General features: G+C 58.8%; 54 protein-coding genes, 1 tRNA gene, 3 pseudogenes and 1 other annotated feature (1 of these 59 only partly in view). Of the genes and pseudogenes, 31 read left to right on the forward strand and 27 right to left on the reverse strand.

Annotation, left to right across the window (positions count from 1 at the left end):
• Positions 1 to 216: 216 nt before the first annotated feature.
• Positions 217 to 825, forward strand: a complete 609-nt coding sequence (locus KUL77_RS07110; RefSeq protein WP_297145040.1) for an HAD family hydrolase — start codon at positions 217 to 219, stop codon at positions 823 to 825.
• 145 nt (positions 826 to 970) lie between these two features.
• Positions 971 to 1357: a VOC family protein gene (locus KUL77_RS07115; RefSeq protein WP_297145043.1), complete on the forward strand. Its 387-nt coding sequence runs from the start codon at positions 971 to 973 to the stop codon at positions 1355 to 1357.
• Positions 1358 to 1435: 78 nt separating this feature from the next.
• Here the strand turns inward: KUL77_RS07115 and KUL77_RS07120 are convergent.
• A pseudogene (locus KUL77_RS07120) lies at positions 1436 to 1693 on the reverse strand (transposase); the annotation flags it as partial.
• A gap of 87 nt (positions 1694 to 1780) precedes the next feature.
• Positions 1781 to 3015 (reverse strand): IS3 family transposase gene (locus tag KUL77_RS07125; RefSeq protein WP_297145046.1). Its coding sequence is split into 2 segments (ribosomal slippage): positions 1781 to 2730 and positions 2730 to 3015, totalling 1236 coding nucleotides; the frame shifts between segments, so codons are not numbered across the junction.
• Positions 2618 to 2734: a sequence feature (AL1L pseudoknot), on the reverse strand. It overlaps the preceding gene by 117 nt.
• A 50-nt stretch (positions 3016 to 3065) precedes the next feature.
• Between KUL77_RS07125 and KUL77_RS07130 the strand changes: the two are divergent.
• A pseudogene (locus KUL77_RS07130) lies at positions 3066 to 3194 on the forward strand (IS3 family transposase); the annotation flags it as partial.
• A 244-nt stretch (positions 3195 to 3438) separates the two neighbouring features.
• On the opposite strand, the gene KUL77_RS07135 reads toward KUL77_RS07130, so the two are convergent.
• From KUL77_RS07135 to murJ, 6 genes are all read right to left on the reverse strand, one after another.
• Positions 3439 to 3514, reverse strand: a tRNA-Thr gene (locus KUL77_RS07135).
• A 34-nt stretch (positions 3515 to 3548) separates the two neighbouring features.
• Entirely contained in the window at positions 3549 to 4493 is a 945-nt protein-coding gene (gene ispH, locus KUL77_RS07140) for a 4-hydroxy-3-methylbut-2-enyl diphosphate reductase (RefSeq protein ID WP_297145048.1), read from the reverse strand.
• Between the two features lie 9 nt (positions 4494 to 4502).
• Positions 4503 to 5006 carry a signal peptidase II gene (gene lspA, locus KUL77_RS07145; RefSeq protein ID WP_297145050.1) on the reverse strand — a complete coding sequence of 168 codons (504 nt, stop codon included), beginning with the start codon at positions 5004 to 5006 and terminating at the stop codon, positions 4503 to 4505.
• Complete coding sequence (gene ileS / locus KUL77_RS07150) at positions 5006 to 7792, reverse strand: isoleucine--tRNA ligase (RefSeq protein WP_297145220.1); 2787 nt, start codon at positions 7790 to 7792, stop codon at positions 5006 to 5008. The genes lspA and ileS overlap by 1 nt, the downstream gene beginning before the upstream one ends.
• Before the next feature lie 59 nt (positions 7793 to 7851).
• Positions 7852 to 8805, reverse strand: a complete 954-nt coding sequence (locus KUL77_RS07155; protein ID WP_297145053.1) for a bifunctional riboflavin kinase/FAD synthetase — start codon at positions 8803 to 8805, stop codon at positions 7852 to 7854.
• A gap of 57 nt (positions 8806 to 8862) precedes the next feature.
• The gene (murJ, locus tag KUL77_RS07160) at positions 8863 to 10464 is read right to left on the reverse strand and encodes a murein biosynthesis integral membrane protein MurJ (RefSeq protein WP_297145221.1); all 1602 of its coding nucleotides are present in this window, start codon (positions 10462 to 10464) and stop codon (positions 8863 to 8865) included.
• 197 nt (positions 10465 to 10661) lie between these two features.
• Here murJ and rpsT point away from each other — a divergent pair, with 197 nt between their 5' ends.
• Positions 10662 to 10931 (forward strand): 30S ribosomal protein S20, encoded by a 270-nt coding sequence (gene rpsT, locus KUL77_RS07165; protein ID WP_297145055.1) that lies wholly within the window; start codon positions 10662 to 10664, stop codon positions 10929 to 10931.
• 76 nt (positions 10932 to 11007) lie between these two features.
• Here the strand turns inward: rpsT and obgE are convergent, their stop codons facing one another.
• The 3 genes from obgE to rplU all read right to left on the reverse strand — a co-directional run bounded on the left by obgE (position 11008) and on the right by rplU (position 12741).
• On the reverse strand, positions 11008 to 12057 hold the full coding sequence (gene obgE / locus KUL77_RS07170; protein ID WP_297145057.1) for a GTPase ObgE: 1050 nt from the start codon (positions 12055 to 12057) through the stop codon (positions 11008 to 11010).
• A gap of 90 nt (positions 12058 to 12147) precedes the next feature.
• A complete protein-coding gene (gene rpmA / locus KUL77_RS07175; RefSeq protein ID WP_297145060.1) occupies positions 12148 to 12408 on the reverse strand; it encodes a 50S ribosomal protein L27 in 261 nt (86 codons plus the stop codon).
• A gap of 24 nt (positions 12409 to 12432) precedes the next feature.
• Complete coding sequence (gene rplU, locus KUL77_RS07180) at positions 12433 to 12741, reverse strand: 50S ribosomal protein L21 (RefSeq protein WP_297145063.1); 309 nt, start codon at positions 12739 to 12741, stop codon at positions 12433 to 12435.
• 264 nt (positions 12742 to 13005) lie between these two features.
• Between rplU and uvrA the strand changes: the two are divergent.
• The 3 genes and pseudogenes from uvrA to KUL77_RS07195 form a co-directional block, all read left to right on the forward strand.
• Positions 13006 to 15843 (forward strand): annotated as a pseudogene (uvrA, locus tag KUL77_RS07185) (excinuclease ABC subunit UvrA); the annotation flags it as partial.
• A 53-nt stretch (positions 15844 to 15896) separates the two neighbouring features.
• Entirely contained in the window at positions 15897 to 16307 is a 411-nt protein-coding gene (locus KUL77_RS07190; RefSeq protein ID WP_297145065.1) for a thioesterase family protein, read from the forward strand.
• Between the two features lie 13 nt (positions 16308 to 16320).
• Positions 16321 to 17079, forward strand: a complete 759-nt coding sequence (locus KUL77_RS07195; protein WP_297145067.1) for an enoyl-CoA hydratase/isomerase family protein — start codon at positions 16321 to 16323, stop codon at positions 17077 to 17079.
• 5 nt (positions 17080 to 17084) lie between these two features.
• On the opposite strand, the gene arsC is transcribed toward KUL77_RS07195, so the two are convergent.
• The 4 genes from arsC to KUL77_RS07215 all read right to left on the reverse strand — a co-directional run bounded on the left by arsC (position 17085) and on the right by KUL77_RS07215 (position 19771).
• Positions 17085 to 17432 carry an arsenate reductase (glutaredoxin) gene (arsC, locus tag KUL77_RS07200; RefSeq protein ID WP_297145070.1) on the reverse strand — a complete coding sequence of 116 codons (348 nt, stop codon included), beginning with the start codon at positions 17430 to 17432 and terminating at the stop codon, positions 17085 to 17087.
• A 17-nt stretch (positions 17433 to 17449) separates the two neighbouring features.
• Positions 17450 to 18295, reverse strand: coding sequence for a sulfurtransferase (locus KUL77_RS07205; RefSeq protein ID WP_297145076.1), 846 nt, complete (start codon positions 18293 to 18295; stop codon positions 17450 to 17452).
• Positions 18295 to 18951, reverse strand: coding sequence for a CoA pyrophosphatase (locus tag KUL77_RS07210; protein ID WP_297145079.1), 657 nt, complete (start codon positions 18949 to 18951; stop codon positions 18295 to 18297). The genes KUL77_RS07205 and KUL77_RS07210 overlap by 1 nt, the downstream gene beginning before the upstream one ends.
• A gap of 76 nt (positions 18952 to 19027) precedes the next feature.
• The gene (locus KUL77_RS07215) at positions 19028 to 19771 is read right to left on the reverse strand and encodes an FKBP-type peptidyl-prolyl cis-trans isomerase N-terminal domain-containing protein (RefSeq protein ID WP_297145082.1); all 744 of its coding nucleotides are present in this window, start codon (positions 19769 to 19771) and stop codon (positions 19028 to 19030) included.
• A 196-nt stretch (positions 19772 to 19967) separates the two neighbouring features.
• Here KUL77_RS07215 and KUL77_RS07220 point away from each other — a divergent pair, with 196 nt between their 5' ends.
• From KUL77_RS07220 to nth, 3 genes are read left to right on the forward strand one after another with little or no spacing between them, the layout of a single operon-like run.
• Positions 19968 to 20750: an enoyl-CoA hydratase-related protein gene (locus KUL77_RS07220; protein ID WP_297145085.1), complete on the forward strand. Its 783-nt coding sequence runs from the start codon at positions 19968 to 19970 to the stop codon at positions 20748 to 20750.
• 56 nt (positions 20751 to 20806) lie between these two features.
• On the forward strand, positions 20807 to 21118 hold the full coding sequence (locus tag KUL77_RS07225) for a hypothetical protein (protein ID WP_297145089.1): 312 nt from the start codon (positions 20807 to 20809) through the stop codon (positions 21116 to 21118).
• Positions 21115 to 21810: an endonuclease III gene (gene nth / locus KUL77_RS07230; protein WP_297145092.1), complete on the forward strand. Its 696-nt coding sequence runs from the start codon at positions 21115 to 21117 to the stop codon at positions 21808 to 21810. Before KUL77_RS07225 ends, nth begins: the two co-directional genes overlap by 4 nt.
• A gap of 9 nt (positions 21811 to 21819) precedes the next feature.
• Here nth and KUL77_RS07235 read toward each other — a convergent pair whose 3' ends face one another.
• Positions 21820 to 23136, reverse strand: coding sequence for a porin (locus KUL77_RS07235; protein ID WP_297145095.1), 1317 nt, complete (start codon positions 23134 to 23136; stop codon positions 21820 to 21822).
• Positions 23137 to 23402: 266 nt separating this feature from the next.
• Between KUL77_RS07235 and pstS the strand changes: the two genes are divergently transcribed.
• From pstS to rnt, 7 genes are read left to right on the forward strand one after another with little or no spacing between them, the layout of a single operon-like run.
• Complete coding sequence (pstS, locus tag KUL77_RS07240) at positions 23403 to 24380, forward strand: phosphate ABC transporter substrate-binding protein PstS (RefSeq protein ID WP_297145224.1); 978 nt, start codon at positions 23403 to 23405, stop codon at positions 24378 to 24380.
• A 4-nt stretch (positions 24381 to 24384) separates the two neighbouring features.
• A complete protein-coding gene (gene pstC, locus KUL77_RS07245; RefSeq protein WP_297145098.1) occupies positions 24385 to 25356 on the forward strand; it encodes a phosphate ABC transporter permease subunit PstC in 972 nt (323 codons plus the stop codon).
• Positions 25353 to 26216: a phosphate ABC transporter permease PstA gene (gene pstA, locus KUL77_RS07250; protein WP_297145101.1), complete on the forward strand. Its 864-nt coding sequence runs from the start codon at positions 25353 to 25355 to the stop codon at positions 26214 to 26216. Before pstC ends, pstA begins: the two co-directional genes overlap by 4 nt.
• Before the next feature lie 16 nt (positions 26217 to 26232).
• On the forward strand, positions 26233 to 27027 hold the full coding sequence (gene pstB / locus KUL77_RS07255) for a phosphate ABC transporter ATP-binding protein PstB (RefSeq protein ID WP_297145228.1): 795 nt from the start codon (positions 26233 to 26235) through the stop codon (positions 27025 to 27027).
• Positions 27027 to 27728: a phosphate signaling complex protein PhoU gene (gene phoU / locus KUL77_RS07260; RefSeq protein WP_297145104.1), complete on the forward strand. Its 702-nt coding sequence runs from the start codon at positions 27027 to 27029 to the stop codon at positions 27726 to 27728. Before pstB ends, phoU begins: the two co-directional genes overlap by 1 nt.
• A 52-nt stretch (positions 27729 to 27780) precedes the next feature.
• Complete coding sequence (locus tag KUL77_RS07265) at positions 27781 to 28077, forward strand: EF-hand domain-containing protein (protein WP_297145107.1); 297 nt, start codon at positions 27781 to 27783, stop codon at positions 28075 to 28077.
• Positions 28078 to 28103: 26 nt separating this feature from the next.
• Positions 28104 to 28742: a ribonuclease T gene (gene rnt / locus KUL77_RS07270; protein ID WP_297145108.1), complete on the forward strand. Its 639-nt coding sequence runs from the start codon at positions 28104 to 28106 to the stop codon at positions 28740 to 28742.
• On the opposite strand, the gene miaA is transcribed toward rnt, so the two are convergent.
• Genes miaA through KUL77_RS07290 form a run of 4 tightly spaced genes read right to left on the reverse strand, consistent with a single transcriptional unit; the run spans position 28739 to position 32574 of the window.
• Positions 28739 to 29704: a tRNA (adenosine(37)-N6)-dimethylallyltransferase MiaA gene (miaA, locus tag KUL77_RS07275; RefSeq protein WP_297145231.1), complete on the reverse strand. Its 966-nt coding sequence runs from the start codon at positions 29702 to 29704 to the stop codon at positions 28739 to 28741. The two genes, rnt and miaA, sit on opposite strands and share 4 nt — an antisense overlap.
• Positions 29705 to 29709: 5 nt before the next feature.
• A complete protein-coding gene (gene putP, locus KUL77_RS07280; RefSeq protein WP_297145110.1) occupies positions 29710 to 31197 on the reverse strand; it encodes a sodium/proline symporter PutP in 1488 nt (495 codons plus the stop codon).
• Between the two features lie 48 nt (positions 31198 to 31245).
• Positions 31246 to 32139: a dihydropteroate synthase gene (gene folP / locus KUL77_RS07285; RefSeq protein WP_297145113.1), complete on the reverse strand. Its 894-nt coding sequence runs from the start codon at positions 32137 to 32139 to the stop codon at positions 31246 to 31248.
• Positions 32140 to 32142: 3 nt separating this feature from the next.
• Positions 32143 to 32574 carry a hypothetical protein gene (locus tag KUL77_RS07290; protein WP_297145115.1) on the reverse strand — a complete coding sequence of 144 codons (432 nt, stop codon included), beginning with the start codon at positions 32572 to 32574 and terminating at the stop codon, positions 32143 to 32145.
• A 106-nt stretch (positions 32575 to 32680) separates the two neighbouring features.
• Between KUL77_RS07290 and cysS the strand changes: the two genes are divergently transcribed.
• Genes cysS through fdxA form a run of 4 tightly spaced genes read left to right on the forward strand, consistent with a single transcriptional unit; the run spans position 32681 to position 36113 of the window.
• Positions 32681 to 34057, forward strand: coding sequence for a cysteine--tRNA ligase (gene cysS / locus KUL77_RS07295; protein WP_297145118.1), 1377 nt, complete (start codon positions 32681 to 32683; stop codon positions 34055 to 34057).
• On the forward strand, positions 34057 to 34494 hold the full coding sequence (locus KUL77_RS07300; RefSeq protein WP_297145121.1) for a SufE family protein: 438 nt from the start codon (positions 34057 to 34059) through the stop codon (positions 34492 to 34494). Before cysS ends, KUL77_RS07300 begins: the two co-directional genes overlap by 1 nt.
• The gene (locus KUL77_RS07305) at positions 34491 to 35729 is read left to right on the forward strand and encodes an MFS transporter (RefSeq protein WP_297145124.1); all 1239 of its coding nucleotides are present in this window, start codon (positions 34491 to 34493) and stop codon (positions 35727 to 35729) included. The genes KUL77_RS07300 and KUL77_RS07305 overlap by 4 nt, the downstream gene beginning before the upstream one ends.
• Before the next feature lie 60 nt (positions 35730 to 35789).
• A complete protein-coding gene (gene fdxA, locus KUL77_RS07310; protein ID WP_297145127.1) occupies positions 35790 to 36113 on the forward strand; it encodes a ferredoxin FdxA in 324 nt (107 codons plus the stop codon).
• A 61-nt stretch (positions 36114 to 36174) separates the two neighbouring features.
• Here fdxA and KUL77_RS07315 read toward each other — a convergent pair whose 3' ends face one another.
• Positions 36175 to 36675 carry a hypothetical protein gene (locus KUL77_RS07315; RefSeq protein WP_297145129.1) on the reverse strand — a complete coding sequence of 167 codons (501 nt, stop codon included), beginning with the start codon at positions 36673 to 36675 and terminating at the stop codon, positions 36175 to 36177.
• Positions 36676 to 36687: 12 nt separating this feature from the next.
• Positions 36688 to 37590 (reverse strand): 4-hydroxy-tetrahydrodipicolinate synthase, encoded by a 903-nt coding sequence (gene dapA / locus KUL77_RS07320; protein WP_297145132.1) that lies wholly within the window; start codon positions 37588 to 37590, stop codon positions 36688 to 36690.
• Between the two features lie 157 nt (positions 37591 to 37747).
• On the opposite strand from dapA, the gene KUL77_RS07325 reads away from it, so the two are divergent.
• Genes KUL77_RS07325 through KUL77_RS07340 form a run of 4 tightly spaced genes read left to right on the forward strand, consistent with a single transcriptional unit; the run spans position 37748 to position 40870 of the window.
• The gene (locus KUL77_RS07325; protein WP_297145134.1) at positions 37748 to 38308 is read left to right on the forward strand and encodes a glycine cleavage system protein R; all 561 of its coding nucleotides are present in this window, start codon (positions 37748 to 37750) and stop codon (positions 38306 to 38308) included.
• A gap of 3 nt (positions 38309 to 38311) precedes the next feature.
• Complete coding sequence (locus KUL77_RS07330; RefSeq protein ID WP_297145136.1) at positions 38312 to 38785, forward strand: peroxiredoxin; 474 nt, start codon at positions 38312 to 38314, stop codon at positions 38783 to 38785.
• Between the two features lie 12 nt (positions 38786 to 38797).
• The gene (locus KUL77_RS07335) at positions 38798 to 40195 is read left to right on the forward strand and encodes a PhoH family protein (RefSeq protein WP_297145138.1); all 1398 of its coding nucleotides are present in this window, start codon (positions 38798 to 38800) and stop codon (positions 40193 to 40195) included.
• Between the two features lie 3 nt (positions 40196 to 40198).
• Entirely contained in the window at positions 40199 to 40870 is a 672-nt protein-coding gene (locus tag KUL77_RS07340) for a YoaK family protein (protein WP_297145140.1), read from the forward strand.
• A gap of 9 nt (positions 40871 to 40879) precedes the next feature.
• Here KUL77_RS07340 and fabB read toward each other — a convergent pair whose 3' ends face one another.
• Positions 40880 to 42088: a beta-ketoacyl-ACP synthase I gene (fabB, locus tag KUL77_RS07345; protein WP_297145142.1), complete on the reverse strand. Its 1209-nt coding sequence runs from the start codon at positions 42086 to 42088 to the stop codon at positions 40880 to 40882.
• A gap of 4 nt (positions 42089 to 42092) precedes the next feature.
• Positions 42093 to 42608, reverse strand: a complete 516-nt coding sequence (fabA, locus tag KUL77_RS07350; protein WP_297145144.1) for a 3-hydroxyacyl-[acyl-carrier-protein] dehydratase FabA — start codon at positions 42606 to 42608, stop codon at positions 42093 to 42095.
• A 187-nt stretch (positions 42609 to 42795) separates the two neighbouring features.
• Here fabA and zwf point away from each other — a divergent pair, with 187 nt between their 5' ends.
• Genes zwf through KUL77_RS07375 form a run of 5 tightly spaced genes read left to right on the forward strand, consistent with a single transcriptional unit; the run spans position 42796 to position 48483 of the window.
• Positions 42796 to 44265, forward strand: a complete 1470-nt coding sequence (gene zwf, locus KUL77_RS07355) for a glucose-6-phosphate dehydrogenase (RefSeq protein WP_297145145.1) — start codon at positions 42796 to 42798, stop codon at positions 44263 to 44265.
• Between the two features lie 8 nt (positions 44266 to 44273).
• Complete coding sequence (gene pgl / locus KUL77_RS07360) at positions 44274 to 44972, forward strand: 6-phosphogluconolactonase (RefSeq protein WP_297145148.1); 699 nt, start codon at positions 44274 to 44276, stop codon at positions 44970 to 44972.
• Positions 44972 to 46819, forward strand: a complete 1848-nt coding sequence (gene edd, locus KUL77_RS07365) for a phosphogluconate dehydratase (RefSeq protein ID WP_297145150.1) — start codon at positions 44972 to 44974, stop codon at positions 46817 to 46819. Before pgl ends, edd begins: the two co-directional genes overlap by 1 nt.
• Positions 46820 to 47842: a glucokinase gene (glk, locus tag KUL77_RS07370; protein WP_297145152.1), complete on the forward strand. Its 1023-nt coding sequence runs from the start codon at positions 46820 to 46822 to the stop codon at positions 47840 to 47842.
• Entirely contained in the window at positions 47836 to 48483 is a 648-nt protein-coding gene (locus KUL77_RS07375) for a bifunctional 4-hydroxy-2-oxoglutarate aldolase/2-dehydro-3-deoxy-phosphogluconate aldolase (RefSeq protein WP_297145154.1), read from the forward strand. Before glk ends, KUL77_RS07375 begins: the two co-directional genes overlap by 7 nt.
• Positions 48484 to 48570: 87 nt before the next feature.
• Here KUL77_RS07375 and KUL77_RS07380 read toward each other — a convergent pair whose 3' ends face one another.
• The 3 genes from KUL77_RS07380 to KUL77_RS07390 all read right to left on the reverse strand — a co-directional run bounded on the left by KUL77_RS07380 (position 48571) and on the right by KUL77_RS07390 (position 55165).
• Entirely contained in the window at positions 48571 to 51351 is a 2781-nt protein-coding gene (locus tag KUL77_RS07380) for a TonB-dependent receptor (RefSeq protein WP_297145155.1), read from the reverse strand.
• A gap of 198 nt (positions 51352 to 51549) precedes the next feature.
• Positions 51550 to 53577, reverse strand: a complete 2028-nt coding sequence (locus KUL77_RS07385; protein ID WP_297145233.1) for a glycoside hydrolase family 97 protein — start codon at positions 53575 to 53577, stop codon at positions 51550 to 51552.
• A gap of 19 nt (positions 53578 to 53596) precedes the next feature.
• Positions 53597 to 55165, reverse strand: a complete 1569-nt coding sequence (locus KUL77_RS07390; protein WP_297145157.1) for an alpha-glucosidase — start codon at positions 55163 to 55165, stop codon at positions 53597 to 53599.
• Between the two features lie 149 nt (positions 55166 to 55314).
• Between KUL77_RS07390 and KUL77_RS07395 the strand changes: the two genes are divergently transcribed.
• Positions 55315 to 56580 carry the 5' portion of an MFS transporter gene (locus KUL77_RS07395; RefSeq protein WP_297145159.1) on the forward strand. It continues 225 nt past the right edge of the window, so 1266 of the gene's 1491 nt are visible here — the first part of the coding sequence; the start codon lies at positions 55315 to 55317; its stop codon lies beyond the right edge, outside the window.

Raw genomic sequence — 56580 nt, forward strand, 5'->3', positions numbered from 1 at the left:
CTCGCTAAGAGCTTGCCAAATACCTTACTTGTTGGCTGGGTGATCCTTGGCCCATCTGTATGCGCGCTACACGCACTTTGGCGTAGTCGCTGCACACCTAACAATTCGTTCAAGCCGAACCCGCTTCGTGGCGTCAAATGCCTGCTTACGCTACGCTAGCAGGCATTCGCCGCCACTGCGCGCGTCGGCTTAACTCAAGCGTTAGCGCCCAAAACAATGTCTCTCGCACTCTTTGATTTCGACGGCACAATCACTACCCACGAAACCATGCCGGACTTCGTTCGTCAGTCGGTTAGCCGTCGCCGGTTGCTTCTCGGGAACCTCGTGCTTGCGCCCCTCGTTCTCGGTTACAAGCTTGGGCTCGTGTCTGGCGTCCTGATACGTCGAGTTATTGTCCGCTTCGCTTATAGCGGCGTACCTCTCGCAACAATTGAGTCGGCTGGCCAAGCCTTTGCCCGGAACTATTTGCCAAATGCTTTGCGCCCCGAGGCAATGGAACGCATTGCTTGGCACAAGGCTCAAGGCCACAAGGTCGTTGTCGTCTCGGGCGGCCTTGACGCTTATCTATCTCCTTGGTGCAACGAGCATGGACTGGAGCTCATTTGCTCTTCCCTGCAGCACAGCCAGGGCGTTTTGACAGGTCGTTACCTTGGGCAACAATGTGTACTTGCGGAGAAAGCACGCCGGGTTCGTGAGGGCCACGATCTGAGTGCATACTCCACAGTATATGCGTACGGCGATACCCCGGAAGACCGAGACCTGCTTGGCATCGCCACCAAGCCGCACTATCAGTGGCAAGAGGTGGGCGTCCCGGTTGGGCGCTAACAATTCGTTCAAGCCGAACCTACTTCGTGGCGTCAAATGCCTGCTTACGCTACGCTAGCAGGCATTCGCCGCCACTGCGCGTGTCGGCTTAACTCAAGCGTTAGGGCGCACTGCAAGTGCGTCGCAACTTACACAAGGAGCTTTGATGTCCGGTCCTGCCCGTGCTGGCCTCTTCATTTACGCAAAAGACCTTGAGCACCTCGCCAGCTTCTATCAAACGCTACTCGGCATGTCTCGTGCACACGCTGCACCCGGTTTAGTGGTGCTGCGCTCGCCGGACTTGCAGATCACGGTCAATGCCATGCCTTCCCATGTTGCCGAACAAGTGGACATTTCTAGCCCACCGGCCAGGCGGGACAATGCGGCCTACAAATTCTTCTTTACGGTCCCAAGCCTTCAGCAAGCCAGTCAGGCAGCCTCAGCTCTCGGGGGAGAGGTTCTGCCAGAGCAGTGGTCCGGCCCGGGTTTCATCGTGTGCAATGCAGTGGACCCAGAGGGCAATATCTTCCAGGTGCGCGAGAGTGCGCCCTAACAATTCATTCAAGCCGACGCCACTGCGCTGCGCGGCTTAACTCAGCAACTGTCTTCCGATAGTCGGTCAAATCGCCAATCACTGCGCGCTCGCAAGCTCATCTCTTCGCCGTGCATTGACGATACCCAGCAGCTTGCGCATGCACGCCACTAAGGCCACTTTCCCGACCTTCCCGCGGGCGCGTAATTGCTGGTAATGCGCCCTCATTTCTGGATCCCAACGCACCGATGATAGCGTTGCCATATAGAGCGCCACTCTGACGTGTGTGCGCCCTCCTCGTATCCGGCGCTTCCCTTGGGATTGCCCACTGTCTTTGGCCATCGGCGCGACTCCTATGGGATTGCCCACTGTCTTTGGCCATCGGCGCGACTCCTACCAGCTTGCTGATCTGAACAGCCCCGGGTATCGAGGAGGCAAATTAGTTTAAGTGATTGCGGCTGACTCGGGCTGTTGTTCGAGTTGCCGCCAATAGTTTGCCTCAGCTTCCGCCGGTGGGATACCTCCAATAGGTTTGAGTAGTCTGCTGTGGTTGAACCAATGCACCCATTGCAGGGTGGCAAGTTCCACGGATTCTCTGTTTTTCCAAGGCCCTCGGCGGTGAATCAGCTCCGCTTTGTATAGCCCGTTGATGGTTTCGGCCAACGCATTGTCATACGAATCTCCCTTGCTACCCACCGAGGGTTTAATGCCTGCTTGCTCTAGTCGCTCGGTGTAGCGAATGCTGACGTATTGCGCCCCCCGATCTGAATGATGGATCAAGTCGTCAATCGCAGGCTGACGATCAAACAGCGCTTGCTCCAGTGCATCCAGCACGAAATCTGTCTGCATCGTGCGGCTGACCCGCCACCCCACAATACGACGCGCGAATACATCAATGACAAAGGCGACGTAGAGCCAGCCTTGCCATGTGCTGACATAGGTGAAGTCCGATACCCATAACTGGTTTGGCCTGTCAGCACTAAAGACGCGATTGACCCGATCCAGTGGGCAAGGCACAGCGGTATTCGGTGTTGTGGTGCGCACCGCCTTCCCTCTGCGTACGCCCTGCAAACCTAGGCGACGCATCAGTCGTTCAACCGTGCAGCGCGCTACCCGGATGCCTTCACGATTCATCTGCAACCAGACTTTGTCAGCGCCATAGACCTGCCAGTTGGCATGCCAAACACGCTGTACATCCAATACCAGCACAGCATCGCGTTGTGCGCGTGGGCTTCGCAGCTCAGGGCAGCGTCGCCGTGCCGCATGACGCCAGTAACACGAAGGGGCCATTTGCAGGACGTTGCAAATGGGCTCGACCCCATAGCGGTCACGATAATGATCGATATACGCTTTTAGCGTTTGAGTTGGCGGTCGAGCTCCGCTTGCGCAAAAAAAGCACTGGCCGTCTTCAATATTTCATTGGCCCGGCGAAGCTCCTTGACCTCACGTTCCAACGCTTTAATGCGCTGCGCATCCGCCGTTGTCGTGCCAGCGCGCACACCAGCATCGACTTCCGTGCGTTTAACCCATTCGAGCAACGTGTCTGCTGTGCAGCCTATTTTCGGGGCAATGGACTGCACGACTGCCCAAAGTGATGGGTATTCATTGCGGTGCTCTTGCACTATGCGAACCGCACGTTCACGGACTTCAGGTGTAAATCGATTCGATTTCTTGTTCATAGCTCCATTCTCTCGATCTTTGGAGCCTCCTCAATACCCGGGGCTGTTCATACCGCACGAAGTACCTGACACTCGCTGCCGCAAGAACGGATGTGTTCGATTACATCGAACGTCGTCACAACGCTAGAATGCGACGGCGGGTTGCCAAGCAGGATTTGAAGTTTTCAGCCCTTTTATAACCGTCCGTGGAAATGGGGGTGAACCCCAACGCACCGACGATAGCGCCGCCATATAGAGCGCCACTCTGAGCGTCGAATCGACGGTATCGAGTTGGTGGAGTTCGCCGAAGCCTTGGGCGTGCCGCCCTTGAATACTAGGCGAGTACCTGAGCCGACGCGGCGCTGGGCACTTCCCGAAGACCAAGCGCAACTACTGACGCCCAAAACAAGAAGGGCAGTCGATTGGTTGCCCTTCTTGTCTCATTGGTGCCGGAGATAGGAATCGAACCTACGACCCCATCATTACGAATGACGTGCTCTACCAACTGAGCTACTCCGGCAAGGTCGGCAATTCTAGCTGGTTCTTCTATGAACTTACAACTGCCTGAGTTCTTTCGGCAAGGCGAACACCATGCTCTCGGGTTCCCCGCGCAGTTCGCGCACGTCAGCCGCACCTAATTCGTGTAAGCGTTTAAGCACCCCCTGCACCAGCACCTCCGGTGCCGAGGCCCCTGCGGTGACACCCACGCGTTTGTGTGCCGCCACCCATGCTGGGTCAATTTCAGCGGCACTATCAATTAGTAGCGCATCGGCACCCTCGCGCTGCGCCAGCTCACGCAAGCGGTTGGAGTTGGACGAATTCGGCGACCCCACCACCAGCACCGCGTCGCAACCATCGCGTACGAGGTCACGCACGGCGTCTTGGCGGTTTTGCGTGGCATAGCAAATATCGTCGTGCTTCGGTCCTTGAATCTGCGGGTACTTGGTTTTGAGCGCGGCAATGATGTCGCGGGTATCGTCCACACTCAGCGTGGTCTGGGTGGTGTAGGCGCAATTACTGGGTTGCTTGATCTCCAGCGTGGCGACGTCGTCAATGTCTTCCACCAAATGAATCTCACCGGTTTGCCCGCGCGCACTCCACTGCCCCATGGTGCCTTCCACTTCCGGGTGACCGGCGTGACCAATCAGCACCATATCGCGCCCGCGGCGGCTCTGCCTGCTGACCTCTTGGTGCACCTTGGTGACCAGCGGGCAGGTCGCGTCGAATACCCGCAGCCCACGCCGTTCGGCCTCGGCGCGCACTGCTTGAGAAACACCGTGGGCGGAAAAGATAACGGTGGCACCATCCGGCACTTCGTCGAGCTCTTCGACAAAGATCGCACCGCGCGCTTTGAGGTCATCCACCACAAATTTATTGTGTACGACTTCGTGGCGCACATAGATCGGCGCACCAAACAGTTCTAGCGTGCGCTTGACGATTTCAATCGCGCGATCGACACCGGCGCAAAAGCCGCGCGGGTTGGCAAGCAAAATATCCATGCGTGTAGTTTACCCCCCTACGCTCGGCTTGGCCTTGCCCGACATCAAGCCAAACACGCCCAGCCCAATGGCACCCCCCACTACCGCGCAATCGGCGATATTGAACGCGGGCCAGTAATAGCTGCCCACATACCACTGAATAAAATCCACTACATGACCATGCATTAGCCGGTCGATGACGTTACCCACTGCGCCGCCGATCACCAGGGCCAGCGGAAGCGCTTGTTTCCAGTCAGAGCGCGGTGTTTTGGCCAGCATCCAAGCCATCAAGCCGCTGATGCCAAACGCCAGTAGCACGAAGAAATACTTTTGCCAGCCACCCGCATCGGCAAGAAAGCTAAACGCTGCGCCGGTGTTATAAGTGCGGTACCAGTTCCAAAACCCGTCGACCACCGGCACAGCGGTGTATTCCGGCAGACTGCCAAGCACCCAAGCCTTCGACCACTGATCGAGCAGCAGCACCAGCACCGAGACCAGCAGCCACGGCAACGCATTGGACTTTACCTTTGCCATTAGAACCAGCGGCGCGTTTCGCCTGCGCCCTCCACGTTCTCCACACAGCGCCCGCACAGTGCGGGATGCTCGGCGTGGTGACCTACGTCTTCGCGGTAGTGCCAGCAGCGCACACACTTATGTTTCTCAGTGGGTGCTACAGTCACGCCAATGGCGCTGGCCTGGTTATCCGGCACAAGATGCACATCGCCGCTAATCAACAGGAAGCGCAGCTCGCTCGCCACCGGCGACAACCAATTCTGGTCGGCCACGCCCACATGCAAGGTGACCTCGGCCTCCAGTGCCGCGCCAATTTTGCCTTCGGCACGCAGCGGCTCTAGCGCCTTTGTGACCTGCTCACGCAGTTCCAGCAGACCTTCAAAATCCTTCACCGCCAGCGGTGCATCACTAGGTAGCGACGCCAACCCTTCATACCACGTGGCCAAAAGCACATTCCCCGCGCGCTTGCCGGGCAAATAGCCCCATAGCTCATCGGCGGTAAAGCTGAGCACTGGTGCGATCCAGCGCGCGAAGGCTTCGGCGATGTGGTACATCGCACTTTGCGCACTACGGCGGCCGCGCGCGTCTTCTTGCATGGTGTAGAGGCGGTCTTTGGTGACGTCCAGATACAGCGAGCCAAGATCCACGCTGCAGAAGTTCATCAATGTTTGCACGACCGAAGCAAAATCGTAGTCGGCATATGCGCCCTTGATCGCTTCTTGCACTTCAAACGCACGGTGCACGATGAAACGATCCAGCGCCACCATGTCTTCTAGCGGTAGCAGATGCTGCGTCGGATCGAATCCATGCAAATTACCCAGCAGAAAGCGCGCGGTATTGCGAATGCGGCGGTAGGCATCGGCATTGCGCTTCAAAATTTCCTGCGACAACGACATCTCATTGCTGTAGTCGGTGGAGGCGATCCACAGGCGCAGGATGTCCGCGCCCAGCTTGTTCATGATGTCCTGCGGCTCGATGCCATTGCCCAGGGATTTACTCATCTTGCGGCCGTGTTCATCCACGGTGAACCCGTGGGTGAGGCACTGTCGGTACGGTGCAGCTTTGTCCAGCGCTACGCCGGTGAGTAGCGAACTTTGGAACCAGCCTCGGTGCTGATCAGAGCCTTCCAAATAAAGATCAGCCGGTTTATTCAAGCCACGTTCGGGCAGCACGCACTCGTGGGTGACGCCGGAGTCGAACCAGACATCGAGGATGTCAGTGATCTTGTCGTAATCCTTCGCCTCATCGCCAAGCAACTCGGTAGCGTCCAGCGTGTACCAAATATCAATACCGCCCTGCTCCACTTTATCGGCCACGGCGTGCATCAGTTCTACGCTGCGCGGGTGCACATCGCCGGTTTCGCGGTGCACGAACAGCGCAATCGGCACACCCCAAGTGCGCTGGCGCGAGATCGTCCAATCCGGGCGGCCTTCCACCATGCCCGCGATGCGCGCCTGCCCCCATTCGGGGTACCACTTCACCGTCTCGATGGCGGCCAGCGCGTCGCGGCGCAGATTCGCTTGTTCCATCGAAATGAACCACTGCGGCGTGGCGCGGAACGCAATAGGTGTTTTATGCCGCCAGCAGTGCGGGTAGCTGTGCTTGAGCGGCGCGAACGCCAGCAGGTGACCATTTGCGCGCAGCACTTCCACGATGGCGTCGTTGGCCTTCCAAACGTGCAGCTGGGTGAGGTCCACATCGCCCGCTTTCGGTGTGGACGGCAGATACACGCCGCGCCCATCCACCGGATTAAGCTGGGCAGCGCTGTATTTTTCGATCAAACCGTACTTCTGGCCGATCACGAAGTCTTCCTGGCCGTGGCCTGGGGCGGTATGCACCGCGCCGGTACCATCCTCGGCACTGACGTGATCGCCCACCAGCACCGGGATATCGCGCTCGGCGTAGAACGGGTGCGCAAACAGCAGACCTTCCAGCTTTTCACCCTGTGCGCGGCCAAGGACCACTACTTCGTCCACGCCATAGCGTCGCAGCGCCTTTTCCGCCAGTGCTTCGGCCAAAATCAGCCAACGACGCCCACCATCGGCGCGCGCCGGGCCTTCCACCAGCACATAGTCGAAATCTGGCCCTAGCGAAATCGCCAGCGACGCGGGCAGCGTCCACGGCGTGGTGGTCCAGATCGGAATTGCCACGTCCACATCTTCCGGCAGTTCGCTGCCGAAGACGCGGCTTACTTGCTGCGGGTTGCGTGCGCTATAAGCCACATCCACCGCTGGCGAGGTCTTGTCTTGGTATTCGATCTCGGCTTCGGCCAAGGCGCTGCCGCAGTCGAAACACCAGTACACCGGCTTCACCCCGCGCAGCAGGTGGCCGTTGTCCACCACTTTGGCCAGTGCTCGGATTTCATTGGCTTCGAAATGGAAGTCTAGGGTCTGATACGGATTGTCCCAATCGCCCAACACGCCGAGGCGCTTGAAATCACGGCGCTGCACATCGATCTGCTCGCGCGCGTATTCACGGCACTTCTGGCGGAACTCGGTGGCATCAAGCTTCACGCCCACTTTGCCGAATTTCTTTTCGATCGCGATTTCAATCGGCAGGCCGTGGCAGTCCCAGCCAGGGATATACGGCGCGTCAAACCCCGCCAAGGTTTTCGACTTGACGATGATGTCTTTCAAAATTTTATTGACTGCATGGCCCAAATGGATCGCGCCGTTGGCATAGGGCGGGCCATCGTGCAACACGAACTGTGGGCGGCCTTTCGCAGCAGCGCGAATCTGCCCGTACAGGTCTTCCGAATACCAGCGCGCCAGCGTGCCCGGCTCGCGCTTGGGCAGGTCGCCGCGCATCGGAAACTCGGTTTCCGGCAGCAGAATGGTGGACTTGTAGGGGTTCTCGGTCTGTTCAGTCACGCGAGTGCTCGCTGCGGTTCGTACTGTTGAAGGAGAGATCTCGCCTGCGCGTCGTCTTGGTGCATTTGTGCCACCAGCGCAGAGAGGTCGGGGAATTTTTCTTCGTCACGCAAATGCGCAACAAACTCGACTTCGATCCGGCGCCCGTATAGGTCGCCTGAATAATCGAACAAATGAGCTTCGAGCAGAGGTTCAACGCCATCCACCGTGGGGCGAGTGCCGAAGCTGGACACCGAAGGCCAAGGCGCATCGGTAATACCGTGCACCCAAGTGGCATAAATGCCGCGCAGTGCGGGCACTTTGCCACCGTAACGCAAATTGGCAGTGGGAAACCCCAGCGTGCGCCCTAGCTGCTGCCCACGCACCACACGCCCGCCAATGGCATAGGGCCGCCCCAACAGGCGCGATGCCTGCGCAAAATCACCGGCGGTGAGCGCAGCGCGCACGCGGGTTGAGGACACGCGCTCGCCTTCGTACTGCACCGACGCAATGGTCTGTGCGGTAAAGCCAAGTTCGGCCCCCATCGTTTGCAGCAGCGCCATATCACCGCGCCGCGCATGGCCAAAGTGGAAATCCGGCCCCACCCACACTTCGCGCGCGGCGAGGCGCTGTACCAGCACATGCCGCACAAAATCTTCCGCCGACATCGCCGTCAACGCGCGATTAAAGCGCAGCAGCCCCACACCCTCACACCCCAGCGCAAACAGTCCTTCGGCTTTGGCGCGCGGCAACATCAAGCGCGGCGGCTGTGCATCACGTGCAAACAGCTCGCGCGGAAGCGGTTCAAAACTCAGCGCAACCGCTGGCACACCCAACGCGCGCGCGCGCTCAACAGCGCGGCCCACCAGCGCCCGGTGGCCTAAATGCAAGCCATCGAAAGCACCAATGCAGACCACGCTGCCCTGCGGGAACAAGCCCGCCCCTTCGGCATCGCGGAATAGAACGTTCATATCAGCGTTTCAGTATAGCCGCAGTGCAGCAAATTCGCGGAATTTACGGGCGTGTCATTAGTGCTCGCGGAAATCACGTGGACGAAAGCCCAGCGCCACCATCGCCAGCGCGTAGGTCAATGCCCCACCAATCACCAGCGTGCTCAGCCAGCCAATGCGCTGCCATTTATCCGCCGTGGTGAACTCCGGCGCCAACGACAGGCCATACAGCACCGCCGCCACCATCGCCACATTCGCCAGCACCGTGCGCAGCAGGAAGCGCCCCCAGCCCGGCTGCAGATCAAACACATCGGCCTTACGCAGCCAGCGCCACAGCAGCACGAGGTTCAAATAGCTCGACAGCGCGCTGGCCACACCCAGCGCGAAATGCAGCCCCGGCACATTGGCCAGGGTGTCCATCACCCCGCCGCCCTTCGCCCCATCCGGCACCCATAGCGCATACATCAGCGCCAACAGACCCACGTTGAAGACCATATTGGCCACCATCGCGATTAGCCCGGCGCGTACTGGGGTTTTAGTGTCTTGCCGCGCATAAAACGCGGGCAGTACGGTTTTCACCAAAGCAAATGCAGGCAGGCCGAAGCTCAGGCCAAACACCGACAACGCCGTCATCCGCGCGGCTTCGGCGGTGAATTTGCCGTATTGGAACACGGTGGACACCAGCGGCAAGGCCAGCAGCATCAGCCCCAGCATGGCCGGCAGAATGATGATGAGTGTGGTGCGTAGCCCCCAATCCAACGATTTTGAAAACGCCAAACGGTCGGTATTGACGTGGTGTCGCGACAACGTGGGCAAGATCACGGTGCCCAACGCAATACCAAACACCCCCAGCGGGAACTCCAAAAAGCGGTCGGCGGTGGACAGCCAACTCTGCGAGCCGTGCACCAGCATGGCCGCAATGAAGGTATCAAACAGCAGATTCACTTGCGCCACCGACGAGCCCAGCAAAGTGGGCACCATCAACCGCATCACCTTGCGAATATCCGGGTGGTTCCAGCCCCAGCGTGGCAGTACCAATAGGTCTAACTGGGCCAGCTGCGGCAGCTGAAACAGCAATTGCAACAGGCCGCCCACCAAAATCGCCCAACCCATCGCCATGATTGGCAACTGCCCGTAAGACGCCACCACGTCGGCGCCCCACAGCGCACCGATGATCATGCAGATATTGAGAATAATCGGCGTAAACGCAGGCCAGCCGAAGCGGTGGTAGCTATTCAGCGCCCCCGCCGCAAGTGCGGTCAGCGAGACAAACCACAGAAACGGGAACGTCAGCCGCAGCAGGCTGGTAATCAGCGCATGCTGCCCCGGCGCAGGCTCGGACTGGGTAAACCCAGACGCCAATTCGGGCGCAAACAGCATGCCCAGCGCCGTGACTAAAAGCAGCACACCGCCTAAAGTACCCGCCGTGCGCGCCATCAGCTCACGCAGGGCTTCGTGGTTACGTTTTTCTTTGGTTTCAGTAAACACCGGCACAAAAGCGGTGGAAAATGAACCTTCTGCAAATAGGCGGCGCATAAAATTGGGGATGCGGAACGCCACCCAAAACGCGTCGGTCATCCAATTGGTGCCGAAAGTGGTGTTAAACACTTGGTCGCGCACCAGCCCAAATACCCGGCTGAGCATGGTCATTCCGCCAAAGGAGAGCACCCCTTTCAACATGCTGCGCGGCTTGCCAGCGCCTGTTTTTGCCTCTGAACTCATGCGAATGCGCCCATTTTGGCACTCGCACAGCCCGCTTTATTGACCCAAGCCATTGAATCGGCCATAATTCTTGGTCTTCCCGAATCCATCATCTGTTTGCACATTGTGCCAGCGGATGCATCCCACCAACACCCCAGACACCTCAGGATTTTTCCGTGGCCAATATCAAGTCCGCCAAGAAGCGCGCCAAGCAAACCGTTGTGCGCAACGCCCGCAACGTTGCCCAGCGTTCGCAGCTGCGTACCGCCGTCAAGAAAGTCATCAAGGCGCTGGACGCCAGCGATGCCACCGCCGCCGCCGAAGCCTTCGCCGTGGCTCAGCCGCTGCTGGATCGCTTCGCCGCCCGTGGCCTAATCCACAAGAACAAGGCCGCCCGTCATAAGGCTCGCCTGACCGCCCGCATCAAGGCCATTCAGGCCGCCTGATTCGGGGCGCAATGGATTCGGAAAAAACCCGGCTGAAAAGCCGGGTTTTTTGTTGGGCCAGTGTCTAATCGACGCCTTACTCCTCTAACGCCTCGCGCTTGAGCTGATCAAAGAAGCTCTGCACCGCCAACATAATCGACCAAGTACCTTCGCGACCAATGGCCGAGACGAGGAACCAGGGGCCATCCCAGCCAAGTTCAGCCACGATGGCCTTGGCGGCGGTTTTGGCCTCGTCTTCAAACATCAGGTCGGCTTTGTTGAGCACCAGCCAGCGTGGTTTTTCCAGCATGTCCGGGTCGTATTTGCGCAGCTCGTGCTCGATCGCGCGCACCTGCTCGGCCGGAGACGGCATGTCTTCTGCGCCCGAAAACTCATCCATCGGGGAAATATCCACGAGGTGCAGCAGCAGACGGGTGCGCTGCACATGGCGCAGGAACAGGCTACCAAGGCCCGCACCGTCGGCCGCGCCTTCGATCAGGCCGGGGATATCGGCGATCACAAAGCTGCGTCCCGGCTCCACACTGACCACACCAAGGTTTGGATAGAGCGTGGTGAAGGGGTAGTCGGCCACTTTTGGCGTCGCCGCAGATACGGCGCGCACAAAAGTAGATTTACCCGCATTGGGAAAGCCCAACAGGCCTACGTCGGCCAGCAGTTTCAGCTCTAGCTTGAGTACGCGGGCTTCGCCCTCGCCGCCCGGCGTAGTTTGGCGCGGCGCGCGGTTGATGGAGCTTTTGAAGTGCATATTGCCAAGGCCGCCCTGGCCACCTTTGGCCACCAGCAGACGCTGGCCGTGCTCGGTGAGGTCACCAATCACTTCATCGGTGTCTACGTTATGCACCACCGTGCCCACCGGCACGGTCACCACCACGTCGTCGCCACCCTTGCCGTACATCTGGCGTCCGCGCCCGTCTTCACCGCGCTGCGCTTTGAATTTGGTCTGGTGGCGGAAGTCCACCAAGGTATTGAGGTTTTCGTCGGCCTGCAGCCAAACGTCACCGCCATTACCGCCGTCACCGCCATCCGGGCCGCCCAGCGGAATGTACTTCTCGCGCCGAAAGCCTACGCAGCCGTTGCCGCCATTGCCTGCGGTCACTGTAATTTCAGCTTCGTCAACGAGTTTCATAAAGTGGTTTGCCGTAAAAGGAAAAATAATTGCTTGGTATAAACGAAAAACCCCGCACGCGGCGGGGCTTCTCGCAAAGCATCGCGGCGCTTACTGCGCGGCGACGATGTTCACCGTGCGGCGCTTGTTCGGGCCCTTGGTGGTGAATTCCACCTTGCCATCGACCAGCGCGAACAGGGTGTGGTCGCGGCCAAGACCCACGCCGGTGCCCGGGTGGAACTGGGTGCCACGCTGGCGCACGATGATGTGACCGGCTTCGATAGCCTGCCCACCATAGATCTTTACGCCCAAGTATTTCGGGTTGGAATCGCGGCCGTTACGGGTACTGCCGCCTGCCTTTTTATGTGCCATTGCTCAAATCCTCCAGGCTGACGATCAGGCGTTAATGCCAGTGATCTCGATTTCGGTGTAATGCTGACGGTGACCCATCTGCTTGCGGTGGTGCTTACGACGACGGAACTTGACGATGCGCACCTTGTCAGCGCGGCCATGGCCCAGCACCTTCGCGGTAACGGCAGCGCCCTTCAGCGCGTCGCCCAGCTTGATGCCATCGGCATCGCCCAGCATCAGGACGTTGTCCAGCTTGATCTCGCTGCCGGCTTCGGCTTCGAGCAGTTCGACGCGGAGCGTTTCGCCCTGCATCACACGGTATTGCTTACCGCCGGTGACTACAACTGCGTACATGATTCAATCTCTCGGTTCTGTAGTTTTTCTGGATCTGCCAGCGATTGCGCACGGACAGGAGCGGAATTGTAATTGATTCAGACGCTTAGAGCAACACCCAGATTCTCTCACCGCAAAAACCGCAAACCAATCACGCCTCCTTGTCGCCAGCCATGTCACTGTGGCCGCGGGCGTTCTTGAGGTTTGCCCACCACGGCGTATCTCGCTACGCTTACCGATTGGCTGCGCGTCTGTGCGGCCGGCCCCCATTTGCAGGACTGATTCATGGCGCTGGACACCATTCGCATTCGCGGTGCGCGCACGCACAACCTTAAAAACATCGACCTCGACCTACCCCGCGACAAGCTGATTGTCATTACCGGGCTGTCGGGTTCGGGCAAATCGTCGTTGGCGTTTGACACCATCTATGCCGAAGGCCAGCGGCGCTATGTGGAGTCGCTATCGGCCTATGCGCGGCAGTTTTTGAGCGTGATGGACAAGCCCGATATCGACCATATCGAAGGTCTTTCTCCAGCTATTTCGATCGAACAAAAATCCACCAGCCACAACCCGCGCTCGACGGTTGGGACGATCACCGAAATTCACGACTACATGCGCCTGCTATACGCGCGCGTCGGCACCCCACGCTGCCCAGACCACCACTTCCCCTTGGAAGCGCAGACCGTCAGCCAGATGGTGGACCAGATTTTGGCGATGGAAGATGACCCAAGCCTTGCCAGCCAGCGCTTCATGCTGCTGGCGCCGGTCGTGCGCGACCGTAAAGGCGAGCATGTGCAGGTAATCGACCAGCTGCGCGCGCAGGGCTATGTGCGCGTGCGTGTAGACGGCGTATTGCATGAAATTGACGCAGTGCCGCCACTCACACTGCGCCAGAAACACACCATTGAAGCGGTGATCGACCGGTTCAAGCCGCGTGCCGATATTCGCCAGCGTTTGGCCGAATCGTTTGAAACCGCGCTCAAACTGGGCGACGGCATGGCTATCGTGCAGTCGATGGATCAAGAGAGCAGCGCGCCATTGCTGTTTTCATCGCGCTATTCCTGCCCGGTGTGCGACTTCGCCTTGCCGCCGCTGGAGCCGCGCCTGTTCTCGTTCAACTCGCCCACCGGCGCTTGCCCCACGTGCGATGGCCTCGGCGTGGCGCAATTCTTTGACCCAGCCAAGGTGGTGGGCCACCCGGAGCTATCGCTGGCCGCTGGCGCAATGCGCGGCTGGGACCGGCGCAATGCGTATTATTTTTCGATGATCACCTCGCTGGCCAAACACTATGGCTTTAGCGTAGATACGCCGTGGCAGGAGCTCTCCGAACCGATTCGCGAAATTTTATTGAATGGCAGCGGCGAGGAGGAAATTAACCTCACCTATGTCAGCGAAACCGGGCGCAAGGTGCAGCGCAAGCACGCCTTTGAAGGCATTTTGCCGAACCTTGAGCGCCGCTACCGCGAGACCGAAAGCGCGGCGGTGCGCGAGGAACTTTCCAAATACATCAGCGAACGCAGCTGCCCGGAATGCAAGGGCGCCCGCTTGAATAAGCAGGCCCGCAATGTCTTCGTAGCCGACAAGCCGCTGCCAGACATCGCAGTACTGCCGATTGACGCGTGTCTGAATTTCTTCGATACCTTGTCGCTGCTAGGCTGGCGCGGCGAGATCGCCACCAAAATTGTGAAGGAAATTCGCGAGCGCCTCGGCTTCCTCGTGGATGTGGGCTTGGACTACCTCACGCTGGAGCGCAAAGCCGACTCGCTCTCTGGTGGTGAGGCGCAGCGCATTCGCCTAGCCTCGCAGATTGGTGCAGGGCTGGTGGGCGTGATGTATGTGCTGGACGAGCCCAGTATTGGTCTGCACCAGCGCGATAACGAACGCCTACTGGGCACGCTGACGCGGCTGCGTGACCTGGGCAATACCGTGATTGTGGTGGAACACGACGAAGACGCCATTCGCCTTGCCGATTACATCGTAGACATCGGCCCCGGCGCAGGCGTGCACGGTGGCGAAGTAGTAGCACAGGGGCAGTTGCAAGATGTGCTCGATGCGCCACGCTCACTCACAGGGCAATACCTCTCCGGCCAGCGCGAAATTGAAGTTCCGTCCAAACGCCACCCGGTCAATAAAAAAATGCTACTCAAACTCAAGGGCGCGAGCGGCAATAATTTAAAGAACGTGGATGTAGAAATCCCTTCGGGGCTGCTGACCTGCGTGACTGGCGTATCGGGTTCGGGCAAATCGACACTGATCAACGACACACTGTTTGCGCTGGCCGCCAATGAAATTAACGGCGCATCGCACACACCCGCGCCGTACAAAGATATCGTGGGGTTGGACTTGTTCGATAAGGTGGTGGATATCGACCAATCGCCCATTGGCCGTACACCGCGCAGCAACCCTGCCACCTATACCGGCCTGTTTACGCCCCTGCGCGAGCTGTACGCGCAAACACCGGAGGCGCGCGCGCGCGGCTATGCGCCGGGGCGTTTTAGCTTCAACGTGCGCGGTGGCCGCTGCGAGGCCTGCCAAGGCGACGGCCTGATCAAAGTGGAAATGCACTTCCTGCCTGATGTGTATGTGCCTTGCGATGTCTGCCAAGGCAAGCGCTACAACCGCGAGACGCTGGAGATTCTCTATAAGGGCTACAGCATCCACGACGTGCTAGAGATGACGGTGGAAACCGCGCTGGAACTGTTTGCGCCGGTGCCTGCAATTGCACGCAAACTAGAAACACTGATGGATGTGGGGTTGTCGTATGTCAAGCTGGGGCAAAGCGCCACCACGCTGTCAGGTGGTGAGGCGCAGCGCGTCAAACTATCGAAGGAACTGTCGCGCCGCGACACCGGACGCACGCTCTATATTCTTGATGAACCGACCACCGGCCTGCACTTCCACGATATCGACGCACTGCTCACCGTGCTGCACAAGCTACGTGATGACGGCAATACCGTAGTGGTGATTGAGCACAATTTGGACGTGATCAAAACCGCCGATTGGGTGATCGATCTTGGCCCTGAGGGTGGGCATCGCGGCGGGCAGATTTTAGCGGCCGGCACACCAGAAACGATTGCCGCCACGCCCACATCGCACACTGGGCGGTTTCTTGCGCCTTTGCTCGAAAAACACAGGGCACACTGCAAACCTTCCACTAACAAGAAAAAGGGCGAGGCATGACGATTTCCAACGGCACCTTCCGCACGCCAGTGGCGCTGCGCTGGAGCGATCTCGATGCGTTTAACCACGTCAACAATGCGCGCTATATGACCTTCTTGGAACAGGCACGCATTGAGTGGTTTGAAACGATTGATGAGCCGTGGATCACCGAAACAGCCGCCCCCGTCGTTGCTTCAGCCACGCTCAACTTCAAACGCCCAATCGAATATCCAGCGCGCGTTTTTGTGGAACTATTCACCGAAAAGCTGGGTAATAGCAGCGTGGTGATTGGCCACCGCATCGTGGCCGAAGATGGCACACTGCACTGCGACGGTAATGTTACCGCCGTGTGGGTGGAGCGCCGCAGTGGCAAGCCCACCCCTCTACCCGACTGCGTGCGTCGCGCCGCAGAGCGCCTGCAAGACTAACCGAGAGCCTGCCATGTCGCTGATCACCACCACTACTTATGGCGCGATTATTGAGCTACGGCTTAACCGCGCACCGGTCAATGCGCTAAACCCTGAGCTATGCGAGGCTTTGGCACACGCCGTTCGCGAAGCCGCTACACACGGTGCGCGCGGCATCGTGCTAGCAGGTGGCCCCAAGGTATTTTCAGCAGGCTTAGACGTGCCCTATCTCCTCTCCCTAGGCGAGGATGAACCCGCTTTGCTCCATGCGTGGAAAACCTTTTTCCACGCCGCACGTGCGCTGGCAGAAAGCCCCATTCCCGTTGTGGCAGCCATGGCCGGCCACGCCCCCGCCGGGGGTTGCGTTTTAGCGCTGTGCTGCGATTACCGCATCATGGCCGACGGTGCGTATCGTATTGGCTTGAATGAAACCCAAGTGGGTCTTGTGGCCCCCGAGGGCATTCAATACCTAATGAAACGTGTGGTGGGCGCGCATCGCGGCGAACGCTTATTGGTCAGCGGCGCCATGCCCGACGCGCAGGAAGCGCTACGTATTGGCTTGGTGGACGAGTTGACCGATATTGACGAAGTCGCCACACGGGCGCGTGTTTGGATGGAAGAGTTGCTCCGTCTTCCGCACCGCCCCATGTCTGAGACCCGTGCTATCGCACGGCGCGATGTAATCGAAGCACTCGACGATAGCCGTATTGGGCTGGAGCACTTCGTTGCACAGTGGAGCCATCCGGACACCCAAGCTGCGCTGCGTGCCATGCTGGCACGCATCGGCAAATAACCAGCTTAAAGAATTTCCAACACGCGTTCGGACGGGCGGCACAGACGCACGCCCTTGTCGGTAAACACAAACGGGCGGTTGATCAGTTTCGGGGTGGCCAGCATTGCATCGAGCAAGGCGTCATCAGACAGCGACGGATCCGCGAGGCCTTGCTCACGATACTCGGCCTCGCTATCGCGCAGCGCCTCACGCACCTGCAGCCCTGCTGCGCGAATCGCATTTTGCAGTTCGACCTTGCTGGGTGGGTTATTCACATAGTCGATGATCGTCGGCGTAATACCGGCGTCCAATAAAATATCGAGCGCACCGCGGCATTTACTGCAGGTTGGGCGGTGCCAAATCGTAACATCCATTTAAAATTCCTCAAGTATCACGCGCCGGTTGCGACCGGGCGCGAAGTATCGTTGATCCAGCCGCTCCAAGAGTCGGCGTACAACCGCGCGCCGCGTAGCCCTGCGCGCTCCATGGCCAGCAGATTATGGCAAGCAGTAACACCCGACCCGCACATGACCACAACGTCTTTGGCTTCGCGTCCAGCCAGCAATTCGCGGAATTCCGCCGCAAGCTGCATTGGGGTTTTGAATTTCCCTTGCTCTAAATTTTGCGCATACGGACGGTTGATCGCCCCTGGAACATGCCCGGCCACACGATCAAGCGGTTCGGTCTCACCGCGAAAGCGTTCGGGTGCGCGCGCATCCATCAGCACACCACCTGCAGCAAGATGCGCGTCTAATTCCTCTGCGCTCACCAGCCGTGCCTGATCAAATTCTGCCGTGATAAAGGACGGATTAGGCGAAGGAAGGGCGGTGGAAGACGGCAGGCCCAAGGCCGTCCAGCGCAGCAAGCCACCATCAAGCACGGCTACTTTTTCATGCCCCATGGCACGCAGCAGAAACCATAGCCGCGCGGCCATCGCGCCATCGCCGTCGTCGTAGGCCACCACTTGACTGGTAGGAGTAACGCCCCAGCGCCGTAATTTTTCTGAAAATGTACGCGCATCGGGCCAAGGGTGGCGGCCATGCCCGTGCCGCGTCATGTCGGACAAGTCGCGTTCAAGATGAGCGTATGCAGCGCCAGGAATATGCGCGCGCGCCCACGCTTGTTCGCCCACACTGGGGTCCAATAGCGAAAAGCGGCAGTCAATCAATACTAAATCCGGCCGCCCAAGTGCCATCGACAAAACTTCTGCCTGCACCAAATTAGTCCATCCCGCCATTACACCCTCCATTGGTTTGTCTGCGCCAATCGTTGCCGCAAGTTGTAAAGGATCGAGGCGGTGACGCCCCAGATCCGCTGCTGCGAATAGCGGTATTGGAACACATGCCGAACGCGTCCGCTGAAAGTCAGCGGAATGGCTTCCAATTGCGCCGGGTCCATTAGCAAGTCTAGCGGCACTTGAAAGACTTCCGCCACTTCGTCGGGCTGGGGCTTGGCGCGGAAGTCGGGGTCTAGCATGACCACCGTTGGCTGCACACGAAACCCTGTAATGGTGAGCAGTGGGTCTAAATACCCTAATACTTGCGCCTGCTCGGGGGCCAAGCCTATTTCTTCCTGCGCCTCGCGCAGCGCGGCGGCAGCGGGGCTGGTGTCGCTTGGGTCGATGCCGCCCCCCGGGAAGCTCACCTGCCCTGCATGCTGGCGTAGGTGCTCATTGCGCCGCGTTAATAGCACCTGTGCGCCACTGGGCTGCGCCACCACCCCCACCAAGACGGCGGCGGGGCGCATGACCTTGGGCAGGGCGATACCATCGAGCTCACCCAAATTCCATGGGGCCACCTGCGGCGGAGTATCAACCGCATACAGGGCTGCGCGCAGCCGATTCACCAAGGCCGCATCGTGAACCACCCAACCGGGGCAACAGTCACCGTGCATCTCTGAATGGTAGCGCGCAAAATGCGAAACGCCGACAGATGCCGGCGTTTCGTTCAAACATCATTGGCTTGCTGGCTTACTTAACCGCCCCAAGCTCAACCTGCATGGCAATCGCCTGCTTGGCGAACTGTTCGTTCGCACCACCAGCAAGGCCCTTGCCCGGCGGGATCACCACTTCCCACACGGCGCCTTGCTGCATCAGCGGCAACGTTTCTTTCAGCGCAGAAATCGGTGCATCCGAGACCTTGAACGCAGGCGGCGTCTGCACGCCGCTCAGCGGCACGCCCACTGCGGCAAGGAAGCTACGGAACGCGATCTGCACTTCGCTAGCCGGAAGCGCCTTGGCGCCGGTACCGGCCTTGGCCACGCGGTACATGATGCCGCTGGGTAGGGTGATCACACCTTCTTGCGCCTTGAACTTGTTCACGAAGTCGTTCGACTGCGCCTCGTTATCGGCTAATGCCTTACGGAAGGCCTCCTGCGCCTTGTGCTCCATGGTCTGCTGGAAGCCGCTATAGGCCTTGCTCAACTGCTCTTGGGTGTAGGCAGGCTGCTTCTTGCCGTAAGCGTCTTGCACGCCGCGCACCACGGTGGCGATGTCGATCGGCTCGCCGCTATTGGCCAGCTCCTGGCCCAGCTGCCAACCAAACGCGTAGCTCGCGTGGGTCTTATCGACGGCCGGAGGTGCCGCTGGTTTTGCCGCTGCGGCGGCGGGTTTGGCTGCTGCAGGCTTGGCTGCGGCAGGCTTGGTTTGCGCCGACGCAATACCGGCGGTCAGGGTCAGAGCCGCCACGCTGGCAGCAATCACACGAAACTTCATCCACAACCTCATTTGTTGAAAAGACCGGCACCCGGCCCGCATAGGATTCCGACTCACGCCGGACGACTCGCCTACGTCGGCCAAAACTCACCGACGAGACGCGTTAGGATACTGACCCCGGCCCGTCACCGCTACCGAGACCCAGTTTCGACATCGCAGTACGGGCAAAGTTCCCCTCCCCGCAATGGATCCCAGCATGACTGATCAGCTGCTTAAAATCGATACCGCCAATGGCATACGCACCCTGTGCATCAACCGCCCAGACAAGCTGAATGCGCTAAACGCCGCCACATTGGATGCGTTAGACACTGCGTTTGCTGAAGCCGCACAAGACGCTGAGGTGCGCGTCATTATCTTGACCGGCGCTGGGAGTAAGGCCTTTGTTGCAGGCGCCGACATCGCCGAAATGAACACGTTAACGCCCGTGCAAGGGCGCGATTTCTCGCTACGCGGCACGCGCATGATGCGCCGCGTGGAAAAACTCAATAAGCCGGTAATCGCCATGATTAACGGGTTTGCGCTGGGCGGCGGGCTGGAGCTGGCGATGTGCTGCCATCTGCGCGTAGCCGCCGATAGCGCCAAGATGGGCCAGCCGGAGATCAACCTTGGCCTGATCCCAGGCTTTGGCGGCAGCCAACGCTTACTGCGCCTGTGCGGCCGCGCCGCCACGCTAGAGCTATGCCTCACGGGCGCCCCCATCACTGCCGAACGTGCGCTGCACTTGGGCATCGTCAATCGCGTCGTGCCCGCCGCTGAACTGGAAGCAGAAACTCTGAAGCTGGCGACGCAGCTGGCCAATGCCGCGCCGCTGGCCCTGCGCGGGATGCTGGACTGTGTGAACATCGGCGGCGAATGCGGAATTGAAGAAGGTTTAGAGTACGAATCGGCGCAGTTTGGACTAATGTTCTCCAGCAACGATATGCGCGAAGGTACCAGCGCATTTCTTGAAAAGCGCAAGCCTTCCTTCAGTGGCCGCTAAGCACGATGCACTGCCCCATCTGCCCTTGCACACAACCTCACGCGGCCCACGCGCTGTTGACGGCGTTGCTGCAAGGTGACATCGACCAGGCCCTGCAACTGGGCCTGATCGATGCCAATCCCTGCCCCACCTGTACGCCTGCTTGCACCACACGGCTGCAAGAGGCGCAGCACGCACGACGCGGAGCGCTGGCTTCCCGCGAGCGCTACCGCAATCGCAACCGCCGGTTGGCACGTATCAAAGCCGAACGCGAAGCGGCACGACGCGCACCACCTGCGGCGGTCACCCAGCAAGCACCCGCGCTTCCTAATGCCGCGGCGGATGCCTTGGCTCGCGCACTGGCCAAAGCCAAGGCACGCCACGCATGAGCACAACGCAAAAGCCGCGTGCCGCACGCGGCAGCAAGTTGACGCATGCGGAAATCGTGGAACTCTTTAGCCGTCTGCGCGCGGGCAACCCGCACCCCACCACCGAGTTGGAATACAGCTCACCCTTCGAACTCTTGGTGGCCGTGGTGCTCTCGGCACAGGCCACCGACGTGGGTGTGAACAAAGCCACGCGCAAGCTATTTCCTGTCGCTAATACGCCTGCAGCCATCGCGGCACTGGGTGAAGATCAGCTTAAAAGTTATATCAACACCATTGGCCTGTTTAACGCCAAAGCTGCCAATGTCATTGCGCTCTGCAAGCAGTTGCTCGAACGGCACGCAGGCGAAGTACCGCGCACGCGGGCGGCGCTAGAAGCGCTGCCTGGAGTTGGCCGGAAAACCGCCAATGTTGTGCTCAACACCGCCTTCGGTGAGCCTACTATCGCGGTGGACACGCACATCTTTCGCGTCTCCAACCGCACCGGCCTTGCCCCCGGCAAAGATGTGCGCAGCGTCGAAGACAAGCTGGTGAGGCTTGTCCCCGATGCATTCAAACGCGATGCGCACCATTGGCTGATCTTGCATGGCCGCTATGTATGCAAGGCGCGCAAACCTGATTGCGCACGCTGCATCCTGTATGACCTCTGCCGCTGGCCCGAAAAAGGCCCATCTGCGCAGCCGCTTCAGCCTTAAAGAGCGCCATTAAAACGCGAACTGCGTGCGCAGCGCGATCTGTGCGGGCTCATCGCCAGTTTTGTCGTTTTTACCTTGGGTGTAGTTGAGCATCACCCGCATATTGGGGTTGATGTAGTAATTCACCCCCAGCAGCATTGAGCGCGTTTTCATATCCATCACATCGTTATTTTTCATCATGTCAAAGCGCGCCGTGAGTTCCCACAGGCCATTCCCATCGAGCTTGGGCGAACCAAACACACCCGTTGCTGCCTTGTAAGGCTTGAGCCCGCCATTGAGCATAAGGCTACCCTGCACGTAATACGCGTTTACATCCTGCGTGCTTCCGTTGGCTTGGCCGTAGCTCGCGCGTGCGTATTCCGACTGTAAAAACACCGGGCCACTCCGGAAGGCCGCCTCTAAGCCCGCTGTCGCCACATGGGAATTATTCGTCCCAGCGGCGGCGGTTGTACTCAGCATGGTTTGCGAAGGCCCACGGCGGCCACCGTAATGCGACACCGCTGAGACACTGGCTGCGCCTTTATTGAGGTTTTCAAAGCTATACGAACCGCCAAGGTGCAGGGTTGTAGTGCCGCTATCCAGCGGCGCCCAAGTGCCGCGCACGGCGTACCCCAGCCCTTCGCTACGCGCGGTGGGCGCGCTGCGCATATTGAAAGCGCTCACGCCCAGCGTATAGTTTTCACCCGCACGCAAATAGCCTATGCCTTGCTGAAACTGGCGGCCATTGTAGATGCCCGTTGCCGATGTGCTCGGGCGCTCCATCATCAAGATTTCATTCGAACTCGTGAGCTCTTCCATCGAACGATACGGCTTGAAATGACCGATGGTGAGCTTGCCACCCCATAGGTTGCGGGCGAGATACATATCGCGAATGCCATCTAGGTTGCTGCCTGCGGCGAAATCCTGCTCCATTTTGTATTCCCAGCCGTAGGCTTTGCCCGCCAGAGTCAAACGCGCGCGGCGGAACTCGGTGGTATCGGTAGTTGCCGCAACATCGGAGTTGAAACTGTAGGCGTCAAAATGCACGCGCCCGCCTAACGAAAATTCAAATGCTTTATCCGCCGTACTGACCTTCAACCCACCTTTGGTTTCTACTTTAATTCCGCCGTTGGTGAGTGCATCTAACTGGTCTGCGGTGGTCACATTGACGTCAGACTGCGCATCACTGCGTTCTTCCAAATTTTGAATTTGCTCCTGCAGCGCCGCAATTTTGGCTTTGAGCTCAGCCAACGCTTGATCATTGGAAGCACTTTGAGCGGCGACGTTGAAACTGGTACTACCTGCAGCAACCAAGGCGATTGCAACAGCAAGACGAGTGAAACGCATAGGGATAACTCCGGTGAAGTGTTCGTGGGCGATATACGGATGCGTGTTTGCACCGCAACTCGACGCGCATTTCACTCAACCAATATGACGGCTTGATTGCAGGCGTACTGCACATTTCTGACAAGCACCGTGTCATCAAATCGTCATCAAACCGTCCCCTCGCTGTCATGGACTGTCGCTGAAATAGCGGCCAAGACGGAATGCCCCGTTGACCCTCTCCACCGGAGTTCGTTGTGCTCAAACATTTCACCCTTCGTTTCGCCGCACTGGCACTAGCAACCAGTTTCGCCAGCAGCGCTTTCGCCGCCGACCTCACCGGCGCAGGTGCCTCGTTCGTCTATCCGGCAATGTCCAAATGGGCCGCCGACTACAAAGCCGCCACTGGAACGAAGGTGAACTACCAGTCAATCGGCTCTGGCGGCGGCATCGCGCAAATTAAAGCGGGTACCGTTGATTTTGGATCTTCGGATAAACCATTACCACCAGAAGAATTGCGTCGCGCCGGCCTCGCACAGTTTCCCTCTGTCATTGGCGGTGTGGTGCCGGCCTTTAATCTCCCCGGAGTTGCAGCGGGGGCGATGAAATTAGACCCGGATGTGTTGGCCGATATCTTCCTTGGCAAGATCAAAATGTGGAACGACCCACGTATTGCCGCCAGCAATAGCGGCCTCAAATTGCCTGCGCAGAAGATCACCGTGGTGCACCGCTCCGATGGTTCTGGCACCAGCTTTAACTTCACCAACTACCTCTCCAAGGTCAGCCCCGAGTGGAAGTCCAAAGTAGGTGAAGGCACCTCGGTGAAATGGCCGACTGGGATTGGTGGCAAAGGCAATGAAGGTGTGTCGGCGTATGTCAAACAGATTAAAGGCAGCATCGGTTATGTGGAACTTGCCTACGCCGTGCAAAACAAGGTGCCTTATGCGCGCTTGAAAAATGCGGCAGGTAACTACGTACTGCCCAATGACGACAGTTTTTCCGAAGCTGCAGCAAGCGCAAACTGGGGGGCGGCAAAAGATTTCTATTTGATCGTCACCAATGCTCCTGGCGCTAATGCGTGGCCGATCACTGCAACCAATTTCATGCTGGTGAGCAAGTCGCGCAAGACCGGCGCCCATGCCACGCGTGACTTCTTCCGCTGGGTCTATGCCAATGGCGACGCATCGGCGGCCGCGCTTGGTTACGTACCGCTACCGGATGCACTGGTACGCCAGATTGAAACCTACTGGGCGCAGCAGCTGAAGTAATCACATGAGCATGCCTGCCTCTACCTTGGTTGCCTGCGCCCCACGCGATGCCATCGATGCACGCAACGACACTCGCTTTCGCTGGCTACTTACCGCAACGGCCATCTTCGTATTGGTGACACTGGCAGGTGCAGCGCTGTCGATGCTGTGGGGCGGGCGCAGCGTGCTTCAACAAGAGGGGATCCAATTTTTTATCCGCAGCGATTGGAACCCAGTAGAGAACCGCTATGGCGCACTGGTGCCGATCTACGGCACCTTGGTCAGTGCGCTCATTGCAATGTTGATCGCGGTGCCGGTGAGCTTCGGCATCGCGTTCTTTTTGACCGAAGTAGCGCCGCGCTGGTTGCGCACGCCGGTAGGCACTGCCATTGAATTACTGGCCGGAATCCCTTCGATCATCTACGGCATGTGGGGATTCTTCGTGCTGATGCCGGTGATGCGTGAACACCTCATCCCTTGGCTGGACACGCATATCGGCCCATTGCCGATCATCGGCGTGTTGTTTCGCGGCCCACCGATCGGCGCTGGAATGCTGATTGCAGGATTTGTGCTGGCCATCATGGTGATCCCGTTCATTACATCGATGATGCGCGAGGTATTCCTCACTGTCCCTACCCGCTTAAAAGAATCCGCCTATGCGCTTGGCTCTACCCGCTGGGAGGTGAGCTGGGACATCGTGCTGCCCTATACACGCTCGGCCGTTATCGGCGGAATTTTCTTGGGGCTTGGGCGCGCCCTTGGAGAAACGATGGCCGTTGCCTTTGTGATCGGCAACTCGGTGAATTTCACCGCCTCGCTGCTAGAGCCTTCCACCACCATTGCAGCACTGATCGCCAACGATTTTGGCGAAGCCACTGAAACGTACCGTAGCGCCTTATTACTACTCGGCTTTGTTCTATTTATCGTCACCTTCTTCGTGCTGGCTATCGCTAAGTTGCTACTACGCCAATTGGCCCGCAAGGAGGGGCAACGATGAGCACGCCATCGCACGCGCTCTATCAGCTGCGCCGCATCAAAAATATCTTTGCCATCACCCTATCCTTTTTTGCAGCGCTGTTTGGCATTGTCTTTCTCGGTTGGATTCTCTGGACGCTTTTGGCCAAGGGACTGCCCCACCTCAACCTTGCCCTACTCACCCAAGACCAACCACCGCCAATGGAAACCGGCGGCTTGCGCAATGCCATCATTGGCAGCCTGCTGATGTGCGGCATGGGGATCGGAATCGGAACCCCACTTGGAATCGCTGCGGGTACATGGCTTGCTGAATATGGAAACCACCGCAAACTGGGTGAGGCGGTGCGCTTTATCAATGACATCTTGCTTTCGGCGCCGTCCATCGTGCTTGGGCTGTTTGTTTATGCCGCGTTCGTGATGCAAGCAGGTGGCAATTTCTCAGCCATTGCAGGCGCGCTGGCGCTGGCATTCATTGTGCTGCCCGTCGTGGTGCGCACCACCGATGAAATGCTGCGGCTAGTTCCCACGCAAATGCGCGAAGCGGCATTATCGCTTGGTGTGCCGCAGTGGAAAGTCACCCTGCAAGTGCTCTATCGCAGCGCGCTTCCAGGCATTACCACTGGCGTTTTGTTAGCACTCGCCCGCATCAGTGGCGAAACCGCACCACTGTTATTTACCGCGTTCGGCAATGAATTCTTCAGTCTCGACATCACGGACGCGATGAGCGCCGCGCCGCTGACCATGTACAAATTTGCCGGTTCCGGCTTTGAGAACTGGGAGCAACTGGCTTGGGCCGGCGCACTCCTGATCACGCTATTCGTGCTGGCAATCAGCCTGCTGACACGCCTCACCCTTCTACGTAAGCACGCCTCTCATGACTGATCTTCGCCTCATTTCCATGCATCACGCCACGCCCGCAGCGAACACACTGGCCGTGCCAACCATGAAAATTTCTGCCCGCGACCTGAACTTTTGGTACGACCAATTTCATGCTGTCAAACACATCAATATGGATATTCCAGAACGCCGCGTCACCGCGCTTATTGGCCCATCTGGCTGCGGAAAATCCACCCTACTACGCATCTTCAATCGCATCTACGCACTGTACCCAAAACTGCGCGCCGAAGGCCAAGTCTTGCTTGATGGTGACAATATTCTCGACACTGGTTATTCAATGAACCGCCTTCGCAGCAAGGTGGGCATGGTGTTTCAAAAACCAGTGCCCTTTCCAATGACGATTTACGAAAATGTGGCTTATGGCATTCGTCACCATGAGCGCCTTGGTAAGGCCGATATGGATGTTCGCGTTGAGCAGGCGTTAGGCCAAGCGGCACTTTGGGATGAAGTCAAAGACAAGCTCAAAGAAAGTGGGCTTGGCCTTTCCGGTGGCCAGCAGCAGCGCTTGTGCATCGCCCGTGCCGTGGCGCTCAAGCCAGATGTATTGCTGCTGGATGAACCCACCTCCGCGCTCGACCCTATTTCCACCAGCCGCATCGAGCAGCTCATCGAAGAACTTAAACAAAGTTTCACGATCATGATGGTGACACACAATATGCAACAAGCCGCGCGTGTTTCGGATTACACCGCTTTTATGTACCTTGGCGACCTAGTTGAACATGGGCCAACCGCACAGTTATTTTCCACCCCAAGCAAACAGCAAACCGAGGACTACATTACCGGGAGGTTTGGCTAATGAATCATCACCAGCATATCGTCAAAAGTTACGACGAAGAACAACACAGCCTGCTTGATGAACTGATCCGCATGGGCAAAATCGCCAACGCCCAATTGGATGCTGCCTTGAAAGCGATTGAATGCCAAGATACGGCACTGGCGAAACAAGTCGTCGATGGTGATGCCGCCATCGATGCCTTGGAGCAGCAAATCAATCAAGACGTGATCCACCTCATCCGGCGTGGCCCACTCGCAACTGACTTGCGTATTCTTCTCGCCGCACTGCGCGCAGCCGCCGATCTGGAACGCGTCGGCGACTATGCCGCCAACATCGCCAAGCGCTCTATCGTACTTAGCGATTCGCTAGCGCCCGCTCACGTGCGCGGCCTAGCTGAACTTGGCAAGCGCGCCTCACAGCAGTTGCGTGATGTTCTGTTGGCGTACCGCGTGCGTAATGCCGACGCGGCCCTGCGCGTCTATCAGCACGATGCTGAATTAGACGATCTCTACACCGCACTATTCCGCGAATTATTGACTTATATGATGGAAGACCCACGTGCGATCACCACCTGCACCCATCTTCTATTTATGGCAAAAAACCTAGAGCGTATCGGCGACCACGCCACCAATATCGCTGAAAATGTGTGGTTCCTCGTGCACGGTGAAACGCCGCTGCCCCCGCGTGAAAAACGTGACGCCAGTAGCGCCCTCGCCCCCTAGAACCGTGTAGCATCGGCGTATTTGACGACTGTCGCTATCCACGGGGGTACCTATGCCAACGCTATTCTTTCGCCCTGCTCTTTTCGCGACACTCTGCATCACCGGCTTAGCACTCCCCGTACACTCTGCAGCGGCGCAAAACAGCGCCGCCAACGACACGCCTAAGCACACATTTAATTCGATTGATACCGACAAAGACGGTCGCATTTCTCGCAACGAGTTTGCTGCGGCCCATTCTGGCAAAAGTGAAAAGTTCTCCAGCATCGACCGTAATGGCGATGGTTTTATCAGCAAAGATGAATTTGACGCCCACCACGCCACCATGCAGGGCCAGCACAGCAGCCATTAAGGGCCAAGCTCTGCTACGCTTTTACGATGACCGATGTACAAAATACCCCCGCGCTAACGCCGATGGTCGAGCGTTTTCGCGGCTATCTTCCTGTTGTTGTTGATGTAGAAACCGGCGGCTTCGACTGGAACAAGCACGCGCTGCTGGAAATTGCCGCCGTGCCAATTGAACTAGACGAAGCGGGTGATTACATCCCCGGCGCAGTAGCGCATGCACATATCGCGCCCGCACCCGGCACCAGTATTGACCCGAAATCGCTGGAGGTGACCGGCATCAAGGTGGGTCACCCGCTGCGCGGGGAAGTGGCTGAGCGCGAGGGGCTGGACGCCATCTTTACCCCAGTCCGCGCAGCGGTAAAAAAGTACGGCTGCCAGCGCGCCATTTTGGTGGGCCATAACGCCCACTTCGATCTCAATTTCCTGAATGCTGCAGTGGCCCGCGTGGGGCATAAGCGCAACCCGTTCCATCCGTTTAGTGTGTTCGATACGGTGACCATGGCAGGGCTGATGTACGGGCAAACCGTTCTGGCACGCGCCGCGTTTAGCGCCGGGCTAGGCTGGGACCCTAAAGAAGCGCATTCGGCGATTTACGACACCGAACAAACCGCCAAGCTGTTTTGCCAAATCGCCAATCGCTGGCGCCATTGCGCATTCCCTACGGATTAAGTGACGCCGACAAATCGATTGACGGCCTCGTCTAATTGATCCTGCTGGCTAGCAGGATCAAACCAACGCAGATCCAGCTCACCGCGCAGCCACGTATATTGCCGTTTCGCCAATTGCCGCGTGGCCGCGATGGCGCGCTCACGAAATTGTGCGAATGCGCTAGGCGAATCAGGCTGGCTTAGATACTCCCACGCTTGCCTGTAGCCCACGGCACGCAATGCCGGAAGATCTGCCGCTGTTGGGTGCTGCGCCAGTTCAGGCAAAGCTTGCAGCGCGCGTACTTCGTCCAAAAAACCAGCATCAAGCATGACGTCGAAACGCGCTTCAATGCGTGCATGCAACACGGCGCGATCGACGGGTGCAAGTGCCAGTTTCAGCACTTTGAAGGGAAAGCGTTTGCGCGCGCTAGCACGCTGCCAATCGCTAATGCTGCGGCCGCTGATGCGATACACCTCCAGCGCACGCTGGATCCGTTGCGGATCGGTGGCGTGAATGCGCTGTGCGGCCTGCGGGTCCACTTGCGCAAGCTCTGTGTGGAGCGCGGGCCAGCCACGCTCTGCTGCTTCGCCGGCAATCTGCGCGCGAACCGCGCCATCGGCTTCGGGCATCTCCGACAAGCCTTCCAGCAGCGCGCGAAAATACAGCCCCGTACCGCCCGCCAAAATAGGCAGCTTTCCACGTTCAACAATGGTATTGAGCGCCGCCTGTGCGTCGTGTGCAAACTCAGCTGCCGAATAGGGCTGCCACGGTTCGCGCACGTCCATCAGGTGATGCGGCACCTGCGCTTGCTCATCGGCATTTGGCTTCGCGGCACCAATATCGAGGCCGCGATACACCAAAGCAGAATCGACGCTAACGATTTCCCCATGCAGCCGCTGCGCCAACGCTAGCGCATATGCACTCTTGCCCGACGCGGTCGGGCCCATCAGCGCAATGGCTAACGGGCGCTGATCGTCCACCACGAAGCTCAATAACCGCTTTCACGCAGGCTCAGCTGAACCTGCTGGTGGCGCGCTTGCACGGCCTGATTCGGCGCTTCGGTAAGCAGACTACCTACAACAATTGCAACGGTAGAGGCGATAAAGCCGGGCACCATTTCATACAGCGGGCTGCCGGTGAACTTCCACAAAATCACCGTAACTGCGCCGGCCAGCATCCCCAGCAGAGCTCCAGTACCGGTCATCCGTCCCCAGAACAAGGAAATCAGCACCACCGGGCCAAACGCAGCGCCAAAGCCCGCCCATGCATAGCTCACCAAGCCTAGTACGCGGCTATCGGGGTCACGCGCAATGAAGATGGCCAGCAGCGCCACCGCCAGCACCGCCGCGCGCCCCACCCATACCAGCTCGCGCTCACCCGCTTTGGGGCGCACAAAGCCGTGATAAAAGTCTTCCGTGAGCGCGCTGGAGCACACCAGCAACTGGCAGCTCAGCGTGCTCATTACGGCGGCCAAAATGGCCGAGAGCAAAATGCCTGCGATCCACGGATTGAACAGCGCCTCGGTGAGCACGATAAACACGCGCTCCGGGTTTTCTTTCAGCGCAGCGGCAAGTTCTGGGTTCTGCGCGGCCCAAGCAATGCCCGACAGCCCCACCGTAATCGCGCCCAGCAAGCACAGCACCATCCACGTCATGCCAATACGGCGCGCCTGTGGAATCACCGCCAGCGAATCGGCGGCCATAAAGCGCGCCAAAATATGCGGCTGACCAAAATAGCCCAGCCCCCAGGCCAACGCAGAGATCGCCGCAATCACACCACCGCCGCCAATCCACTGCAGCCGCGAAGGGTCCACCTGCTCGATCACATTGAGGGTTTCACCCGGCCCACCAACGCCGATAATGACGATGATCGGCGTTAACAACAGCGCGAAGATCATCAAGCTGGCTTGCACCGTATCGGTCCAGCTCACCGCCAAAAACCCGCCGATCAAGGTATAGAGAATTGTTGCCGCAGCGCCCCACCAGAGTGCCTGCGCATAGGGCAGGCCAAACACGCTCTCAAACAAACGCGCACCTGCCACAATCCCGCTGGCGCAGTACACCGCAAAGAACACCAAAATCACCACAGCGGACACGATGCGCAGCAGCTTGCCGTTGGCAGCAAAGCGTGTAGTGAAATAATCCGGCAGGGTCAGCGCGTTATCGGTACGCTCGGTATAGACGCGCAACGGGCCAGCAACAAAGTGCCAGTTCATCCATGCGCCCACGCATAGGCCAATGGCGATCCACGCTTCGGAAACGCCGGTTAAAAACAGCGCCCCCGGCAAGCCCATCAGCAGCCAGCCGCTCATATCGGAGGCCCCCGCCGACAACGCGGTCACAAACCCACCTAGCGAACGGCCACCGAGGATGTAGTCATCCAAATTGCTGGTGGAACGCCACGCCGCCAAACCAATGCCGACCATGGCCAGCAGATAAATTCCGAATGTAATCAGCAGCGGGGTACTTGCAGTCATACGTGGGCTCCGGTTGAACCCACGCACTTTAACCTACTCGCCAGCAACTTACTCGGGCCAAACGATCTCCTGCCGAACAACCTCTTTGCGTGGCGCAGGCACCGCCGCCACCGCCAGCCATACATTGAGGGCATCGATGGTGGCGGCCACATCGTGCGCACGCAGCAGCATGGCGCCGTTTTGCGTCGCGATCATATGCGCGGCGGCAGAGCCCACAGCCCGCTGTTGCGGGTCGGTACGCCCAGTAATTTCGCCAATACTGCGTTTGCGCGAAATACCCGCCAGCACCGGCACACCCAGCTCGGTGAACCGCTGAAGCTGTGCAAGTAACTGTAAATTGTGTGCGGTGGTTTTGCCGAAACCAAAGCCCGGATCGACCACGATATTTTTTTTCGCGATCCCCGCCATTTCAGCGGCAAAGATGCGCTCGGCAAGGAAGCGATGCACCTGCCCCACCACATCATCGAACTGCGGGCTGTCTTGCATCGAGCGCGGCTCGCCTAGCATATGCATCAGCACCACCGGCACACCCAGCGCCGCCGCTACGTCCAGCGCACCGTCGCGGCGCAGGCCGTACACATCGTTGATCATGCCTGCGCCCGCGGCCACCGCTGCGCGCATCACTTCAGGTTTACTGGTATCGATACTGATCGGCACAGTCGTGGCCTGTGCCAGCCGTTCGACCACCGGAATTACCCGCGCCAGCTCTACCTCTAGCGGCACGTCATCAGCACCGGGCCGGGTGGATTCACCGCCGATATCGAGCAGGTCTGCGCCCTCTTCCAGTAACTGCAGCGCGTGTGCAACCGCAGCGTCCACATCATCGCGCACGCCGTCGCCCGAGAACGAATCCGGAGTGACGTTGACAATCCCCATCACCCGCGGCCGGTCCAGGCGCAAGATTCGGCCGTTGCAGTTCAACAGCGGGGCGGTATCGAACATGGTTCAGTCGAAGGGTGTTGGCGTAATTGAAATACGAATCCGCAGGCGGCTTCCGGGGTCGCGATCCATGCGCGTGCGGAACTTACTACCACGGTAGATATAGTCCACATCGTAGGCCACCAAGTGCTTGGACTCGTTTTCCACCGTCACCATTTTGCAGCCCACCTGGCCTGCGGCGAGGCGATCACGCACCGAGCTCATCATCCGCGTCAGCGCCGTGCCGTGCGGGAGGTCGCGGTTATCGCAGGCGCGTTTCACGCTGCTGGTGCGCTGCACGTCGTACACCGGGTTAACCGAGAGCACTTGCGCATAGTCGTAGCGAACATTTTCCGAGGCACCCGCACCATCTTGCGCCAAGGCCTCAGCACACGCCCCTAGCCCCGCCACAGCGAGGACCAGTACGCACAATTGCCGATGAATGAAAGACGCTGCCATAACGCGAGTTTAACCATCTTCTTGCGAGCTGACCTGAATCAACGCTGTCACAGCGCCCGCCCCCTTCTGCCCGTTACAATGGGGGCATTCCACGCATTCATTCACAATGAGCCTGCATCTCTATAACACCCTAAGCCGTCAACAAGAACCCTTCGTACCGCTGGTTGCCCACTGCCCCACGATGTACGTCTGCGGCCCCACGGTTTACAACTATGTGCATATCGGCAATGCCCGTGGCCCGGTGGTGTTTGGCGTCCTTGCGGCTCTACTCCGCCGCCGTTTTGGCGGGCTGCGCTATGCGCGCAACATCACCGACGTGGACGACAAGATCAACACCGCGGCGAAAACGCTAGGTACGCCTATTTCGACGATTACCGACAAATATGCCGCGGCCTATCGTGAAGACATGGCGGCACTGGGCGTGAGCGGCGAGTTTGCCCCCGATATCGAGCCTGAGGCCACCAAGCATATCGACGCGATCATCGCGATGATCGAGCGCCTAATCGAAGGCGGCCATGCCTATGCGGCCGAAGGCCATGTTCTGTTTTCCGTTGCTAGCTTCGATGGTTATGGCAAGCTCTCGCGCCGCGATACCGAGGAAATGCTGGCCGGTGCCCGTATTGAAGTGGCCCCTTACAAGCGCGATGCCGGTGACTTTGTACTGTGGAAGCCCTCCACCGACGACCTTCCCGGCTGGGATTCGCCTTGGAGCTATGGCCGCCCCGGCTGGCATATCGAATGCTCGGCGATGGCCGAAGCCCACCTTGGCCGCACCATCGACATCCACGCGGGCGGCGTCGATCTGCAGTTTCCGCACCACGAAAACGAAGTAGCGCAAAGCGAATGCGCCCACGGCGGCGCGCCGTTTGCCCGTTTCTGGCTACATAACGGCATGCTCAATTTCGACGGCGCCAAAATGGCCAAGTCGGTGGGCAATATCCAGCGCGTGCACGATCTGGTACAGCAGCACCCACCGGAAGCCCTGCGCTACGCCCTGCTATCGGCGCACTACCGGCAGCCACTGGAGTGGAGCGATGGCCTGATTGAACAAAGCGTGCGCACGCTCGACCGCCTCTACGGTACGCTGCGCGACTTGGCCGACACCAACGCCAGCGCCCATATCCCCGCCGGGGTGGAAGCAGCACTGGACGATGACCTCAACACCCCGCAGGCGCTGGCCGAGGTCGCCCGTATTGCCGCCGAAGCCCGCAAAGCCGTCTCGACAGAAGATAAAGTGCGCCGCAAATCCGAACTACTGGGTGCAGGACAGATTTTGGGCCTGCTGCAACAAGACCCGCAGGCATGGTTTGCACGCGGCGCTTCCAATGAAGACGACGCGCGCATTCAAGCCCTCGTGGACGAACGCGCGAGTGCCAAAAAGAATCGTGACTTCGCCCGTTCCGACGCCATCCGCGATCAGCTCGCAAGCGAGGGTATTTTGTTAGAAGACACACCGCAAGGTGTGCGCTGGAAACGTTCCTAATGAGCACACCTCCCCTTGAACACACTGCCGCCGAGGCACAGGCCGCGATTGCCGATGAGTTTGGTTTTTTTGGCGATTGGTCGGAACGCTATCAATACCTGATCGACCTTGGCCGCAAGCTGCCAGAGTTTCCAGATACATGGAAAACCGAAGAGCACCGCCTACACGGCTGCCAATCGCTAGTTTGGATCGTGGCAGAAGGCGATGCCAGCAAACTGATATTCCACTCCATCAGCGATTCGGCGATTGTTTCCGGGCTGATCTACCTAGCGCTGCGTGTTTATTCTGGGCGTAGCGCCGAAGAAATTCTCGCCACCGAACCCGACTACATCGCCTCGATTGGCCTGTCCAAGCACCTCTCGCCTACCCGCAGCAACGGGCTTGCAGCCCTGCTCGCCTTCATTCGTCACCAAGCCCAAACCGCGCAAGCTGGATGAGCGCGGATGCGCCGCCGCCATCCCCACTAAGCAGCGTCGGCTTCCGCTGGCTGCTGACCTACCGCATCTGCACGCTACTGTCTTATCAGATCGTGGCGGTGACGGTGGGTTGGCATATCTATGAGATCACCCGCAACCCGCTTTCGTTGGGGCTGATTGGCCTTGCCGAAGTCATCCCCTATTTTTGCGTCGCCCCGTTTTCTGGTTATCTTGTCGATCATCTGCCACGGCGCAAACTCGGTGCCGCCGCCTGCACCCTGCTTGCCATTAACGCTGGGGTGCTGGCGCTTGTTGCGGGTAATGTGCTGTTGCACACCCATGGCACTTGGCCGATCTACCTCGCCGTGGCGGTGGGCGGCATTGGTCGTTCCTTCCTTGGCCCGGTCTATAACGCGCTGTTTGCGCGCGTGCTGCGCCGTGACCAGTTCCCCACCGGGGCCAGCATGGGCAGCGTGGTGTTCCAAATGGGTTTGGTTTTAGGCCCGGCGGTCGGTGGCCTACTGGTAGGCGCATGGGGCAAGCATTTTGCCTACGCCACCGGCACGCTCATTGCGCTGATGGCCGCAGGAACACTGCTAAAAATGCCAGTCACCGAGCCCGCGCTACCGCAACAGCGCGGCCCCATCTTCGCCAGTATTGCTGAAGGCGCGCGCTTCGTATTTAGCAACCAGTACATGCTGGGGGCAATCGCATTAGATATGTTTTCGGTGTTGCTCGGCGGTGCCGTGGCGATGCTGCCCGCCTTCATCAAAGACATTTTGCACGAAGGCCCGGAAGCCCTTGGTCTGCTGCGTGCCGCGCCCGCCGTCGGCTCTATTGTGGTGGCGCTTTGGCTAACCCGCTTTCCGTTAAAGCGCCATGCCGGGCACGTATTACTCACCGCCACCGCCTGTTTTGGGCTTAGCACAGCCACGTTTGCGATGACCCAGCAACTGTGGGCGTCGGCGCTGGTGCTGCTGATCTACGGCATGTGCGATGGGGTATCGGTGGTGATGCGTTCCACCATCATGCAGCTGGTAACGCCGGATGAGATGCGTGGGCGCGTCTCCTCCATCAACGGCCTGTTCGTGAGCTCATCCAACGAATTAGGCGCGTTTTATCAGGGTGTCATGGCGCGTCTGCTGGGCCTTATCCCGTCGATGATCGTGGGTGGATTTGTCACCATAGGGGTGGTGGCCAGCACCGCCAAACTCGCGCCACGCCTGCGTCGGCTGGATATTCGCGATTTGGAGTAGGGGTTTTGCGCATTCCGCGCTAAAATGGGCGGTTAACGAACTTGTTTTGCGGATTCCCCCATGCCCTTTGTTGTCACCGAAAACTGCATCAAATGCAAACACACCGACTGCGTCGAGGTGTGCCCGGTGGACTGTTTCCATGAAGGCCCGAACTTTCTGGTGATCGATCCTGACGAGTGCATCGACTGCACGCTATGCGAGCCCGAATGCCCGGTCAGCGCCATCTACCCGGAAGAAGACGTGCCTGCTGGGCAAGAAATTTTTGTAGGCTTAAACAAAGAGCTGGCACAGGAATGGCCGGTACTCACCGTGCGCAAAGAACCACCGGCCGACCACGCCGAATGGGACGGCAAGCCTAATAAGCTGCCGCTACTGGAACGCTAATAGCAAAAGAGGCGAAGCGCCTTCCCACTGGAAAACGCTTCGCCCCTCTTGAGTGCTTTAATTACGGCGCAACAACGGCCTTCAGCGCGGCGATCAATTTACCTGCCGCATCACCACTGGGCGCAAGGCCACGCGGATCTACCGCCGCCACATAAGCACCATCACCGGCTTTGGTCACACGGATCAAGAACTTGGCATCGAGATAGTCGATATCGTAGGTGCCTAGAATGTCGGCCTTATTGACCACCTTCACGCCGTTGATGCTGGCCAGTGCCTCGCCCACCTTGGCGAACACCGCGTCACGGTCACCCGCTGCGGCAAACCCAGTAGCCGCCACGGCGGGGGCGGCCGCAGCAGCGCTAGTGCCCTTCACCGCAGGCAGCTCCATCGCGCGCTCTGCAGACGGACGATCCAGATCCGGCGGCACTTCCAGCGGACGCGCCTCACCGCTTTGGGTGTAAAGCGCGTTCTTCTTTTTGAACCAGTGGCAGCCGGAAAGCCCACCAACCAGCAAAACGGCGGCGAGCGGGGCAATGGCTGCGGTGCGGATCATACGATGCATCTGGTTCTCCTATCAGGCCGCGGTCGTGCGGCCGGAATCTTCAAGTTGTTGAATGAATGCAAACAGGCGCTGCGCCTGCTCGGCATAGGTAGATGATAACGGTTGCAGCGGCAAACGCAGCCCATGCCCCACACCTGCCAGCGTCAAAAGCGCTTTCACCGGGATGGGGTTGGATTCAACGCCAAGGAAATGGTAGAGCTCAGCAAGCTGATCGTTAAGGCTTTGCGCCTGCGCCGCCTGCCCCGCACGTGCCCAGTCGGCCAACTTGCGGAAGCTGCGCGGCACCACGTTAGACGCCACTGACACCACGCCATCGGCGCCTGCCAGCATCGAACGCACAGCGGTTGGGTCGTCACCACTCAGTACGGCAAAGCCTTTGCGCTTTAGCGGCAGCAATGCCTGCATACGCTCGGCATCGGCACGCGCTTCTTTGATGCCAATGATATTGTCGTGCTCGGCCAGCTGCGCCACCGTTTCCGGCAGCATGTCGCAGCCTGTACGGCCCGGCACGTTGTACAGCAGCACCGGCAGGCCACCGTCGTCGGCCACCGCGCGAAAATGCGCCAGCAGGCCATTTTGCGTGGGCCGCACATAGGCAGGCGTGACCACCAGTGCGGCTTCCGCCCCTAGCGCGGCCACGCGCTTGTTAAAACGAATGGTTTTCGCCGTATTCGACTGCCCCGTTCCGGCCAGTACCGGCACTTTATCGCGGCACACTTCCACCGCCCGGCGCAGCAGCTGGTCATATTCTTCATCGAATAATGCCGCCGCCTCACCGGTGGAGCCTGCCACCACAACCGCCTGTGTCCCCGCCTCTAACTGTGCGTGCAGCAGCCGATCCCATGCGGGAAAGTCGATGTCACCGGCCGCCGTAAATGGCGTAGCCAGCGCGGTAATACTGCCTAAAAGTTGCAAAGGAATCGCCTTCAATCGAACGCGGCGACAGCGCCGCTTAGGTGAATGGAAAAAACGCTAACGGGTGATCTTACTTGCGGCTGGAAACCTGCGGCAAGTATGCTGGCGGGTATGCCGACATACGTTTGCGGCATTTTCACATTTTTGGACCACCGCTTTGAGCAAAACAGCCCCCCGCCCCGCGCAAAACGAAAACCACCTGCTGATCAACGCCTACACCACCCATCCGCAGTCGCCGCTGCTGGCGGTTACCCGCCGCATCGCCGATTCTGGCTGCAACCTAGTGGATACGCGGCTGGCCACGGTGGGGCGCGACGTGTCCGTAACCGCGCTGGTTACCGGCTCTTGGGATGCGGTGGCCAAGCTGGAGACCATGCTCACTAAGCTTGAGCGCGAAGAAGGGCTGAAGCTGGTGTGGTATCGCACCGGGCCAAAGGCGCTGCAGTCTAATTTGCTGCCCTATATCGTGGAAGTGATCGCCGCCGATAAGCCCGGCATCATGTTCCAGCTGGCTGACTTCTTCGAACAGCAAGGCATCACGATTGAAAGCCTGCACTGCGCGCGCTATCGCGCTATGCAAACCGGGGCCGACATGTTTTCCGCCCAGCTCACCATCGGTATTCCGGCGGATATGCACATCGCCGTGCTGCGCGACGACTTTTTAGAATTTTGTGACCACTTGAACCTTGACGCCATCATGGATCCCATGAAGTATTGAGGCATGATCAACGTCGGCGACCGCATTCCCAACCTGCCCCTGCTGCTCTCCAGCGGCGAAACGACGGAACTGGAAGCGGCGCAGGCCAAGCGCTGGCTGGTGCTGTACTTTTATCCCAAAGACAGCACCCCCGGCTGCACCACCGAAGGTCTCGACTTCAACGCCCTGCTGCCCAAATTCAAACGCGCAGGCGCGATCGTTTTGGGCGTTTCGCGCGACTCACTCAAATCGCACCAGAATTTTTGCAGCAAGCAAGGGTTCAATTTCGATCTTGTTAGCGATGCTGATAGCGCACTGTGTAACGCTTTTGGCGTGATTAAACCGAAAAAGCTCTACGGCCGCGAATATGTCGGCATCGAACGCAGCACATTCTTAATTGATCCAGACGGCGTTGTTCGCGAGGCCTGGCGGCCGGTGAAAGTGACAGGCCACGCGCAGGCTGTGTTAGACGCACTCAAGGCCCTACTTTCTGCGTAAAGGACTGTTGCAATGAGCCACGGCAAACGCATCTACGTGCTAGACACCAACGTCTTGATGCACGACCCCACCGCGCTGTTCAAATTTGAAGAACACGACGTGTACCTGCCCATGCAGGTAATGGAAGAACTGGACAACGGTAAAAAAGGCACCTCGGAAGCCAGCCGCAACGCGCGTCAGGTCAGCCGCTTCCTCAATGAACTGATTGAAGCCCACGGCAGCACGGATATTCGCCAAGGCATTCGCTTGGCGCGCCCGCAGAGCTTGCAGCTACGCGGTGCAGACAGCGTTGGCATGCTGCGTTTTCAAACCGACGACTTCAACGCAGGCAAGCGCTTTGGCACGGTCATTCCCGATAACAATATCTTGGGTGCCATTCTTGCGCTGAAAGAATCCGACCCCGGCGCGCCGGTGGTCTTTGTGTCCAAAGACATCAACCTGCGCATTAAAGCCGCCATTGCAGGCATTGAAAACGAGGACTACGAAAACGACCGCGCGCTGGATGATTTCAACCTTCTGTTTACCGGCGCAACCCAGCTTCCCGAAGATTTTTGGCAAATCCACGGTGCTGATTTGAAATCGTGGACCGATAAAGGCCGCACCTATTACGAAATTGCGCGCGGCAAGGATGAGGAGTGGTTCCCCAACCAGTTTGCTTTTCTTCCCGGCGACGAGCAGTCAGAGCTGAAGGTGGTGAAGTTAAGCGATGACCGCATCACCCTGCGCATCGTGGACGACTACCGCCACAGCCAGCATTCGGTATGGGGCATCACCGCACGCAACCGCGAGCAAAATTTTGCGCTCAACGCGCTGATGGACCCCGATATTGATTTTGTAACCCTGCTAGGCACCGCAGGCACCGGCAAGACGCTGCTGACGCTGGCCGCAGGCCTGGCGCAAACCATGGACCAGCAGCGCTACCGTGAAATCATCATGACCCGTGCCACGGTGAGCGTAGGCGAAGACATCGGTTTTCTGCCCGGCACCGAAGAAGAAAAAATGACGCCGTGGATGGGCGCACTCACCGATAACCTCGAAGTGCTCACCCACAACCAAGAAGGCGGCAGCTGGGGGCGCGCTGCAACCAATGATCTGCTGGCATCGCGTATCAAAATTCGCTCGATGAACTTCATGCGCGGCCGCACGTTCTTGTCACGCTATCTTATTTTGGACGAAGCGCAAAACCTGACGCCCAAACAGATGAAAACGCTGATTACTCGCGCAGGCCCCGGCACTAAAATTGTGTGCTTGGGGAACGTGCAGCAAATCGACACCCCCTACCTTACCGAAACCACGTCAGGCCTGACCTACGCCGCCGACCGCTTCAAAACATGGGACCATAGCGCCCACGTCATTTTGCGCCGTGGCGAGCGCTCGCGCCTTGCTGATTATGCTTCCGACGCGTTGTAACGCATGGGCGTGTATCTGCCGCGTTGGGTGTGGGTAGGCGCGGGCCTTTTGGCCTGCGCCTCCGGCATGGTCAACGTGGTGGGGTATTTAAGTTTCGAGCATCAAGCGGTGAGCAATATGACCGGCGCCACCACCTTGCTTGGTGGCGCACTGGCACATGGCGATCTACAGGCCAGTTTGCACCTCAGCGCGGTCATGGGCGCGTTTGTCACGGGCGCCATGCTCAGCGGCATCATCATTCAAGACAGTACCCTGCAACTGGGGCGGCGCTACGGCGTGGCGTTAATGCTGACGTCATTGCTTTTATTCGCCGCAATTCCGCTCTTTCAGCGGCACCTACTTTTTGGTGCGGTGCTCGCGGCCATGGCCTGCGGGCTGCAAAACGCAATGGCCACAACGTTTAGCGGCGCGGTGATCCGCACCAGTCATCTATCCGGCATGTTTACCGACCTTGGCATTGCCCTTGGCCACGCGCTGCGCAAAATGCCGCTACAAACCCGCCGCCTGCGGCTGTGTCTCTTGGTGGTGGTGACGTTTTTTTGCGGTGCGGTATGCGGTGGCTGGCTATTTATGCAGCTCGATTATCTTGCGCTGTTAGTGCCTGCCAGCGCCACCGGGCTTACCGGGTTTGGCTATATCGCCTACACGCATTTACACCGGCGTGCAGGCGATTAGCGCGCTGCGTTAAACGCGGCCAAACACCAACGCCGCATTGGTGCCGCCAAAGCCAAAGCTATTGGACATCACCACGTCCAGTTTGGCGTCGCGGCTTTCGCGCACGATGGGGAAGCTTTCTGCGCCGGGGTCCAGTGTTTCAATATTGGCCGAACCGGCAATAAAGCCGTCGCGCATCATCAGCAAGCTGTAGATGGCTTCATGCACGCTGGCCGCGCCCAGCGAATGGCCGGACAGCGCTTTGGTGGACGAAATGGGCGGCACGGTGTCGCCAAACACTTCGCGCACGGCCTTCAGCTCGGTGATATCGCCAAGCGGGGTGGAGGTGCCGTGGGTGTTGAGGTAATCCACCGGGCGGTTCACGCCTTCCAGCGCCATGCGCATACAGCGCACCGCGCCTTCGCCGCTGGGCGCCACCATGTCAGCGCCGTCTGAGGTCACGCCGTAGCCAATCAGTTCGGCATGAATCTTGGCACCGCGCGCCACGGCGTGATCCCAATCTTCCAGCACCAACATGCCGCCGCCGCTGCCAATCACAAAGCCGTCGCGGGTGGCATCGTAAGGGCGCGACGCGGTGGCAGGCGTGTCGTTATGGCCTGAAGAGAGCGCGCCCATGGCGTCGAACATGCAGGTCATCGTCCAGTCTAAATCTTCGCCGCCGCCGGCAAACACGATGTCCTGCGCGCCGTGGCGAATCAGGTCGGCGGCCGCGCCGATGCAATGCGCGGACGTTGCGCAGGCGGCGCTGATGGAATAGCTAAGGCCCTTGATTTTGAACGCCGTGGCAAGGTTGGCCGACACCGTGGAGCACATCGTGCGCGGCACCATGTACGGGCCCACTTTGCGCACGCCGCGATCACGCAGGATGTCGGCGGTTTCTACCTGCCAGCGGCTGGAACCACCGCCGGAACCGGCGATCAGCCCAGTGCGCACATGGCTCACCTGTTCGTCAGTAAGCCCCGCATCGGCAATCGCGTCACGCATGGCCACATAACTGTAGGCCGCAGCATCGCTCATAAAACGCTTGAGCTTGCGGTCGATCACCGCGTCTAAATCCAGCTCCACCGCGCCGCCAACTTGGCTGCGCAGGCCGCGTTCTACCGAATCGGCCAGTGTGCGGATACCGGAGCGGCCCGCTCGTAGCGCTGCAGATACGCTATCAAGGTCATTACCGAGGCAAGAGGTGATTCCCATCCCCGTAATCGCAATACGACGCATGATGTTAGCCTTCCTTGTTTGATGCAAACAAACCAACGCGCAGGTCTTTGGCTTGGTAAATTTCTTCACCATCCACCAACACGCGGGCATCGGCCTGCGCCATCACCAATTTGCGGTTGATGACACGGGTGATGTCAATTTCATACGTGACTTTCTTCGCCGTTGGCAGCACTTGGCCAGAGAATTTCACCTCGCCGCAACCCAGCGCACGGCCACGGCCGGGTGCGCCTAGCCACGTGAGATAAAACCCAACGATCTGCCACATAGCATCGAGCCCCAAGCAGCCAGGCATCACCGGGTCGCCAAGGAAATGGCACTGGAAAAACCAGAGGTCTGGATGGATGTCGAGCTCGGCACGCACGAAGCCTTTGCCGTGACTGCCGCCGTTGTCGTTGATCTCAACGATGCGATCGAACATCAACATGGGGTCGGCGGGCAAACGAGCCTCGCTGTCGGGGAAAAGCTCGCCGCGTGCGCTGGCGAGCAGCTGCTCACGGGTAAACGATGAAGCGCGGGTCATGGACTGGCCCAATGGGGAAACGTTTGATTCTATACAAACACACCCCTCCATACCTAGGCGTATCCAATGCAAAGGCATCGGTTCGCGCGTTTTGAACCGCTTCCGCCCATGAAAACGTGTGCAGTGCAACACTTCATGCAAAAACCGTATTAAGCTCGAAGTTCGTCCACATCTTGGTGATCTCCCTGTGACGCAAGCCACGCCCGCCTCGCTGCTGACCATCTTCGGCGCTACCGGCGATCTCTCCCGACGTATGCTGCTGCCCTCGCTTTACAGTTTGCAGGCCGAACATTTGCTCCCCGACGGGATGCGCATTCTTGGCACGGCGCGTAGCGAACTGAGCCGTGAAGCCTTCGCCCAGATGGTGGCCGATAGCATCCATGAGCGCATTCCCGCCGCCGAGTGCAACGACGAAGCACTGCGCGGCCTGATCGAGCGCCTTGATTTTTTTTCAGCCAGCGCTGACAACGATGTCAGTATGAAGGCATTAGCCGACAAAATTACTAACTCGCGTAATGGCGACGCGCTCTACCACATGAGCACCGCGCCCAAATTTTATGGCCCCGCCTGCCAAGCCTTGGCGGCGCACGGTGCAGCCGGCCCAGGCACACGAGTGATGCTGGAAAAACCCATCGGCACCGACCTTGCTAGCGCCATTGCCATCAATGATGCGGTGGCCAAGGCCTTCGACGAAGAGCGCATCTACCGTACCGACCATTACCTTGGCAAAGAGGGCGTGCAAAACCTGATTGCGCTGCGCTTTGGTAATTCGTTGTTCGAGCCACTTTGGAGCGCGCGCCATATCGAACAGGTGCAGATCACCGTGGGTGAAACCGTGGGTGTGGAAGGGCGCGGCGATTATTACGACGAGTCCGGCGCGCTGCGCGACATGCTGCAGAACCACTTACTGCAGCTGCTGTGCTTGGTGGCGATGGAGCCACCGGCCAAGTTTGACCCCACCGCCGTGCGCAATGAAAAAATCAAAGTACTGCGCTCACTACGCGCGATCAATCACAGCAATGTCGGCACCGATTCGGTCATTGGCCAGTACACCGCTGGCGCAAGCGAAGGCAAAGTGGTGCCGGGCTACGCCGAAGAATTAGGCCGCGCCAGCCGCACCGAAACCTTCGTTGCGCTGCGTGCGCACGTGGACAACTGGCGCTGGTCGGGGGTGCCGTTCTACCTGCGCACCGGCAAGCGCCTACCTTCGCGCAGCACCGAAATTTATATCCAGTTCCGCAAAGTGCCGTATTCGATTTTCGGTGGCCCAGCGGCCGCCGATATGCAGCCCAATGGCCTATTGATCAAGCTGCAACCAGAAGAACGCATCGAGCTGATGCTGATGAGCAAAACGCCGGGGCTGGACCGCAACGGGCTGCGCCTGTCGCAAGTAGGGCTGGATCTCGATTTCCACGAAGAGTTTGCTGCCGCGCGCAAGCGCATTGCTTACGAGCGTTTGTATTTGGATGCCATTGAAGGTAACGGCACGCTGTTTGTACGCCGCGACGAAACCGAAGCTGCGTGGCAGTGGGTCGATGCGATTGCAAACGGCTGGCGCGATACCGGCATGGTTCCTAAGCCTTATCCAGCTGGTACTTGGGGGCCGAGCGCCACCGTTTCTCTCACCGACCGCAGCGGCCATAGCTGGCGCGAATAAGGGGCGTAATGAGCTGGATCGAACATACTTATCCCGATACCTCTGCGCTCGTTACGCAGGTCAGTCGTATTTTTGAAGAAGCCGCACGACAGGCCATCGCGCAGCGCGGCCGCGCATTCTTCAGTCTCGCCGGTGGGCGCACGCCGCTACCGATTTACGCCTATCTTGCCAACGCGGGCTTGAACGGCCCTGTGTTGGCAGTGCCGGGGGATGATCGCTGCGTACCGCACGATCACGCCGCCTGCAACTGGCGCAACCTACGCGATGCGTTCTACACCGACCCGCAGATTCAAGTGCAGCCACTAACCACCGCCGACGGTGCCAGTGAGGCGTCACTCACTCAGAGCCAACACTTTTTGGCGCAGCATCCTGAGGCATTCGATGCGGTACTCATAGGCATGGGGGCAGACGGCCACTTCGCTTCGTTATTTCCCGGCGCAGCCAATCTTCAGCAAGGTTTGGCGGGAGACAGCGGCCTTGCTGTCATCGCCACCACACCCAATCCATTACCGCCCGAAGCGCCGTTCTCGCGCATCAGCCTGACCCTGCCGCGCCTGCTGCATGCGCGCGAAGTGCATGTGGTTGTAACCGGCCAAGACAAATACAGCATTCTGCAGCAGGCCAAGCAAGACGCCGGTGCGCCGTATCCCATCGCCACATTGCTGCACGCTTCCCCTATCCCCGTCCACATTCATTGGAGCCCATGATGTCCACGTCTTCGCTGCATCCCGTCGTCGAACGCGTCACTGCCCGCATTGCCGAGCGCAGCCAAAAGACGCGTGCGGATTACCTTGCACGCATGGACGCCGCGCATCAGGCCGGGCCGTATCGCTACAAACTGTCCTGCGGCAACCAAGCTCACGGCTTCGCCGCCTCGGGCGAAGACAAGCCCGCGCTGCGCTGGGGCAAGGGTGGCAATATCGGTATTGTCACCGCTTACAACGACATGCTCAGCGCGCACCAGCCGTTTGAGCCTTACCCGGCATTGATCCGCATGGCTGCGCGCAACGCCGGCGGCAGCGCGCAGGTGGCAGGCGGGGTTCCTGCAATGTGCGACGGCATTACTCAAGGCCGCGCTGGGATGGAGCTTTCGCTGTTCTCGCGTGACGTGATCGCCATGGCCACCGCGGTATCGCTGTCGCACGACTGCTATGACGCCGCGCTGATGCTTGGCGTGTGCGACAAAATCGTGCCCGGCCTACTGATTGGCGCGCTCAGCTTCGGCCACCTGCCGGTGATCTTTGTTCCCGCAGGCCCCATGCCCTCGGGCATTCCTAACCCAGAAAAAGCCAAGGTGCGCCAGCGTTTTGCACTGGGTCAAGCCAGCCAAGACGAACTCATGGATGCCGAGGCCGCGTCTTATCATGCGCCCGGCACCTGCACCTTCTACGGCACCGCCAATTCCAACCAAATGCTGATGGAAGTGATGGGCCTGCATATGCCTGGCACCGCCTTCGTCCCGCCGAACACGCCGCTGCGCAGTGCGCTTACCGTGGCCGCCGCCGAACAGGTGCTGCAAAACACCGCACTGGGCGAGCACTATCGCCCACTCGCGCATACCGTGGACGAAAAAGCGATCGTCAATGCGATGGTGGGCCTTGCCGCTACCGGCGGCTCCACCAACCACTCCATGCATCTTGTGGCGATTGCCCGCGCCGCGGGTGTACAAATCAACTGGGACGATTTGGATGAACTCTCCAAAGCCACGCCACTGCTGGCACGCGTGTATCCCAACGGCGCCGCCGACGTGAACCACTTTGAAGCCGCAGGCGGTATTGGTTTTGTGATTCGTGAACTACTCGATGGCGGCCTGCTGCACGATGATGTGAAGTGTGTGCATGGTGGCGGCTTACGCCAGCAGGCACAGCAGCCGTATATGGATGACCTAACCTTGCGCTGGCAAGAGCCGCCGGCTGCATCGCTCAATACCAATATCGTGCGCCCCGCCTCTAACCCCTTCGACCACGAAGGCGGCCTACGCTGTCTCTCTGGAAACATTGGCCGCGCGGTGGTGAAAATTTCTGCCGTGGCGCCAGAGTTCCGCCAAATTGAAGCCCCCGCCATCATTTTTGAATCGCAAGACGCGCTGATTGATGCGTTCAAGGTGGGTAAACTGGATAAGCACGACGGCTTTGACGGTAATTTTGTCGCCGTGGTGCGTGGCCAAGGCCCGCGTGCCATCGGTATGCCCGAACTACACAAACTCACCCCCACACTGGCCGCACTGCAAGACCGCGGCCAACGCGTAGCGCTGCTTACCGATGGCCGCATGTCTGGGGCTTCCGGCAAAGTGCTTGCCGCAATTCACGTTACGCCAGAGGCGCTTGACGGTGAAGGCTTAGCCAAATTGCGCGAAGGGGATGTAGTGCGCATCGACGGCGAAGCGGGCACGATGAACGCGATGGTCGATGCCGCCGAATGGGCCGCGCGCGCACCGGCGCAACTAGATCGTTCGTCCAGCCACCATGGCATGGGCCGCGAGCTGTTTGGCTTGATGCGCCACCACGTAGGCTCGGCCGAACACGGCGCCTGCTCACTGTTTGGTGACGCTTAAATGAGTGCCCCCAACATTGCCCTAGTTGGCGATATTGGCGGCACTAACGCGCGCTTTGCGCTGATCGACTTGACGGCACCGAAGGTCGAGCTGCGCGAATCGAAATCGCTGCCAAATGCTGACTTCGCCAGCCTGCAGCACGCCATCGAACATTATCTCGCTGGGGTGAGCGAACACCCCACCCGCGCGGCGCTCGCCGTGGCCTGCCCCGTGGGTAGCGATGAAATTCGGCTTACCAATCGCGCGTGGTCGTTCTCACGCGCAGAGCTACAGGCCACACTTGGGCTGGACGAATTACGCATGCTCAACGATTTCGGTGCGGTCGCGTGGGCCATCCCCGCACTCACCGACGCTGATCTTGTCACGCTTCATGGCAGCCTAACCGCCCCATTGCAAGGCCCCATCAGCGTACTTGGCCCCGGCACAGGGCTAGGCGTTGCGCTTTTGGTTGGCACTGAAAAAACCGGCTGGCACGTCATTGAAACCGAAGGTGGGCATATTGGTTTTGCTCCACTCGGTGATGAAGAACGCGCCATCTCCGCATGGCTCACCGCGCAGCATGGCCGCACATCGACTGAGCGATTATTGTGCGGAAAAGGATTATCAGAGATCGACGCGGTACTGCGCGGCGCAAATCAATTTTCGCCAACACACCGTCCCCTTCCCGGTGAAACGACCCTACAAACACCAAGCCTACGCGACCCGGCCGATGTCGTTGCCGCCGCACTCGATGGCCACGACACCGCCGCACGCCGCGCGCTTGCACGTTTCTGCGCAGTATTAGGCAGCGTGGCGGGTGATTGCGCGCTGATCCACGGCGCACGCACCGTGGTGATTGCAGGCGGTATCGTGCCGCGTTTTATTCCCTTCCTACGCAGCAGCGCCTTCCGCGAGCGTTTCCTTGCCAAAGGGCGGCTCACGCCACTGCTGGAATCGGTTCCCATCCACATCATCACCCATCCTCACCCCGGCCTATTGGGTGCCGCCTGCGCGCTACGCGCATCGGAGCTTGCCTCATGTTGAATACCGTTCACCACAACGCACTGGTTGATGCCGTGTTTGCACGCGCCCCGGTGGTGCCTGTCATTACCATTGCACGCATCGAAGACGCGCTGCCACTTGCTCGCGCACTGGCCGACAACGGCTTGCCGGTACTTGAAGTAACGCTGCGCACTGCCTGCGCGCTGGAAGCCATTGCCTTGATCGCACGCGAACTTCCGCAGGCCTGCGTGGGTGCTGGTACCATACTCTCGCCGAGCGACCTGCATAAGGTTGAAGCAGCAGGTGCGCAGTTTGCCATCTCCCCCGGTGCCACCGATGCGCTTTACAACGCCGCCAAATCAGGCAAAGTGCCGCTGATCCCAGGCATTGCCACCGCTTCTGAATTGATGCGTGGCGTGGAACACGGCTGGCAACGGTTCAAGTTTTTCCCCGCCGAAGCCAGCGGTGGCGTGGCGGCCCTCAAAGGCTTCGCAGGCCCACTACCTATGGCGCGCTTTTGCCCAACTGGTGGAATTGATATTGGCAAAGCACCGAAATACCTTGCCCTGCCCAATGTTGCCTGCGTAGGCGGCTCGTGGATGCTGCCTAACGATGCGATCGCCAGCGGCGACTGGGCACGCGTCGGCACGCTTGCGCGTGAAGCTGCGGCACTGCCGCGCTAATTATTTTCTCTCCTTGGCTGACATAAAAAATCCCGCCGGCTTGCACCGGCGGGAGGTAAGAGTTACCAAGGGAGAACACTCATAACATCAGAACTTGTAGCTGGCACCTAACAGCAGCGTGCGGCCCCACTTGATGTATTCCAGCGGGCGATCTTTGCTGCCCGAATAGGTGCGATAGGCTTCGTCACCCAAGTTGCTGGCTTGCAGCAGCAGGCTCAAGCCCTTCAAGCTACTGCCTTCACCGAAGGTGTAGCTCACCTGCGCGTCGGTGATGTTTTCACCCACGACATAGCGCAGGATGCGCGCACCGTCGAAGTTACCGATCTCACCAATAAAGTCCGAGCGACGACGATTATTGACGCGGAACTCGAAGCCATTGCGCTCGTAATACGCAGTGAAGTTGAACACGCGCTTGGAGAGGCCCGGCAGCGAGATCGGATCATTCCCCACGCTGCTTGCGCTTTCTGGGTCTAGGATTTTCACACTGCTGTCGTTAAAGCTCGCGCTCGCCACAACGCCAAACCCTTCCAGCGCTGGTGCAAACATATCCAGCGGCAGCGAGGCGGTAAGCTCGATACCCTGCAACTTGCCGCCCTTGCCGTTGAACGGGGCGCTCATCGTGCCTTGGGTCTTCACCGGCACGGTCATGCCTGCAGGCGGCACCCAACCTTGCAACAGATCGGTGAAGTCATAGCCATCGCGGGTTTGCGTGTAGATATAGCTGGTGAGGTCTTTATAGAAATACGCCGCGGCGATATAAGCCTTGGTGCCAAAGTACTTTTCCCAAGAAATATCGAAAGCATTGGCACGCCACGGATCAAGCAGGGGGTTACCGCCACCCGCACCCGGCTTACCAGTTGCCGTGTCCACACCAAACTCTACCGAGGCGCGCAGTTGATCCACGCGCGCACGCGCTACCTGCCGCGCCATCGCCACACGCAGGGTTTGATCATCGGCCAGCGAGAAGGCGAGATTCAAACTCGGCAGCACGTCGGTATAGGTCTTGCCATTGCTATACGGGCGGATCTCTTGGCCTGCAGGCTGCGAGCTATCCCACACGCGCGAGTCCGACGATTGGTCGGTATGCTGAATTTGCAAACCGATATTCCCGCGCACCGGCACCGCGCCCCACATAGTGTCGATATTGCCTTGAACGAAGGCCGTACTGATCGCTTCGTTGACCGTCCACGCCTTCGGGATCAAATACGCCGCCGTGTTATCGGTGGGGTTGAAGGTCATGTACTTGTCCACGGCACCCGGTACATTCCACGAAGGGATATAGCCAATGCCTGCAAAGCTCAAGTCCACCAGCCCATATTGCAGGTCAGCACCTACTGGCGTATCGCCCTGCGCGCCCACATTGATATTACCCTCGGGCTGCTTTTTATCCTTGCTGCGATCGGCATAGTTCAAACCCAGCTTGATCCCAGAGAACGCATTCTCCAACGCTGCCGGAACGGGGGTTCCCAAATCAAGGCGGAAGCCCTTCAGCTCGTCTTTGACACTTGGCACCTTGCCGTAGCCCGAGCCATAGATGGTGTTGGCTAGATATAGCTTGGTTGGGTCGGAGTAATCAAAGCCTGGCTTGATCTGTGAAAAGCCATTTTGGTTGATCGTGAGCTGCACCGAATCGAGCTGCGGCTGCGGCATCAGCTGGGTATTGTTCTCAAGGTTCAGCTCATCACGCTTGGCGCGCGACCACGACGCATCGGCAGTGAGCTTGAAGCCATTGCTGAAGAACCATTCGTTCTTAAAGCCCACCGCATCGATGGTGTCTTTGCGCTTGTTGTACATCCCACGCACCAACGGATAGACGTTATTCGCCGTACCACCGGTGAATGTATTGTTGCCATTGACTTGTGCGCCGATCATATCAAGGCGACCGAAGTTGCCGTTGTAGTCACCGATATGCACTTCAAACTGATTGGCAGTGTTCTCTTGCTTTGCCTGCGAATGGAACACGTCGAGCGTGCTGATCCACGTTTCACTGGCGCGCACTTCCAACGTACCCATCACGCCATCGCGCTTGGTGTAACCAGTGCGGCGTAGCGCCTTGATGCCGTCAGAATAGTAAGTCCCCGCATTGACCCCAGGACGCCAATTGGCACCAATCGCCTGCCAAGGCTCGTATAGGCCCACCTGATCTTCTTGCACTGGCGTATCGGAATGCGAATAGCCAATCGCAAAGCCAACGGTGCGCGCCGCATTCTGCCCAATGTAACTGGCGTTGAAGCGATTGCCCGTGGCCCCTTCATTGGCTGCCGATCCTAGTGAGCTGCGCTGCCAGCGGCCACTGATGGCAAACACCGGCTTGTCGTAGTTCAGCGGGCGCACGGTGCGCATATCCATCGTGCCGGAGAGCCCCTGCCCTACGAGCGCCGCATCGGGTGTTTTATACACGGTGACACCCGCCATCAGTTCCGACGGATATTGGTCGAACTCTACGCTGCGGTTATCGCCGGTGCTCACCAGCTCACGACCATTGAGTAAGGTTGTGGCGAAGTCGGGCGACAAACCGCGCACGCTGATGACCTGCGCACGCCCAGCAACACGCTGCGCGGCAAGACCAGGAAGACGGGCAATAGATTCAGCAATGCTGACGTCGGGCAGCTTGCCGATATCCTCGGCGGACACGGCTTCAACAATAGACGTAGCGTCCTTCTTGATGTCGATGGCGCGTTCGATACCCCCACGGATACCGGTGACAACAACCGTATCAAGATTCTTCGCGTCGTCCGCTTTCTTCTTGGCTTTCGCCGATGTGTTTTGCGCGTCGGTTTGCGCCTCTTGCGCGTGCACTTGCATCGTCAACATCAGCGCTGCCGAAGCGAGCGCCACGCTCAATAAATTTCGCTTTAACTGCACCATCTTCCCCTCCAGAAAATGCTAAACCAAGATTCGGGTAGTCCTATGTCACCCGCGTTTTTTTCCCGCAATTTTCGTGATTGCATGAACACCACGATGGTGTGACAGGTCGCGGGCAAACAAAAGAACCTGCATACGTATTCATTGCAGCAACCAGCAAAAATCTCGACAAATCCCCTACAAAACTCTTTGCCGATGCAATTAAGACGCGTCTATCGGAACGAAACGCACCGCTGCACCGCCGCCACCTGCAAGCCAAAGACTGAGCACATCACGGCTTGTCACCGTTTTGGATTCGCGAACAAATTTGAAGCGCGCCTCGCCCTTCCAATCTGCGCCATCACCATCGCGATAAATTTCGGCACGATAGGTTTTGCCTACATCGAGGAAGGCCAACGGAAGTGCCAGCGTGCGCGGGTTACGGTCATTCATCGCCCCAATGAACCAAGCAGGCGCGCCGCGCTGCTTACGCGCAATCGCTACGTACTCACCCACTTCACCTGCGAGCACCTTGGTGTCGTCCCAGTCCACGGCCACATCCTTAATAAACTGGAACGCGTCGGCATGTGCGGCATAGTGCTCGGGCAAATCCGCTGCCATCTGGATGGGGCTATAGAGCCCAACGTAAAGCGCGAGCTGCCGCGCCAACGTGCTGGGGATTTCCTGCCCATTGCGTCCGGTCAAACTCAGCACACCCGGCGTGTAATCCATTGGCCCTGCAAGCATGCGCGTGAACACGAGATTGACCTCATGCTCCGGCGGGTTTGGCGGCACTGCCCAAGCGTTGTACTCCATCCCACGTGCGCCTTCACGGGCGATCCAGTTGGGGTAGGTGCGCCGCAGCCCGGTGTCTTTAATCGGCTCATGCGCGTTGATCGCAATATGGCGCTTCGCCGCTTCTTCTGCCACGCGCAAGTGGTGGTTGCTCATCCATTGGCCATCGTGCCATTCCCGCACAACCGGGCCATTTTTAGCATCCTGCCGCTCGATTTGTCCCGCATCGCAAACATAGCCGGTCTTCACCACATCCACGCCGTTGCGTGCATATAGATCAAACGCTGCCCCAAGTTGGCGTTCGTAATGGCTCACCGCACAAGCGGTTTCATGATGGCCAATTAGATGCACACCTTTCTTGGCGGCATACGCGGACAATGCAGGCAAATCAAAATCGGCCGTCGATTTTGTGTAATCAAAACCCCAGCCATTGGCAAACCAATCACCATCCCAACCGGGGTTCCAGCCCTCCACCAACACACCACGAAAACCGTTATCAGCGGCAAAATCGATATAGCGCTTGGTGTTTTCTGTGGTTGCGCCGTGCCTGGGCCCAGTGCCCCAAGTGTCTTGATTCAAATGCATCGACCACCACACGCCCACATATTTCGATGGTTTGAACCAGCTCACATCGCCCAATTTATTGGGCTCATTGAGGTTGAGAATAAGGCTGGATTCCACCAATCCACCCGCATACTCGCTGATTTGCACGCTTCGCCATGGCGAATGGAATGGCAAGGTGCGTACCACGCTCACGCCTTGCTCGCCTCCCGGCGCCAGCTCCGCTCGCAGCCGCTGGCCTTCGCTGCGGCGCAGCCACATGGAGGCGTAGTCCACCAGTGCGGCTTCGTGGATCGAGAGGTGTAACCCAGAATCTGTGCGCAGTGTGATCGGTGTATGCGCCTGCGATACTTCGACTAGCGGCGTGCGGTTATACAGATACTCGTAGCGGTTCCATTCGCCCGCCGGAATCCACCACGCGGTTGCAGGTTTTGCAATCGCAAACTCGGTGTATTCGTCTTGGATTTCCAGATTTTTCAGCGCGGGTTGTTGTGGAAATTCATAGCGGAACCCGAGACCATCGTCATAGACACGAAACACCACATCCATGCGCCGCTTGCCGCGCTGCTTTTCAACAAACGCCGCATGCAGCTCGTTGTAGTGGTTGCGCACAAAGCGGCGCTCCCCCCATGGCTGCTCCCACGTTTCATCAAACGGTGTCGTGGTTTTTTGCGTGAGTGCAAACCCTCCCAATAGATGCGGGCCATTACGCAAACGCAGGCCAAGGCGCGACTCTGCAATAACAGGCACGCCATCACGCAGCACGCGATAACTGATTCTGCCGTCGCCATCCACATCCAGCTGCACATTGATGCGCCCATCGGGTGACGCGACTTGCGCCACCTGTTCCGCCCACACCGTATTGGAGAGCAGGAGCGCGAACGCCAAGGCCATTTGCAATCGCTTCATCACTTCACCTTTCATCTAATGGCACGCAGGCCACGCCGTAGGCGGGGACACATAGTTCACCGGCAATGGGTGTTGACCACTGCACCTCATCCGCAGACAGGTTGAAGACCATCAACAAGCGCTGCTCCGGGTGCTCGCGCACAAACGCCAATAGCTGCGCTGGTGCATCAACGAAATGAATCGCTCCCGTCAACAAAGCAGGCTGTGTTTTACGCCAGTGCAAGAACTTACGAACTGCATGCAAGGTGGAGCCTGCGTCGTCTTCTTGCACCGAAACGCTAAGCAAGCGATGCGCCGGAGGCACCGGCAGCCAAGGTTTGTTCTGGCTAAATCCGGCATCACCCGTGCTCGTCCACGGCATCGGTGTGCGGCAGCCATCGCGGCCTTTGAAGTTCGGCCAAAACGCTTTTCCATAAGGATCTTGCAGCGCTTCAAAAGGCACTTCAGCTTCCGGAAGCCCCAACTCTTCGCCTTGGAAAAGGCATACCGAACCACGCAGCGAGCACACTAATGCCACCAACATTTTTGCAAGTGCCGGGTCAGGGTTTTCACCACCCCAGCGCGTCACCGCACGCTGCACGTCGTGATTGGAAATGGCCCAGCAGGGCCAGCCTTCCAACATTTTTGCTTCCAAAGCCTCTACCGTTTGCCGTATATAGGCAGCGCTGAACTCTTCAGTGAGTAGCTCAAAGCTATAACCCATGTGCAAGCGCTTCGAGGTGCAGTATTCGGCCGTTGTCGCAAGTGAATCTTCTGACGAAATCTCCCCTACCGCGCCCACATCGGGGTAACTGTCCATCAGGGCGCGCACGTCTTCTAGCAACCCCAAATTTTCTGGCTGGGTGTTGTTGTAAATGTGGTACTGAAAGGCATAAGGGTTATCGGCGCTAAACCCACGTCCGGTGCGTAGCTCGGCGGGTTTGGGCGGGTTATCGCGCAGCTGGGCGTCGTGAAACGGGAAATTGATTGAATCCAGCCGAAACCCATCCACACCGCGATCGAGCCAGAACTTCAAATTATCCAACTGCGCCTGACGCACGGCGGGGTTATGAAAGTTCAGTGCGGGCTGCGAGGATAGGAAATTGTGCAAGTAATACTGTCCACGGCGCGGCTCCCACGTCCACGCGACGCCGCCAAAAATCGACATCCAGTTATTCGGCGGGGTCCCGTCGGGCTTGGCGTCTGCCCAGACGAACCAATCGGCTTTGGGGTTGCTGCGGTTTTGCCTGCTCTCACGAAACCATGCGTGCTCGCTAGAGCAGTGCCCCAACACCTGATCAACCATCACCTTCAGCCCAAGGCGATGCGCTTTCTCCAAGACGCGATCAAAATCTTCCAGCGTTCCAAACAGCGGATCAACGCAGCGAAAATCGGCGATGTCGTATCCAAAATCCGCCATGGGTGAAGTAAAGAACGGTGAAACCCAAATGGCGTCCACACCTAGGGAGGCGACATAATCTAGCCGCTCATCAATACCCGGCAGGTCACCCACACCATCGCCGTTGGTGTCGAGAAAGCTACGCGGGTAGATCTGATAGATCACCGCACCGCGCCACCAGTTCTGCACTGTCATCGTTGCTCCACATCCTTGCCTTGAGAGTGGACTATGCCGGTGAATCGCCGCATTTGTAGAGGGTGAGCCGCTTGAATACGTTTACAAGACCAAGTCAGGCTAAGCTGCGCTATATCTAGTGCAGACGCTTCAACGGGACAGGGGAACCCATGCACACCAATGCCACCGCCACCAAACCACAGCTGACGTTCTGGCAAATCTGGAATATGTGCTTCGGCTTTCTCGGCATCCAGTTTGGGTTTGCTTTGCAAAACGCCAATGTCAGCCGAATTTTTCAAACCCTCGGCGCAAGCATGGACAACATCCCCATCCTCTGGGTGGCAGCGCCATTGACGGGTCTGCTGGTGCAGCCCCTCATCGGCTATTGCTCTGATCGCACGTGGACACGCTTGGGCAGACGCCGTCCGTATTTCTTAATTGGTGCCGTACTGTCATCGCTTGCGCTGTTTATATTCCCTAACGTGCCATCGCTATGGATTGCAGCGGGCATGCTGTGGGTGCTGGACGCGTCTATCAATGTGTCGATGGAGCCTTTCCGCGCCTTCGTTGGCGACCAGCTCCCCACTTCCCAGCGCCCTACCGGCTTTGCCATGCAAAGTTTTTTTATCGGTGTCGGCTCGGTGGTGGCCAGTCTGTTGCCTTATTTGCTGGAAAAATTCGGCGTGAGCAATACCGCCGCTGCGGGTGAAATCCCCAACACCGTGCGCTATGCGTTTTATGCGGGTGGTGTTGCACTGCTCGCGGCCATTAGTTGGACCGTGCTTCGCACCCGCGAGTACCCGCCAGAACAATTGGCCCACTGGGACGAAGCCCCGCCCCAACCACGCCGAGCTGGCGGCGAGGGATGGGTACGCACATTGGCGGCCCTCGCCATTGCCTGCGGATTACTGCTTGCTGCTTTCGTAGAAAGCCGCGCACTTGATAAAGCGCTTTACATCCTCTCCGGCCTACTCTGCGGCTTTGGTGCAGCGTTTTTGCTTCGCACCTTCTTGCGTGCGGACAATGCATTTACCCGCATCCTCGACGACGTTCGCGATATGCCCCCAGCAATGACGCAGCTCGCTGTCGTGCAATTTTTCTCTTGGTTCGCGCTATTCGCCATGTGGATCTACACCACTGCGGCGGTGACTGAAACACACTTTGGTAGCACCGACCCGGCATCGGCTGCCTACAACGCGGGGGCTAACTGGGTAGGCGTACTGTTTGCTGCCTATAACGGGTTTGCCGCGCTGGCCGCGATGGTCATCCCATGGATGGCGCGGCGCTTCGGCCTGCGCGGAAGCCACCTCATCAACGCCGTACTGGGTGGTCTAGGCCTGCTCTCCATCAGCTGGATCCGCGACCCGCACTGGCTACTACTCTCTATGGTGGGTGTGGGCTTTGCTTGGGCCTCGATCCTCTCTCTCCCCTACGCC

This window comes from Thermomonas sp., from assembly GCF_019104945.1.
Taxonomy (GTDB): domain Bacteria; phylum Pseudomonadota; class Gammaproteobacteria; order Xanthomonadales; family Xanthomonadaceae; genus Thermomonas.

Excerpts from the sequence above, each read along its gene's own strand:
- KUL77_RS07215 (WP_297145082.1), bottom strand. The coding sequence starts at position 19,771 with ATGAAGTTTCGTGTGATTGCTGCCAGCGTGGCGGCTCTGACCCTGACC.
- rplU (WP_297145063.1), bottom strand. The coding sequence starts at position 12,741 with ATGTACGCAGTTGTAGTCACCGGCGGTAAGCAATACCGTGTGATGCAG.
- fabA (WP_297145144.1), bottom strand. The coding sequence starts at position 42,608 with ATGACCCGCGCTTCATCGTTTACCCGTGAGCAGCTGCTCGCCAGCGCA.
- KUL77_RS07380 (WP_297145155.1), bottom strand. The coding sequence starts at position 51,351 with ATGGTGCAGTTAAAGCGAAATTTATTGAGCGTGGCGCTCGCTTCGGCA.
- KUL77_RS07375 (WP_297145154.1), top strand. The coding sequence starts at position 47,836 with ATGTTGAATACCGTTCACCACAACGCACTGGTTGATGCCGTGTTTGCA.
- lspA (WP_297145050.1), bottom strand. The coding sequence starts at position 5,006 with ATGGCAAAGGTAAAGTCCAATGCGTTGCCGTGGCTGCTGGTCTCGGTG.
- KUL77_RS07235 (WP_297145095.1), bottom strand. The coding sequence starts at position 23,136 with ATGCGTTTCACTCGTCTTGCTGTTGCAATCGCCTTGGTTGCTGCAGGT.
- obgE (WP_297145057.1), bottom strand. The coding sequence starts at position 12,057 with ATGAAACTCGTTGACGAAGCTGAAATTACAGTGACCGCAGGCAATGGC.
- rnt (WP_297145108.1), top strand. The coding sequence starts at position 28,104 with ATGACCGATGTACAAAATACCCCCGCGCTAACGCCGATGGTCGAGCGT.
- KUL77_RS07385 (WP_297145233.1), bottom strand. The coding sequence starts at position 53,577 with ATGGCCTTGGCGTTCGCGCTCCTGCTCTCCAATACGGTGTGGGCGGAA.
- KUL77_RS07305 (WP_297145124.1), top strand. The coding sequence starts at position 34,491 with ATGAGCGCGGATGCGCCGCCGCCATCCCCACTAAGCAGCGTCGGCTTC.
- KUL77_RS07340 (WP_297145140.1), top strand. The coding sequence starts at position 40,199 with ATGGGCGTGTATCTGCCGCGTTGGGTGTGGGTAGGCGCGGGCCTTTTG.
- putP (WP_297145110.1), bottom strand. The coding sequence starts at position 31,197 with ATGACTGCAAGTACCCCGCTGCTGATTACATTCGGAATTTATCTGCTG.
- KUL77_RS07205 (WP_297145076.1), bottom strand. The coding sequence starts at position 18,295 with ATGGCGGGATGGACTAATTTGGTGCAGGCAGAAGTTTTGTCGATGGCA.
- arsC (WP_297145070.1), bottom strand. The coding sequence starts at position 17,432 with ATGGATGTTACGATTTGGCACCGCCCAACCTGCAGTAAATGCCGCGGT.
- KUL77_RS07115 (WP_297145043.1), top strand. The coding sequence starts at position 971 with ATGTCCGGTCCTGCCCGTGCTGGCCTCTTCATTTACGCAAAAGACCTT.
- edd (WP_297145150.1), top strand. The coding sequence starts at position 44,972 with ATGTCCACGTCTTCGCTGCATCCCGTCGTCGAACGCGTCACTGCCCGC.
- pstA (WP_297145101.1), top strand. The coding sequence starts at position 25,353 with ATGAGCACGCCATCGCACGCGCTCTATCAGCTGCGCCGCATCAAAAAT.
- KUL77_RS07155 (WP_297145053.1), bottom strand. The coding sequence starts at position 8,805 with ATGAACGTTCTATTCCGCGATGCCGAAGGGGCGGGCTTGTTCCCGCAG.
- pstC (WP_297145098.1), top strand. The coding sequence starts at position 24,385 with ATGAGCATGCCTGCCTCTACCTTGGTTGCCTGCGCCCCACGCGATGCC.
- KUL77_RS07290 (WP_297145115.1), bottom strand. The coding sequence starts at position 32,574 with ATGGCAGCGTCTTTCATTCATCGGCAATTGTGCGTACTGGTCCTCGCT.
- glk (WP_297145152.1), top strand. The coding sequence starts at position 46,820 with ATGAGTGCCCCCAACATTGCCCTAGTTGGCGATATTGGCGGCACTAAC.
- KUL77_RS07110 (WP_297145040.1), top strand. The coding sequence starts at position 217 with ATGTCTCTCGCACTCTTTGATTTCGACGGCACAATCACTACCCACGAA.
- phoU (WP_297145104.1), top strand. The coding sequence starts at position 27,027 with ATGAATCATCACCAGCATATCGTCAAAAGTTACGACGAAGAACAACAC.
- KUL77_RS07190 (WP_297145065.1), top strand. The coding sequence starts at position 15,897 with ATGACGATTTCCAACGGCACCTTCCGCACGCCAGTGGCGCTGCGCTGG.
- KUL77_RS07220 (WP_297145085.1), top strand. The coding sequence starts at position 19,968 with ATGACTGATCAGCTGCTTAAAATCGATACCGCCAATGGCATACGCACC.
- KUL77_RS07210 (WP_297145079.1), bottom strand. The coding sequence starts at position 18,951 with ATGCACGGTGACTGTTGCCCCGGTTGGGTGGTTCACGATGCGGCCTTG.
- KUL77_RS07300 (WP_297145121.1), top strand. The coding sequence starts at position 34,057 with ATGAGCACACCTCCCCTTGAACACACTGCCGCCGAGGCACAGGCCGCG.
- rpmA (WP_297145060.1), bottom strand. The coding sequence starts at position 12,408 with ATGGCACATAAAAAGGCAGGCGGCAGTACCCGTAACGGCCGCGATTCC.
- pgl (WP_297145148.1), top strand. The coding sequence starts at position 44,274 with ATGAGCTGGATCGAACATACTTATCCCGATACCTCTGCGCTCGTTACG.
- folP (WP_297145113.1), bottom strand. The coding sequence starts at position 32,139 with ATGTTCGATACCGCCCCGCTGTTGAACTGCAACGGCCGAATCTTGCGC.
- fabB (WP_297145142.1), bottom strand. The coding sequence starts at position 42,088 with ATGCGTCGTATTGCGATTACGGGGATGGGAATCACCTCTTGCCTCGGT.
- KUL77_RS07195 (WP_297145067.1), top strand. The coding sequence starts at position 16,321 with ATGTCGCTGATCACCACCACTACTTATGGCGCGATTATTGAGCTACGG.
- ispH (WP_297145048.1), bottom strand. The coding sequence starts at position 4,493 with ATGGATATTTTGCTTGCCAACCCGCGCGGCTTTTGCGCCGGTGTCGAT.
- ileS (WP_297145220.1), bottom strand. The coding sequence starts at position 7,792 with ATGCGCGGCGACCTGCCCAAGCGCGAGCCGGGCACGCTGGCGCGCTGG.
- KUL77_RS07390 (WP_297145157.1), bottom strand. The coding sequence starts at position 55,165 with ATGACAGTGCAGAACTGGTGGCGCGGTGCGGTGATCTATCAGATCTAC.
- murJ (WP_297145221.1), bottom strand. The coding sequence starts at position 10,464 with ATGTTGAAAGGGGTGCTCTCCTTTGGCGGAATGACCATGCTCAGCCGG.
- fdxA (WP_297145127.1), top strand. The coding sequence starts at position 35,790 with ATGCCCTTTGTTGTCACCGAAAACTGCATCAAATGCAAACACACCGAC.
- KUL77_RS07335 (WP_297145138.1), top strand. The coding sequence starts at position 38,798 with ATGAGCCACGGCAAACGCATCTACGTGCTAGACACCAACGTCTTGATG.
- KUL77_RS07330 (WP_297145136.1), top strand. The coding sequence starts at position 38,312 with ATGATCAACGTCGGCGACCGCATTCCCAACCTGCCCCTGCTGCTCTCC.
- nth (WP_297145092.1), top strand. The coding sequence starts at position 21,115 with ATGAGCACAACGCAAAAGCCGCGTGCCGCACGCGGCAGCAAGTTGACG.
- KUL77_RS07315 (WP_297145129.1), bottom strand. The coding sequence starts at position 36,675 with ATGCATCGTATGATCCGCACCGCAGCCATTGCCCCGCTCGCCGCCGTT.
- pstB (WP_297145228.1), top strand. The coding sequence starts at position 26,233 with ATGCATCACGCCACGCCCGCAGCGAACACACTGGCCGTGCCAACCATG.
- KUL77_RS07265 (WP_297145107.1), top strand. The coding sequence starts at position 27,781 with ATGCCAACGCTATTCTTTCGCCCTGCTCTTTTCGCGACACTCTGCATC.
- cysS (WP_297145118.1), top strand. The coding sequence starts at position 32,681 with ATGAGCCTGCATCTCTATAACACCCTAAGCCGTCAACAAGAACCCTTC.